Source organism: Serratia sp. CY83965 (assembly GCF_052166375.1).
Lineage (GTDB): Bacteria > Pseudomonadota > Gammaproteobacteria > Enterobacterales > Enterobacteriaceae > Serratia > Serratia marcescens.
Window position 1 is genome coordinate 113557 of sequence record NZ_JBJNOV010000011.1, and the last position, 48778, is coordinate 162334.

The following is a 48778-nucleotide window of genomic DNA, read 5'->3' on the forward strand; positions in this document are numbered from 1 at the left end:
TGGCGAGCGGCTTTGGCCGAGAACTCCGCGTTTATACAGGACATTATGCAGAAACCCCAACTTTGGATTGCGGGAGACAAGGATGACGCTGGACAATCTGGTCGGGCTGGGACTGGAGGTGATAACGCCTGACGCGGGGGCGATTAAAAAATTGCTGGCCGCCGCCGCTCGCAATCGACGCGATGCGGGTATCACTCAGCTCAGCAATGAGAGCCGTTTCGACACGGCATATAAAGCGGTCATGCAAATGGCGAATGCCGCTTTGCAAGCCAAAGGATACCGCACGCTGACCAGCAAACCCGGCCATCACCAGATCATGATCCCATCGTTGCCGCTCACCGTAGGGCTGCCGCGAGAGGCAATGATCTGCCTGGATGCATTGCGAAAACAGCGCAACGTGGCGGATTATTCCGGCGACTTGGTGACGGACGCGGCGGTACAGGCTTGCCTTGAGCAGACAGAAGCGCTGTGGGTACGGATTATCGACTGGCTGCAGCACGAACATCCGCAGATAGTGGCGTAAGCTGCCTTACTTCAGCCCGCAAAACACCGTTAGCCGCTGGGCCAGCGCCAGCGTGGCGGCAGGGGCGCCGTCGCGGTAGTAGAGCGCCAGTTCGAAGCTGTCTATCGGCGGCAATCCTTCGGCTCCGCCCAGCACCCGGTGCGTCGGCAAACGGCAGCCGGCCGGCAGCAGGGTGACGCCCAGCCCGGCGGCCGAAGCGGCGGTCAGCGCCGCCAGGCTGGCGCTGCTGTAGCCGATGCGCCAGCGTTTGCCGAGGTTGTCGAGCGCCTGGCACAGCTCGTCGCGGTACAGGCCGTTCAGTGGAAATACCGCCAGCGGCACCGGCGATTGCTCGATGGCCGGGAAGGCCAGGCTGTCCAGCCACAGCAGCGGTTCCGGCCGCGCGGCGCGCGGCGGTTGCCGGCGGCGCTGTTTCACCAGGATCAGATCCAGCTCTTCACGCGCGTAGGCGCTGTGCAGATCGGCGCTCAGGCCGCTGGCGACGTCCAGCCGCAGGTGCGGGTGCTCGCGGCTGAAGTCGGCCAGCAGTTCGGTGGTGGGCACGGCGAAATCCTCCGGCATGCCGATCCGCAGCACGCCGTCGCGCCAGATGCCGGTCAGCGCGTCATGGGCTTCTTCATTCAGCGCGATAATGCGGCGCGCGTAGCTCAACAGCTTGACGCCTTCTTCGGTCAGCAGCACCTGGTGCGAGGAACGCTCAAACAGCGGCTTGCCCAGCATCTCTTCCAGCCGGCGCACCTGCTGGCTGACGGTGGACTGCGACAAAAACACCCGTTCTGCGGCGCGGGTGAAGCTGTTGCTGTCGCACACGGCGACGAAGCTGAGCAGCAGCTGCGGATTGAACATCGGGTAGCGATTCATTTTCCCACTGTTGGCTATTTTATTATTTAATTTCCCAATACTAGCGGCGTTGCCTACAGTAACGCAACGCTGCGGCGATCGCGCTGTGACGCCGCACTCTTCATTTCGCAGTACCAGGAATATGCCGTGTTAAATCATTCTGTTAATTCACCTTCCCCGCGCCGCTGGCTCAACCCTCTGTTGCTGGCGCTGGTGTTGATCGGCCTGAACATGCGGCCGCTGTTGACCTCGATCGGCCCGTTGCTGCCGACGCTGCGTCAGGCCACCGGGCTGAGCTTTGGCGGCGCGGCGCTGCTGACCACGCTGCCGGTGCTGATGATGGGGCTGATGGCGCTGGCGGGCGGCGCCATCAATCGGCTGTTCAGCGAACGCAGCGCCGTGACGTTGAGCCTGCTGGCGATCGGGCTGGGCGCGCTTTGGCGCGAACTGGCCCCCGGCAGCGTGCAACTGCTGATGAGCGCGGTGCTGGGCGGGCTCGGCATCGGGGTGATCCAGGCGGTGATGCCCGGCATCATCAAGCATCACTTCCTTAAAAGCATGGCGCTGGTGGCCGGGCTGTGGTCGGCGGCGCTGATGGGCGGCGGCGGGCTGGGGGCGGCGATCACCCCGTGGCTGATGAGCGCGGGGCACGACTGGCACAGCGCGCTGGCCTGGTGGGCGTTGCCGGCCCTGGTGGCGCTAGTGGCCTGGTGGCCGGTCAGTCGGGGGCTGTCTCGCCTGGGCGCGGCGGGAGAACACCGCGGCCCAAGCCTGCTGCGCAACCGGCGCGCTTGGCTGCTCGGCGCCTATTTCGGCCTGATCAACGGCGGCTATACCAGCCTGATCGCCTGGCTGCCGCCGTATTACATGCAGCTTGGCTGGCAGCCGCAGGCCAGCGGTTCGCTGCTGGCGCTGATGACGTTCGGCCAGGTATTGGGCGCGTTGCTGCTGCCGGCGCTGGCGCGCAATCATGACCGGCGGCCGCTGCTGTTGCTGGCGCTGATGATGCAGCTGATCGGCTTTATCGGCCTGATTTATCTGCCGCAGACGTTGCCGTGGCTGTGGGTGTTGCTTTCCGGGCTGGGGCTGGGCGGCGCGTTCCCGCTTTGCCTGGTGCTGGCGCTCGATCACCTGCACCAGCCGGCGGCGGCAGGGCGGCTGGTGGCCTTCATGCAGGGCGTCGGCTTCCTGCTGGCGGGCGTCACGCCTTACCTTTCCGGCCTACTGCGCGATTACAGCGGCGGCTTCGTGCTGGACTGGCAGATCCACGCGCTGCTGGTGGTGGTGCTGATCGCCATCACCTGGCGCTTCCACCCGCACAGCTATCGGCGGGCGTTCGCCGAATAATATTTCTGTCATTGCCGCTCCCTATAGTGACGTTGCTTTTACTTCTGGGCGATAACAACGAAAAGGAACAATGACATGCACAACACCAAAACCCGGCTGGCGCTGCTGGTCGGCTGCATGGCGCTGAGCGCCAACCTGTGGGCCGAGGCGCAGCCGGTGCAGGCGACGCTGGCGGGGCATGCGCTGCTGCCGGTGAAATCCGCCGTTTCCACACCGAAGGATGCGCCGAGCGATTTGCAGCAGAGCGGCAAATACACCAGCGGCAAACGCGTCACCGAGCTGGGCAGCGTGGCGGGCAAATCCGCCGATCGCCTGACCGGCATCGGCCTGCCGATCAACGGCCAACCGCTGCAGGGCCACTCCGGCATCAAACATATGCCCGACGGCACCTACTGGGTGCTGACCGACAACGGTTTCGGCAGCAAGGCCAACTCCCCGGACGCCATGCTGTACCTCAACCACTACAAAATCGATTTCAAAGACGGCACGGTCGCGCCGCTGAAGACGGTGTTCCTGCACGATCCGGATAAAAAGGTGCCGTTCCACATCATCAACGAGAGCACTGAGCAGCGCTATCTGACCGGCAGCGATTTCGATCCGGAAAGCTTCCAGTTTGCCGATGATGCCTTGTGGATCGGTGAAGAGTTCGGGCCTTACCTGATCAAGGCCGACCTGAACGGCAAGGTGCTGGCGGTGTTCGACACCCAGGTGGACGGCAAGGTGGTGAAATCGCCGGACAACCCGACGCTGACCCTGCCGGGCGCGCCGGACGGCAAGCAAAACTTCCAGGTGGCGCGTTCCAAAGGCTTTGAAGGCATGGCCGCCTCGCCGGACGGCAGCAAGCTGTACCCGCTGCTGGAAGGGGCGCTGTGGGATGGCGAACAGTTCGAGAACGTCGGCGGCAAACGCTACCTGCGGGTGTTGGAGTTCGACGTCAAACAGCAGGCCTGGACCGGCCGCAGCTGGCAGTACGTGCAGGAAGACAACCAGAACGCCATCGGCGATTTCAACATGATCGACGCCACCCACGGGCTGGTGATTGAGCGCGACAACGGCGAAGGCACGCCGGATAAAGCCTGCGCCGCCGGCGCGCCAACCGACAACTGCTTCAGCCAGGTGGCCAAGTTCAAGCGGGTGTATAAAATCGCCTTCTCGGACGCCAACGTCGGCAAACCGGTCGAGAAACTGGGTTATATCGACCTGATGAACATTCAGGATCCGAACAAGCTGGCGCGCAAGCCGCTGAACGACGGCGTGCTGACCTTCCCGTTCTTCACTATCGAGAACGTGGACGTGGTGGACGCCAACCACATCATCGTCGGCAACGACAACAACTTCCCGTTTTCCTCCAGCCGCCAGCCCAATATGGCGGATGACAACGAGTTCATCCTGTTGGACGTGAAGGATTTCCTGAAGTAGCTCCCCCCGGCCGCCGAATCGCCGGCGGCCGCCATTTCCCGCTTAGCGCAGCGAACAAACTGCGCTATAATCAGCGCCTTGCTTCTTCTCTTCTCCAAGGAAGATCCTCGTCCCCGGTGGGGCGGCCGGACTTCAAATCCGGTTGGGGCCGCCAGCGGTCCTGGGCAGGTTCGACTCCTGTGATCTTCCGCCAAAGCTTGTCCGAGTAGCTCCTGAAAAGTCCATTAAAATGCATAAAATCAATTGATTATATGGTTTCTTTGTCCGCTGGAGTCCGTGTATAACCGTCTGAATCCGAGATAAATGTGTATAATGGTGCGTATAACATTTTTATACACAGAATCCACTTATACACATGCTTCTAACTGACATACAAATTCGACGTTCCAAACCGCAGGAAAAACCCTACACCCTCAACGACGGCCAAGGCCTGTCCCTTCTTATCAATACGGATGGGAGTAAAGGTTGGCGTTTTCGATATCGCTATGCCGGAAAAGCCAAGCTGATGTCCTTTGGTACCTACCCATTGATAACGCTGGCTGAGGCGCGAGAAAAGCGCGGAGAGGCTCGCAAGCAGGTTGCTAATGGCATTGACCCTGTAGCCGAGAAAAAGGCGCAAAAGCTCGCTCAGAAGCTTTCTGTCGAGAACTCTTTTGAAGCGATTAGCCGTGAATGGCACACGAACAAGGCTGACCGGTGGACTCTAGCCTACAGGGAAGAAATCATGCGCACCTTTGAGCAGGATGTGTTTCCGTATGTTGGTCAACGCCCCATTGCCGAGATTAAGCCGTTAGAGTTGCTGGAAGTGCTACGGCGCATTGAGAAGCGTGGGGCATTGGAGAAGACCCGTAAGGTACGCCAGCGCTGCGGAGAGGTCTTCCGCTACGCAATTATTACTGGCAGGGCGGAGTATAACCCAGCCCCAGATCTCGCCAGCGCGCTAGCCGTTCCCAAACAAAAGCACCATCCATTCCTTTCGGCCGAGGAACTACCTTACTTTGTTAAGGATTTGGAAGGATATACCGGCAGCATCATCACTAAGAATGCAGCGAAGATCGTTATGCTGACCGGCGTGCGCACGCAAGAAATGCGCTTTGCCACGTGGGAAGAGATCGATCTTGAGCGTGCCATCTGGGAGATCCCCGCAGCACGCATGAAAATGCGCCGCCCCCATATAGTGCCGCTCTCTACTCAGGTGATTGAGCTGTTTAAACAGCTTCAACCGATCACCGGTCACTATCCTTACATTTTCATTGGACGAAACAACCGTAGAAAGCCTATAAGTAAAGAAAGCGTGAATCAGGTGATTGAGCTGCTGGGATATAAAGGGAGAGCCACTGGACATGGTTTTAGACATACGATGTCTACTATCCTGCATGAACGGGGGTTTGAGTCTGCATGGATAGAGATGCAGCTTGCCCACGTGGACAAGAACGGTATTCGCGGTACCTACAACCATGCGCAGTACCTTGAGAAACGCCGTGAGATGCTGCAATGGTACGCCGATTTTATCTCGGGCCTTGCTCGCTAGAAAATGCTGCCAATAAATCGTTAAAACCCCTTGGCGCGCAATGCTACCCCCGCCTCGCCTGCCCGCTTTATGTGTCGATTTTCATGCAGGTGCATGAGGGGCCGCAGGCCGCGTCGCTGCTGGTGCGGCAGGGGGTAAAAAATGCATTTTCTTACATGCAAAATCATGCACCTTATCCATGCACGCGTTATTTGGCACCCGCTAGCCAGGAAAAAGGCTGTTTTCGGGGGAAGGATAGGGAGGAGGTAGCGTGATGGAAGTGGACCTGATTATCCAATCAGGACGAGGTCCGTAATGAAGCTTTTGTGCCTCCGGTGTGAGCCTATTGTATTTTTCCCGCCAGCGTTTTCGTTGTGCAGCCGCCTCAGATATTGACTGCAAAATCACTTTTGCGATTTTAGTTCTTCTCTAAACTCTTCACTACTATTCATAAAAGTAAAAAAGATAGCTAAATCAATAGAAAAAATGGTGGTTAGTGAATTTTTAACTCATCACCCGGTGTTCACTACTGCTCACTCGGCTAAAAAGGGCCTTTTCTCTGGCTAGCCTGGGGTTGTGCCTGTACGCCTGTTTCTGCCTATTAATAAACGGCTATTCATGGCTCGTTCATTTCTTTGAGTTTGCCAAGGTTTGCCAATAAAGGTCAATATTAACCTATATGCCCATTTGATTGAAAAACAAACTAAAAAGCTCTCCCACCACACAACAACGCCTTGTTGCCACCCTGGTAAATATTCACATAATAGGGTGCTACCGAAGTTCACACAGTCCCGGCCAGCGTTGGCCGGACACAAAGAGGTAGCGTTTTATGTTGACCGTTTCCACTCCCACCCCATCCACCCCGTCGCCGGTGCTTCAGAACGGCTACACCCCGCGCGAGCGCTTTATCCGCCTGCCCGAAGTGCTTTACACCACCGGTCTGTCCCGCTCCACCGTGTACGAGATGATGAGTCGCCGACAGTTCCCGGCTCAGGTCTCCCTCGGCGGTAAAAATGTTGCCTGGCTGGCCTCTGAGGTCGAACTATGGATGGACGAACGTATTGCCAACCGTCATCAGGGGAGCGCCAAGTGATGCAGTTAATCCTCGGTCGGCACAGTTTTACCCTGAGCGACAATGACGCAATGTTTATCGCGGAAGCTATCCTGTTACAGCGTAAAGAGCCTGGCATCGTCTTGCCGGAGCACCGCAGCGAAAAACACAATGTTATTCGTCTGACGAACCGGCAAGCCGAACAGCGTCAGTTCTGCGTTGGTAATGTGGTTGATCACAATGCGATCGATTGAACGTCCGGGGGCGTCTTACGGCTTGCTCCCACGTCCGGCCTTGCGCTATAGTCCTCCCGCTGCCGCAAAATCGGCAGCCGGGCGTAGGAACCCGTGTTACTTATTGGCGACACAACACGCGCCAGGCGTGTTTTTTTATGTCGTGGCCTTAGTGCGCTCATTTTTTGCGCGGTGGATGTTATGCTATCGCAGCAGTCAATCAATGGTGGCTCAGGCGGGGCAGCCTTCGGGCTGGCCGGTTTCCAATAAGGCCGGTATTCCTACCCCCGTCTGGGCTACCACCCATAAGTGTAGGAACTTCGGTGGTAGCAATAACCAATACTTATTGGAGGCTGCCACCATGGCTACGACCCTCACCCCGACTCTCCCGACATTCTGCTTCCTGTTTGCGGCCGTACGCCGCTCTGCGCTGACGGCGTCACCGCGCATCGTACGTACCGTGGCGGATTCTGAGCACAACGCTCGCCGCCTGCTGGCCCGTGATTATGTGTTGTCCTTTGCCGGTCGTCTGCCGGTTAAGGCAGCAGCATGAACACCCTGGCCGACCGCTACTACCGCGATACCCATTACCCTATCCCGCACGCCGATTTTCTGCGTCTCCAGCATGCGCACGCCACCGGCGTGCTGTTCCTCGACCTGCTGGACACCCTCGACCTCGGCGGGCAGCGCCCCGATGCCACGCAACAGGCGTCGTTTGCCTCGGTCATTGCCCTGCTGACCGACCAGCTCGGCCACGTCGTCAACACCTGTGAATCCCAAATCCTTGCCCGCATGGAGGCCACCGCCGCATGAACACTGCATCCTGTTTACCGATTGAAGTCCGCACCGCCGTTTTCCGTCGCGCCGTGGCGCAAGCCTATCTGGATACCTGCGCCTTTTACCGGGTGAGCCTGGGTTACACGCTGGACGAACTGCAGATGACGATTGCCCTGCGTCTGGAAGGGCTCTTTGTGCGTCAGTACGGCGCAGAGGATGGCATGGACATGGCATGCACGATGTTGAGCGACATGGTGCAGCCGGATGTTCTGGTGGCCGCGCCGCGCCTGACCGCGCTCGGGCAAAAGATGATGGACGAGCTGTGCTGCGAGCGCCTGTCGGCAGCGCAGAGCGCCACCGTACACTGAGGAGAAGAGCATGAGCGCCCAGTTCGTTTCCCAGACCGTACGCACCGCCACCGGCCACTGGCCGGTGATACTCCCGGCTCTCGGTATCGCCTTACAGCCGAACGGCAAACTGCAGCCGTGTCCGACCTGCGGCGGCAAAGACCGTTTCCGCTTCGATAACCAGGACGGGCGCGGCACCTGGTTCTGCAATCAGTGCGGAGCCGGTGACGGCCTCAATCTGGTGGAAAAAGCCCTGTCGCTGTCAGCAAAAGCTGCCGCCGAACAGGTGGCCGCCGTGATGGGAGAAAACACCAACGCTCTGCCACCGGCCGCTGAGGCCGGTCATTCACCACAAGACAAGGCCGAGACCCAGCGCAAGGCCGCGCGACAGGCACAGGCTCTGGTGGCTGCCGCTCAGTGCAAAAGCGGCAATGCCTACCTGAGCGCCAAGGGCTGGCCGGAGGTGGACACCCTGACCCTGCACGGCCAGTCGCTGCGCGTTGGCGGTATCACCTTCCACCCCGACGACCTGCTGCTGCCACTGCACAATACCGGGGGCGAGGTGGTCAACGTGCAGCTGATTAACGCCAACGGTGACAAGCGCATGCTGGCAGGCGGGCAGGTCAAGGCTGCCTGCCACACCCTGAGCGGCCCGGACAACGCGGTTATCTGGCTCACCGAAGGCTACGCCACCGGCCTCACCGTGCATCGCCTGACCGGCGAAACGGTGTGCGTGGCGCTCAGCGCCAATAACCTGACGGCGGTGGCGGAGCAGCTGCGCAGCCACTACCCGGATGCGCGGCTGCTGCTGGCGGCTGATAATGACCGCAGCGGCACCGGACAGACCCGCGCCGCCGAGGCGGCCACAGTCACCGGCGGTATCCCGGCACTGCCGCCCTCGGAAGGCGACTGGAACGACGTTTATGGCCGGGAAGGGGCCGAGGCCACGCGCGCACAGCTCCAGGCGTTCAGCCAGCCGTCGCAGCCGAGCCCGTTCGACACGCTGAGCGATGCAGACCTCAAAGCCATGAGCGCCAGTGAGAAGGCCGGGCTGCTGGCCGAGCATTACGGCAACACCCTGGCGGTGCCGCCGGTGGGGGAAGAGCTGTGCCGCTATACGCGCGGCGCCTGGCAGGTGCTGCCGCACCGGCAGCTGAGCCGGGAGATTGCCGCGCTGTTCCAGAAGGTGCGCGCGCCGTTCTCCGCTGCGGGTATCAACAGTATTTTGGACACCCTCAAGCTGATGGTGCCGCAGATGGGCGACCCGGCCCGCCGGTTGATAGGCTTTCGTAACGGGGTATTCGATACCGTCAGCGGGCAGTTCAGCGCCCACCGGCAAGAGCACTGGCTGCGCACCGTCAACAGCGTGGACTACACGCCGCCGCGCGCCGGGGAGAACCTGGCCGACCATGCACCGCACTTCTGGCAGTGGCTGACGCGGGCCGCCGGGGGCAATTACGACAAGCAAGAACGTATCCTCGCGGCACTCTTTATGGTGCTGGCCAACCGCTACGACTGGCAGCTGTTCCTCGAAGTGACCGGCCCCGGCGGCAGCGGCAAGAGCGTGATGGCGGCCATCGCCCGGCTGTTGGCCGGAGCCGACAACACCACCTCCGCCACCATCGACAACCTGGAGTCGGCGCGCGAGCGGGCCAGTGTGGTGGGTTACTCGCTGATACTCCTGCCTGACCAGGAAAAGTGGAGCGGAGACGGGGCGGGTATCAAGGCCATCACCGGCGGCGATGCGGTCGCCATTGACCCGAAATACCGCGACGCCTACGCCGCCTACATCCCGGCGGTGATACTGGCGGTGAACAACAACCCGATGCAGTTCAGCGACCGCAGCGGTGGGGTATCCCGTCGGCGGGTGATTATCACCTTCCCGGACGCGATACCGCTGGCCGAGCGCGACCCGCAGTTGCTGGACAAAATCACCCAGGAGCTGGCGGTGATTGTGCGTCACCTGATGCAGCGTTTTGCCAACCCGAACGAGGCCCGTACCTTGCTTCAGGCGCAGCAAAGCTCGGACGAGGCGCTGACCATCAAACGCCAGGCTGACCCGCTGGTTGATTTTTGCGGCTACCTGACGGTGCTAGGCACCCCGGAAGGGATGATGATAGGCAATGCCAACATCACCCCACCGAACCCGCGCCGCTACCTGTATCACGCCTACTTGTCGTTTATGGCGGCACGGGGCTATCAGCACGTGATGAACCTGACGGCCTTTGGTTTGGCGGTGCCACAGACGCTGAGAGAGTATGAGAAAACCCTGCTCAAGCGTAAAACCCGGCTGGGGATGCAGACCAATGTGGTATTGAGTGAAGAGTGCGAAGCGGACTGGCTGCCGAAGTGTGGGGCGGTGTGACGATGAGCTGGACGATCGGTCGGGCCGATCAATCGCCCTTTATTGATCTGCCGAACCCATTGGACGCTCAATCATCGCACCGCCTATAGTGACAGTGAAAATACGCAGCAACACCAGGGCATTACCCCGACCGTTCTACGGCCGATCTAATAATGACAAGTGCTCCCAAACCGGCTCAGGCCGGTTTTTTATATCCTCGTTTCGCCCCAGTCCGACAGTCAGTTGGATGAGGGAACGGTGGGAGGCTTAACCACCGCGCCTCGCCGTTGCCCCTGTGTCGGCATCACCACCCCCCAGGGGTAGGCCGGCTGCTGTTCTTTCTCGTATTGATAAACAATGAGCTGCGCCAGATTGCGATTGTCATAACGGCGGCCGAAATTGAGCGCAATGCTGCTGGGGGCGGCCAAAATCACGTGGATGCGTTCGGCGCCGCACGCCGTCAGCATTTTGACCTGTTCGATAAATTGCAGCGCCAGCCGGGTTTGTTTGGACTGTGACCAGTGATTACCGAGCGTTGTGGCGTTCAGCGAGAGATGCGACAGCGGGTAGGCGGGGAAGGTTTGCCGTATGGCGGCAATGTCGGCCTGGTAGGACACCGAGACCGCCAGCACCACATCTTTGGCCGCTGAGGTGATGAGGCTTTCCATCAGGGTAAAATCGGCGCCGTCGTCGGCGGCGTTGTTGTCAATCAGCCGCCAGGCCTCTTGCGCTCGGTCCCAGTCATAGACGCAGACCGGGCCATTGTCATCGAGAATGGCGCCAATGAAGAAGGTGAACGGAACCGGCAATTGCCCGCCATATACCAGCGTCAGGTCCTGATGGTCGATACCGTCAATCCGGGTGGCGATATTGCTGGCCAGCGTGCTGATATTGTCGTCAAAGGCCTCCTCCGGGTGACTGATTGCGCCATCCCGCATCCGCTGCGTCATATCGAGGGTTAATGCATCTATCTTTCCGTTGAAATGACGGGAGACCGTTTTATGCAGCGGCGTTGTCGCGACTTTCCGCAGCGCTCTCCCTTCGATAACTACCCCCTTTTTGCGCACCGCGATTTTAGCCTCCCGGTAGGCGTCGACCAGCAACCAGACAAATCCCCCCAGGATGATGGATGCAGCCACGAAATTGACGAAATAGTCCGTGATAACATTCCCCTCCGAGACGGCCAGCGAGAAGCGGGCATCGCCTTTCTCCAGCGTTAATGCCTTTCCCAGCGAGTTATTCACACTCAGGATCCCGGCGCCGAGCAGCATGATGAGGTATTGAATTTTCCGCTGGCGCGTTTTCCAGTCGACCAGCTTAATCAGAATGTATTTTACCGTTTCCATGTCAGTGCTTTTCCCTCATGTATGCGTTGATTTTCACAAACATCTCAGCCTGATACAGCGCGTCATCCAGCGCGTTGTGGCTGCCGTGGTTTTTGAGATTAAATCGGGCGTCGATACGGCTGGAGCGGGTGTCCTGCCAGTCGCAGCCGGTGGCGCCCATGTACAGAGCTTTGATATCGAGGGCGGCAAAGCCAAACGGGTTATGACCGAGATAAACGTGAAAGTAGTAATTGATGAATGACCAGTCGAACGCCGCATTGAAACCGACCAAAATCGGTTTGCTCGTGGCGTTGGTGACGGAAGTTACCCAGTGGGCAAATTGTTGCATGGCCTCTTTCGGGTCGATGCCGCGCATTATTTGGGTCTGCAGATTGAAACCGGTGACGGCCAGCGCCTCAGGATCGTAATGCAGATCCAGCGGCTGCACTTCAATGTAAAAGCGTTCCGCCGGGCGGTCGATGACGCAGGCGCCGATGGAGAGCAGGCTGCACACGCCGGGTATGGGCCCGGCGGTTTCAATATCGACCGAGATAAAGCCTTCATGTTCAACGCTCATTTTTAACCTCGCTGGGGCGTGGGTGCTTACCGCCGCCTTCCCAGTGGCCGGTGTGCAGCCACTGTTCAAAATAAAACAGCCAGAGCGACGCCCAGGGAATGAGGGTGTCGCTGATTTTTAACTGGGCGCGCCATTCGCTGAGCCCGTCGTCGGCCTGTGAACGGGGCAGAAACAGGCACAGCCTGGCGCCGGGTATATGCTTGTCGGCGGGATACAGGTGCGGGATGGCTCGCGTGCCTGCCAACGCGAAAAGGTCAGGCTCTGTCACCACGCAAATCGGTGGGGTGAGCAGGCTATATCGGATCGCGACCTTGTAGCGGCGGCTGAACAGCGAGGGTTGCAGCCATCCTTCCCATAGCAGGGTGCGATCGTGATGGATAATGCGCAGCCGTTCATACGGGCTGCCGGCTTTCAACGCGTGATATTGCTGGGCGAGGGGCAGCGGTTTGCAGTGATGCTTGATAACCACGTTATTCACCGTAGAAGGTGTTTTTAGGCACGCTGGCATGGGCTGCCGTACTGGCGAGGCCGGTGGCGATCAGCCCGCCGGTTTTCTTATCAAGATGCAGGCTGCCTTGTTCTCTGGCCGACTGCATATGCTCCATCAGTCGTTGCCTGACGACATCGACCGGCGTTTTGCCGAAGCTGTCTTCGAGGCTCAGGAACAGGTTATCTTCCCCCACGCTGGCGGCGATGGTGTTAAACGTCGCCTGGGCCGCGGCATGCCACTGGTAAAAGGTTTCACTGCGCTGAGGGCCCTCATCCTGCTCTGAGCGGTTCCACTTCTCGGCGAAGTTTTCCTCCGGCATGTGCGGGTTGCTGACCTGGAACTCTCCCTGCGTCGACACGATGAAATCCGGCATCAGTTCCAGTACGTCTAACAGAATATCCAGGTCGTTGTCGTAGGCGCGCCTGGCCGCAATGATGTGGTTGTAGGCATGGCAAGCCAGCGTGGTGATGATGACCGAAATTGGGCGGCAGCGCTGCTGGAGGTCATCCTGCTCGACGGCCCATTCGTCACGGTGGCGTTTGAGAATTTGTACGATGCGATTAAGCAATTTTTTGTCGGTGCTGTCCGGCAGCGGGAGCAGCGCCTCGGTGCCCACGCGGCTGGCGGAATCCATGACCAGAATGGTGCGGAGGGGCTGCACGCTGGCGCTGCTATCGAACCACTCGGCGTAGCCGCTGGGGTTGGACTCCTTCCAGGCGGTTTGCGCATCTACGACCCACAGCGGCTGGCCCGGATGTTGTGCGCCGGTGTGATCGCGGCCCGGCGTGATATCCAGATGATAATCTCCGGCATAGTTGATACGGAATCCACGGGGTAAATCGCTTAATAGATCTTTATAAGTGTTATGCGACTCCAGTCGCCGGCGAATGGCCGATATTACGCCGGTATAATCCGCCTGGGTGGCATGGGGCAGATAACAAATCAGGTCAATATCGTATTGCTCTTCATTTTTGGGCTTAACGGTGGTGTTGAGCCGCACGCTGCCCTGCGGGTAAATAACGGCATCTTGCAATAGCGGATCGTCGCCTTCAGACAGGAAGGTGCCGACCCCGTTATAGGCGCTTTTGATGTTGGCGTATTGGGTTTTGGTGAGATCCAGCGTTTCAATAATTTGCGATAATAAATCGGCGATACGCTGCTTTTTTCCTGCCGGCAGGCTTCTGGCGGTAGCGGAACCGTACATAGTATTTCCTTATGCTATGGGGGCCGCTGTACTGCGGGCGTGAGAACGCCACAGCGGCCAATAATAAAAAGGGGGGAAGCGATGGGCCGCAAGCAGGCCCACACACCGTATCAGTCATGACACTCGGGTGACGTCAGGGGCATTCCGGCAGGCTGAGCAGGTTATTGGGGTGTTCGCCGTCATTTTGCGTTTTGAGGTATTTATTCCCCGCCGCGCTGATTGAGACAATCACCCAGACGGAATGGCCATTCGCGGTGACCCAAAAGCGCCAGGTGCCCGCCTCGATACCGGCAATGGCGTCTGCTTGGGACAGAGACCAACGGATGCCATCAGCATTGACGCCGCCGATAGCCTGAATGCGCTCATGCGCGTTTTGGCGAGCGGATTTTCTGATACAGGTGACTTGATGGTCCGACATAACAACTCCTCGGTTAGGGGCATATTTACGCATAGGCGTAAGGGAAAATAAAAATAATGGGCCGGATAGCCCTCTACGTAACCTGGGTTGAAATCACTGCCATAAATGTATAGCCGGCTAATGGTGGTGCATTCAATAGCTAGCCTATTACGGGTGCTGAAGCTTCTAATTGTCTGTGGCGTTAATCATGTTTTTTGTCCTCATTAAAGTCAACATCAATAGGATGGTTTTTTTGATTTGTTATTATGTAATTTTTATAATTTGAGGAAATAATTTTTATAATTAATATTTATTTTAACAATGTATTGATGGCAGCTCGATTCTGAAGGCGTTTATTTTTGTAATTTAATTTAATTTAATTTAATTTAATCGCAATACTAGGTTTTATCTGTCATTGATAGGTTGCGCATCAGCCTGATAGCCCTATTAAATTCACGAGAGATATCAGGGCTAGGGCCGTGTTTTAGCTTGAGCGGGTGGGTATACCTCCGCTATGCGCAAGGTGTAGATCATGGTGGCGTTGGGGGGAACTTTCGGTGGGTAGCCTTTCTCCCCGTAAGCCTGTTCAGGAGGAACCACCAGGGTCATCGTACCGTGGTTTTGCAGCAGCGAAATGGCCTCTTTAAACAACGGTGGGAAATCCGCCACCGGCTGCGACAGCGTGGCGCCAGTTGCTTCCATATCTTGCACCACGGTGCCGTCGACCAGCGTTTCTTTTACCACCATATCCACCGAGGCGGTAGCGGGGATCTTCGCATCGCCCGCATAGTCGATACGGTACCAGAACCCGGACGATGCCCGGTGAACGCGCTTATCTTTCTTGAACTCCCCTAGATAGGCCGCGCCTTTTTGCCGTTGGGTTGCGCTGATTTTTTCTCTTGCGGATACCACCTTTTCCTCGGCGGTGGCCAGGATGTTATTGAGTTCATCATCCGGCAACATCCGCTTGCCCGCAAAGGCATCTGCAATGCCAGCCAAGAGCATTCCCTTCTCCGATCTCACTCCCCAACGCTGCCGTTCTTCCTGCATTTGCAGAATTTCCTCTCCCAGTGAAACGCCTGCGGCGTAATCCTCACGCGGTTGTGCGCCTTTGAGCGCATCGGCCGTCACCAGAAGGGGGCTTCGCGCTTGCAAAGAAGCCATGTCGGCTCGCGTATCTGCCAGTTTCTTAACGGTTTCATCCAGTTCGGTTTGCATCAGTTGACGCTGTGACCGCCATTCAGCTTGCTGTTCCCGCAGCACCACGTCGCGCTTTTCTGCTTCCAGCAGCCAATTTTTTTGCTGGTTGGCTGCCGCTGATAAGGCCTGGTTTTCTGCTTTTGCTTTGGACAACTGTTGCTGCAATACCGCCCGATCCTGATCCCACCGCTGCTGTATCTGTACCAGGTTGGCTTTTGCCTGACGCTCTGTCGGTGTCACCCCCAACGCCTGGCGCAAGCTTTGCGCCAGTTGGGATAGCGCGGCCCAATCCGGCGTTGCCGTTACGGCGTTTTGTCGCAGACGGGTTATCTGTAATTTTAGCTGGGCTATTTCCGTGCGCTGTTGCTCGATAGCCTTATCCTTCATTCGCCAGGATTCGCGCTGTACTGGCGGTTTGTTGTCGGGCTTACCTTTCTCGGGGCTTGGGGTTGGGTGTTTTTCGGTGCGAGGGCGATCCCGCGCGGCAGGGGCTTTTTCTGCCGGGTAGCCTTTGTCGCTGTATTGCTCGGCAAACTGCAGCAAGGCCGGAATATCGGCATTACCCTTGCTTGGCGCCGATGAAGCCGCGGGCAGCAGCATCCCCCCAGCCAGGCAGGCCAAAAAACGGTAGGTCAGCCGTTTCCAGACGATCATTTTATCGCACCGCCGCGTTTCGCCAGTTCGGTAAGCAATGCCTGATTAATCTCGGCGCATTGATAGCTCACCTGATAACGATAGAGGGCATCAACGGTCTCTTGCGTGCGCTCGTTGACCTGGGGGCGCACACCGGCATATTGCGAAGCGCCGGACATCAGGTTGTCGAACACCTGTTTTTTAGTCGGGTAATCCGCCGTTTTCAGCGTCCCCAGTGCGTTTAAATTCTGTTGGCACTGCTTTAAATCCTGGGTTTCACGCTTGACCTTTTCATCCTGCAACGTGCTGGCCGAGGCGGTTTTTATCTGAGGCGTTTTGGTGGACTGGCAACCGCTTACCAACAGTACGCCCATCAATACTGCCGTGATGGGTAGAGACGAATGGCTCATGTTCAATTTCCTTTTCGTTGTTGATGGCTGGTTAAACCGCCTTGTAGCATCCAATGGAACAGTTCGTTAGTTCGCTTAAAATTCAATTTTTTCATCGCTGCGCGTTTGTGCGAGCTTATGGTCTTCTCCTTAATGCCCAAGAGGCTGGCAACGCCGGCATGTGTTTTTCCCTGCTGGAGTTGATACAGAACTTCTTGCTCACGCGGTGTGAGTGATTCGTGGTGGCAAACTTTGCTGCCTTGTCGCGTTCTTTCGGGCGAAGGTTGCGGGGCAAGTAGGGTGTTCCCAATAAGCTGCAACACGCTGTTCACCGATTGATGCCGGTATAAGATATTGGACTTGGCCAGGCCACGATAGAGATGCTGCAGGTGAGCATCTTTTCTTTCCGCGATGGCAAAATAAAGTGTTGCACTGTGGCCCCCTGGTCGATTGCCAGGTGAGATTAATGTACCGCAGCGAATGGCCTGAAAGACAATATCAGCAGCTATTCCCGCACAGGTACCAGTGTAAAAACGAATGTTTCTATGTTTTAAATGGTTGGATAGTGCCTTAATGAGCCCTATGGTGTAAAAGCTATCATCGTCGATTATGCGGATGGCCAATGTTGTCTTTATGGTGCCATTTTTCGTACCGGTCATGTGCTCTGCGCTCTGGTTTTCGTTTTTTGCCCTGGTCATTAATTTATTTTTAGATTCCGATTATCATTGTTATGTATGTACTTAGTTTGGTATGTACTTATCGACTAATCAGAATCAGCCATAGACTAACCAACGAGAAGTGTTCTGTTCAAGTTAACGATGTTTAATGGTCATGATTGGTGATAGTTTTTTATAATCTAGTTTTTATTAGATTTTTTCTCTGTGAATTTGGTTGTGTGGGGGGGGGTATTAGATAGTTGGGCTGCAGGGGGCGTGAGGCTCTAAAGTGGCTTAATCAATTAATGACAGGTGATTAAGCCTGTTTATGAAGTTAATCTGGTGTTTTCACGCAAACAAAATGGGGGTTGGTTAGTCCTTTAATAAAATAGGCTTCATCATTTAATCTCTTGGTTTCCATATAGAAAGCGATGCCGGGTGCTTCTGGCAATACATACTGTTGCCAGAGGTGATCTGGTAGGCTATCTATGGGGTGGTGCTCTTCCCGGGTGATCATGGTTTTCGAGTAGCCTTTAAAATCAGATTGCTTAATGACCATGAAAAGACGCCTGGAAATAACATAACTATTATCAGGATCTTTGAGGGAGCCCACCGCGAGCAATTCACTGCTGCCTTTATGGGCGGTGACGACGCTGATATCCAGATTAAGTTCAAGCGTTTTACCCTCTTTTGAAACGATGTGCGAACTCAAATGCGTGTTACAGCGAAAAGGTTTCCAGCTCTCGTGGTGGCGATAAACAAAAGCGCCACTCAAGACAACGATGATGACGCTCGATAAAACGATCACAATCTTTTTCATGTAAACCTACTCAACCTGTTTGAAGTTGTTACAGTTTGTATAGCTCATATCGCTGTTTTTGGCGCAAGCGGCCATAAAAGACACCTTAAGCAAGTTGTTGGCAGGGCGCGCTTCCATATAGTAAATGTCCCGATCGGTCTGCGTGCAATCGACCTCTTCATCAGCCAGCATCTTTTTCACTCGACCTGCTTGATCGGGCTCAGGTTTCCCTTCACCCAGAGTAAAGATCCGACATTTATCCTGAGTCCCGATGAGTGCGGGTTGTTCATTTTTGCTCAGGGTTAACCACGTCGTCGCCGCCGCGGTGACGCCCAGGGCAAGAAGGAGAGACAATGCCGCCATTTTCATTTTGCGTGATGGTTTTTTCGAACTTACGGCCACATCGCCCGCGACGATGTTTACCTCTGTCGCCTGCTGACTTATCGGCGGCAGAAGATCCATCTGTTCAGCCGATAGCGATTCCTTTGGCGGCTTGGTCTCCGGGTGGATTTCCGCATCCATTTTAAAGCCTATCCGCGGCACGGTGATCAGTATGTCTTTGCTTAGCCCAAGTGCTTCAAAGGCTTTTCTCAGCTCACTGATATGGTTGCTCAATGTGGCGCTGGACGGAGAAAACCCATAATCCTCCCAGACGTGCTTGATCAGCGCTTCACGCGTTAATTCAATTTTATTATTCCTTATCAGCTCGCTTAATAACCGTGTAGCCGGATTAGATAACCCTACCGTTAGTAAGTTATCGTTCTTAAGCATCAACAATTGACTGTCCGGATCGAAAATCAGGGTGAGATTTATTATATATTTCATTTGGATACCTGTTTAATTCTGGTGCGTAAGCATAAAATTAGTCAATGATAAGAATAGTCTTGCTTGGGTAGTGAGGGGGAATCTAAGGGAGGTTAACACTTGTAGTCAACACCCTTTAGAAAAATTATTCACCACCTGAAATGACATTGAATTTAAAGGAGTGTTATTTTTTAATTAATTCAAATCATTGGTTTTATATTCTTAATTTTATTTTAATTTTTTGTGATTTTGGAGTTTTAATCTAATTAATTGCAATTAATTAGATTATTTAGCTATTGTGTTTTTTTGTCGATATCATGATTTCCAGTTGCCGGTAGTGATAACACGGCCTTGAGAACGGAGGCGTAAGTTTCCTATTCCATGGGCCGGTTGTGTGAATCTGAATACATGGCGACTTCACACAAATGGGAAATGACCTTAATTAAGGATAAAGTAGAAATGAAATTGAATAAAATTATGATGGCAGCAGTATTGGCATTCGGCACTATTTCTGGCGCACAGGCTGCTGATCAAGGACACGGTAAAGTGACCTTCACCGGCTCCATTATTGATGCACCTTGCTCAATTGACCCTAAGTCTATTGATCAGACTGTAGATCTGGGCTCAGTGTCTAACGTTTCCCTGCTTAATGGTGGTAACTCTGACCCGAAACCGTTTGAAATCCATCTGGAAAAATGCAGCCTGGACACCGCTAAAACCGTGACCACCACCTTTGACGGTGCGGCTGGCAAAAATGGCCTGCTGGGTATGACGGGCGATGCCAAAGGCGCCAGCATTGCGATTACCGATGGTAGCAATAATGTCATTGAACTGGGCAAACCTACCACGGGCCAACTGATCAGCGCGGGTGCCACAGAAGCAACTCTGGCCTTCAGCGCTTATCTGAAAGGCGACGGCGGCGATGATAAATCTATCGTTCCGGGTAAATTCCAGAGCGTGGCTAACTTCATCCTGAACTACAAATAATTTGATTTATTGACTGGATTAATCATGCATGCGGGCAGAGGCCCGCATGCATTCTTGTCAGGGTGGCGTGCAGGAGAATAATGAGATGAAAAGGCTAAAAATGCGTTATTCGGCGTTTTGCCTGTTAATGCTGTTACCTATGGAGAGCAGCCTGGCTGCGGCAGGTTGGGGGCGGGTTAACATGCAAGGTGCCGTAATAGAAACGGCCTGCGCCATTGATACCGACAGCCGAGATCAGACTATTGATATGTCCACGGTGCCGTTGAGCCAAATAATGCGTGATGGGAAAGGTGCTACCCGACCCTTCAGTATTCGCCTGGTTAATTGTGTTTTGGATCGCATAGATGAAAATTTACCGAAGTGGCAACGATTTCAGGTGACATTTGATGGTCGGGAGGATAATGGATTATTCGGTGTCGATGGGCAAGCGCGCGGGGTTGCGCTACAACTTGCCGACAGCGAAGGCAATATCGTTTCGCCAGGCAACCCAACGCCGTTGCTGGACATTACCGAAGGGAACAGAGAATTAAATTATTCGCTGCGACTGGTCAGTAATCAACAGTTATTACGCAGTGGGGAATACACTTCGAGTATTAAATTTAAAATGGATTATTACTGAATAGATTCTAGCGATGCGTTAAACATTAAATTTTAATTCACAGGGTGTGCCTTTTACTTATTTCCTTTTCGTGGAAATAAAGAGGGTTTGCATTGATAGCCTTGGCGTAAAAATAAGAATAAAAGGGATTGATAAGCATGATGATGCCGAGCTGGACTTTATTGCCCTTCCGCCCGCGTGCTGTGGGTATTTATATTGCCTGCGCATTGGGTTTGTTTGGGTATTACGCCAGTGCGGAAGAGGTGCAGTTCAATACTGACGTTCTGGATGTTAAAGATCGCGATAATATTGACCTGGGCCAGTTCTCGCGTGGCGGTTATATCATGCCGGGCGATTACATGATGCTAGTGCGTGTTAATAAGCAGGAGTTGCCTGAGCAAAGTGTTATTTTTTACCCGGCGGAACAGGACGCGAACGATAGCGCTGCATGTATCAGCACGGCAATGGTGGAACAATTTGGCTTAAAACCAGACATGAAAGAAAAGCTGACCTGGTGGCATCAGGGCGAGTGCTTATCGTTGGAGAGCCTGCCGGGCACCGCGGTGCGCGGCGATTTAGGTACCGCCAGCCTGACCCTGAGCGTGCCGCAGGCCTACCTGGAATATGCCGCCGATAACTGGGATCCGCCGTCGCGTTGGGATGAGGGCGTGCCGGGCTTGCTGTTGGATTATTACCTCAACGCGCAGACCCAGCGGCAACAGCAACGCGGGCAGCAGGGGTATAACCTCAGCGGCAACGGTACGCTGGGCGCAAACCTCGGGGCATGGCGGTTACGGGCGGACTGGCAGACACGGCTGGATCATCAAACCGGCAGCGGTGAGGGCACACGCCAAAATTGGGACTGGAGCCGTTATTACGCCTATCGCGCAATACCGCATTTGGGGGCAAAGCTGTCGGTTGGTGAGAACTACCTGTATTCCGACATCTTCGATAGCTTCCGCTTTACCGGTGCCAGCCTGATCAGCGACGACAGCATGTTGCCGCCGAACCTGCGCGGCTATGCGCCGGAGGTCACCGGGGTGGCGCGCACCAACGCCAAGGTGGTGATCAGCCAGCAGGGGCGGGTGCTGTATGAAACCCAGGTCGCATCCGGTCCGTTCCGTATTCAGGACATCAACGATGCGGTTTCGGGGCAGTTGGATGTGCGGGTGGAAGAACAGGACGGCAGCGTGCAGGAATTCCGTATCGATACCGCCAGCATCCCGTATCTGACCCGACCGGGGACGGTGCGCTACAAAGTGGCCAGCGGCCGCCCTTCGGACTGGAAGCACAGTACCAACGGCCCGCTGTTTGCGACCGGTGAATTTTCCTGGGGAGTCAGCAACGGCTGGTCGCTGTACGGTGGCGGTGTAGCGGGCGGTGATTACAACGCACTGGCGGTCGGTATCGGGCGGGATCTGATGATGTTCGGCGCACTGTCGTTCGACGTGACTCAGTCGCGGGCACGCTTGCCACAACTGGAGGACGGCACCCTGACCGGCGGCTCCTACCGGCTGAGCTACTCGAAAAACTTCGACGAGTACGACAGCCAGGTCACCTTCGCCGGTTACCGCTTCTCGGAACGGAACTATATGTCGATGAGCGAATATCTGGATGCGCGTACCTACGGCACGCGTAACCAGAACAGTAAAGAGATGTACACCATCAGCTTCAGCCAGCACTTCCGCGATCTTGGGTTAAGTGCCTACCTGAACTACAACCATCAGACTTACTGGAACAGTACGGCGAACGATCGTTACACCCTGACGCTGTCGCGCAATTTTGATGTTGGCCAGTTCAGGAACCTGAGTCTGTCGCTGACGGGGTACCGCAATAAGTATAACGGCGTCAACGATGACGGCATGTATCTCTCGCTGTCGATGCCGTGGGGCGGCAGTGGGTCGCTCAGTTACAGCGGCAGTTTCGACCGCAACGACAACACCCACCAGGTGGGGTATTACGATCGGCTGGACAACGGCGACAGCTATCAGTTGAGCAGCGGCATCACCCGCAACGGCGCAACGGCGAGCGGTTATTACACCCATCAGGGCGATATAGCGCAGGTTAACGCCAACGCCAGCTATCAGGAAGGGCGCTATTCATCCGCTGGCCTGTCGCTGGAAGGGGGCGCCACCGCCACCCTGAAAGGCGCGGCGCTGCACAGATCGGGGATGATTGGCGGTACCCGCATGATGCTGGACACCGGCGGCGTTGCGGATATTCCGATCGGCGGTTATGGCGTGGTGACGCGTACCAACCGCTTCGGCAAGGCGGTGGTGACGGATGTCGGTAGTTATTACCGCAATCGGGTCAGCATCGATGTAAACAAGTTGCCAGAGAATGCCGAAGCGACACGATCAGTGGTGCAGGCCACCCTGACCGAAGGGGCGATTGGTTACCGCCGATTTGAAGTGATCGCCGGTGAGAAAGCGATGGCGGTGATCCGCCTAGCGGACGGCTCCACGCCGCCGTTTGGTGCCACGGTGCAAAACCACAAAAAGCAGGATGTGGGCATCGTTAACGACGACGGCAATGTGTACCTGAGCGGCATTAACCCGAACGAGGAAATGACCGTGCGATGGGATGGGCGGGCGCAGTGCGCGCTGACATTACCGGCGCAAATACCGCCAGGCGATGTGGCCAAGCTGTTGTTGCCGTGCCGCCTGTTGCCGGAGGCGGCGGCGGAATAACGACGGAAACGAAAACCTATTTAGCCACAGAGACAGGCCGGGGCTGCTTTTCTACCACTGGCCATTTTATTGAATTTAAAGAAGTGAGTAATTAACGATGAACCTAATGAAACAATCCTTTTTTCCGCTGATGAGCGGTCTGCTAGCCGGTGTGTTGGGCCTGCAGCAGGCTCAGGCGGCGATAGCGCTGGATCGCACCCGCGTGGTGTTCAACGGCAGCGAGAAATCGACCAGCCTGAGCGTTAGCAACGAGAACAAACAACTGCCTTACCTGGCGCAAGGTTGGGTGGAAGACGCCCAGGGCAATAAAATAACCACTCCGTTGACGGTACTGCCACCATTGCAGCGCCTGGAGCCGGGGGCAAAAAGCCAGATGAAGGTACAGGCTTTACCGGCTGCCAACCTGTTGGCGCAAGATCGTGAGACGCTGTTCTACTTCAACCTGCGCGAGATCCCGCCAAAGAGCGAAAAACCCAACACACTGCAACTGGCACTGCAAACGCGGATCAAACTGTTTTATCGGCCAAAAGCGCTAATCAGTGCCGAAAGCGCGGCACCCTGGCAGGAACAGCTGACGCTAACCAAATTTGGCGACAAATTTCAGGTGAACAACCCAACGCCGTATTACGTCACCATTGTGGATGCCAGCAGCAAACCAGGGGCGGTGGGGGCTAAGGGCTTTGAACCGCTGATGGTGGCGCCAAAAAGCAAAGAGACGTTGAATCTGGGGGCGTCTGCGCTGGGCAATGCGCCGGTACTGACCTACGTCAATGATTACGGCGGCCGCCCACAGTTGCAGTTCAGCTGTAGCGGGGCCGAGTGCAAGGCTAAACCAGTCAAGCCAAGCTGATAAGCGGGCGTAAAGAGGGAACTGAACATGCAACAGAGAAAACAGAGGAGCGGCTTCCTGTCTTGCCCTGAACGGCAATACCTGTTGGCCCGAGTGGCTGCGGTGATGATGGTGCCGGTGGTGATCGGCAGCATGCTGGCGCTGATGCCCGCGGCCAGCGCGGCAGATAACGGGAACGTTGACGGTGCCAATGGGGTGTTGCATGTGCGTGGTGCCTTGACCGAAAGCGCCTGTCGCCTGGAAATGGCCTCGGCTTATCAGGATGTGTGGCTGGGGGAAACTGGTACCGCCCGGTTGGCGCAGGTAGGAGCGCAGGGTACGCCGGTGGCGGTGCAGTTGCGTTTGCGGGATTGTTTACGCAGCCCGGCAAACAGTCGCGATCAGCGCAGCGGCAACCTGCTGTGGAACCTGAATCAACCTGCGGTTTCCGTTAGCTTCGTTGCACCGGCGGATACGGATAATCCGCAATTGATCGGGGTGCGTGGGGCTTCCGGCATCGGGTTACGGATGCTTGATGCACAGGGACGGGACATTCGTCTGGGGAGCCGTGGGGCGCCGCTGGTGCTGGCGGCGGGGCAAGATAGCCTGACCTATAGCCTGATGCCGGAACGGACGCGGGCTCCGTTGCGGGCAGGTGCTTATTTGGCCCATATCGACTTCAGGCTTAACTATGATTAGGGCGAAAGAGATGGCTGCTGAACGCGTATATCGATTGCCGCTGGTTATGGCATGCTTGGCGCTTGCGAGCTGGTGGGCAACCGCACCGGTGCTGGCAAAAACCGCTACGGCGACGGTAACCGTCAAGATTACGGTAGTGGAGCCGCCGTGCGACATCAACAACAACAACTTGATTGAAGTGAATTTCGGTAATGACGTGATGACCACCCGCGTTGACGGCGAATATAAAAAAATGCCGATCGTCTATGCGGTGCAGTGCCAGGGAGGCGCGGCCGGCGCTGCACGGATGCGTATTGAAGGTAACGGCGCCACGTTTGATTCCGAGGTATTAAAGACCAATAGAACAGATTTAGGCATCGAGCTGCTCAACGTTAATAGCGGCAAGCGGCTGCCAATTAATAGATGGTTGAACTTCAATTATCCCGCATTACCCGTGCTTGAGGCTGTGCCGGTAAAACGGGTTGGCGCCAAACTCAGCGGCGGAGTTTTTTCCGCCGGTGCGACGATGATGGTGGAATATCGATGAAACTTTATTCAGGTGTTGCCTTGTTGTTCGCCTGCTGCACACTGAGCAGAGCGGGAATGGCGGCGGAGAACATGACGTTTTTCGGCACCCTGGTCGAACCCCCTGCCTGCACGATTAATAACGGCGGACTGGTGGACGTCGATTTCGGCAATCGCGTGGGGATAAAAAAGGTCGATGGGGTGAATTATTTGCAGCCAATGAACTACCAGGTCAATTGTGATCCCAACGCGCAGGCTTGGGCAATAACGCTGGAAATCGTTGGCGTCTCGGCGGATTACGATCGGGCGGCGGTGGTGACTGGTGTCAAGGATCTGGCCATTCAGATTAAACAGAACGGTGTCCCGTTTGAGCTTAATAAGCCGATACCCATCCAACTGACGAACCTGCCCCACTTGGAGGCTGTGCCGGTAAAACGCCAGGGCGCGACGCTAAAAGAAGGGCCATTTGAGGCTACGGCTACCCTAAAGGCGGTTTACCAATGAACGGGTATCCGCGGTTTCTCAATACGGCGCTGATTGCCGGGCTATTGGCGCTGAGCTGTGCCGCACTGGCCGACAATGTACGTTTGCATGGCGCATTGGTGGCAGAGCCCTGTGTGATCGCGCCAGGGGACGAAAATGTGAGGCTCGATTTTGGCACGGTGATCGACAAATACTTGTACGCCAATGAACGTACCCACGGGCAGGCGTTCGATATTCGCTTGGGGGAGTGCGATTTGAGCCTGGGGAAAACGGTCAAGGTGACCTTCAGCGGAACGGAAAACCAGAGTCTTAAGGGGTTGCTGGCGATTGAGGGGGGCAGCCAGGCGTCTGGCATCGCGATCGGTATGGAAACGCAGGGCGGCCAACCTCTCCCGCTGAACAAGGCCGGTGAGGGATACCGGCTGGTTGCTGGCAATAATACCCTGACGGTGCTGGCCTATGTGCAGGGTGAGCCGGAGGCTATCGCTCGCCGCACCATAGAGCACGGCCCGTTCAGCGCGATTGCCACCTTCCGCTTGGAATATGAATAAGGCGGATATGGACTGGCTCGAGGCCTATCGCTGGGTGAAGAGTCGACGGCGACATGCGCCGCCCAATGCGGATATTTGGCATTTGCGTTTCCACTGGGCCGAGCGTAGAGCCGCCATTTATCGGCGAGTGCGCAACGGCGATTACCGTTTGCTGCCGATGCAGCTTTACCGCTATCGCGATCGCAGTTGGGTGCAATGGAGCGCGCAAGATGCGCTGGTGCTGAAATGGGTCTGCTTGCGGGTGGAAAATGACCTGCCCACCCATGAACGCTGCGTTCACCTCAAAGGGCGTGGTGGGGGTAAACTGTCGGTCGAGAATGTATGGCGTGAACTCACCTGCGGTGATTACGCCTTTGTTTATCGAACGGATATCCGCGGTTATTACCGGCATATCCGCAAGGCGCAAGTACTGAGCCTGGTGCAGCAGCATATTGATGATCCGGTGCTTATCGATCTGATTGAGCAGTATTTGTATTACAGCGTCGAGGACGGGGGCGAGATTTTTACCCCGCGGTACGGCATTTGTCGCGGTTGTGCGCTTAGCCCGCTGATCGGCGCCAGTCTATTGCATCATGTCGACAGTTATTTTTCCGCGCAGGAAGGAACCTTTTATTCGCGCTATATGGATGATTTTTTGCTGTTTACCCGTACACGCTGGCACCTGAAGCGCTGCGTGAAACGCCTGCACGGATTTTTTAATTTGGGTGGATTTGAAACCCACCCCGACAAAACTCGACTGGGGAGAATTGAACATGGTTTTGACTGGCTGGGCGTGTGGTTTACCCCTGAGGGCACCACCATCGCGCCGCGCGCGTTAGAAAATTACCGTACTCAACGCCTGCGGCTTTACGAGCAGGCCCGGGGGCGGGGACTGTCAGTGGCAGAATCCGACGCACGGGTGCAGGCGTATGAAAAACGCTGGAACATATGGGCAGATGGAATGCTCCGACGATGAATGATTGCTCTCAAAACGATAGCTGGCAAAGGCAGGGACTACTGTGAGAAAAATACTAGACATCAGGGTCGTGGTGGTGATGTCGGCCATCGCGGCGTTCGACGCTACATGTGAGGGTGTGGTGGAAGGTGGTTACGAGGTACCACCTCTTCCATACGTGACCGTATACCCTGGGGGGCCGACAGTATCAGGGTCTGTTAACGGTTTACCGGGGAGCTGCGGGGTGATGGGCCAGGTATGGGATAAGCCAGGGGCTGGTAGACGGTCTGCATTATATCGTAAGGACTTCGGCGAATCGGATTTATCCGGGAAAAGTTATTGCATGGGGGTGCAGATAGCCGGGAAGGGTGTAGGGGACCCACGGGAAACTGCCGAGCTCGTGTTCGAACGTATGAAGGCGGGTATGAGGGTGCCGCACTCGCAAGCAGGGACTCCTGGTAGTTATGTTGACGTTAACGAATCTCTTTGTTTATATGCTGCTGTCGTCGGTATAACTACATGGCCTCAGATGCAGAGGTTTCATTTTAGAAAGCATGGATTCACCCTCCCTGGATGGCCTGATCATTGTACATTGCGTGCCGTGCCCAAACCCGTTTTATGCTCGATCGTAGGGCGTGGTGAAATCGTCCACCAGACTGCCTCTGTTGGTACGGTCTATCGTCGGAATAAGGTTTCTCTTGGGGTGGAATGTGATGGTACTGCGTCTGTGGTCCTGGATGTACCCCGCAACCCCGCGGTACTTCGAACCGAGAATAAACAAATCGAATCCGGTATTTATTTAAATCGAGATGGAGTTTATTCCGCGACGGTTACCGCGGCTCCCCATGGATCTGTGGACGTAATAAGTGTAGTGGACACAGATGTTAGATTTGCAGGGACGTATAACGGATCGGTAGTGGTGACTGCCACGTGGGATTAGCTAGACAGCTTAGTGGGTTCTGAATTGGGAATGTGGGTAACGGTAGATCTGGTGAAATGAAGTGATGACAGTCCCCCCCGAAAAACCGGTATGTGCATAGGAAGAATGTCTCGTGGACTGGACCGTCGAATGTTTATGAAAAAGTCACGTTTTACAGACAGATAGAACTCGGTCATCCAGAAGCAAGACGAATCGGAATGCCTGTGGCTGAACTGTGCCGCGAGCATGGAATGAACAATGCCAGTTCTATGGGAGGCGTTCACCGTTTGGCGGGATGGATGCCTCCATGATCGCCCGCCCTGGAGGAGCTGGAACACGAAAACCGTTGTCTCAAACTGATGTATGCCGAAGAGCGGCTTAAATCGGGTATTATTATGGGGGCCATGGCAAAAACGTGGTGCAGCCCTCCCAGTGAAAGCAGCTGGTACTTGGACCGAGGTCCGAAGCCGACGCATCAACATACATTTTGCCTGCCTGTTGGTTCTGACAGAAAAAGCTGCTATCGCTACCAACCTGAGTTGAATGAAGAACATGTCGTTATTGCCGATTTGATGATTCGTATCACTGACAGGCAGCACAACTGGGGGTTTGGTCTGTGTTTTTTGTATCCTCGTAACGTGAAAAGCTTTAAGTTCAACCACAAAACAGTGTACCGGATTTACTGCGAGTTATCGCTGAACATGCGAATAAACCCCAAAAAACTGCTGAAAAGGGATAAGCCTTAACCGCTTGCCGTACCTGAATGCAGCAATGAATACTGGTCGATGGACTTCCTACGCGAGCGGTGAGCGGCTGGACTTTCAGTCCGTCTGCTGAATGTCATTTCCGGCTATCCCGTGACGCGCTGACCATTGAGGTCGATTTTTCTAGCCCGCCATTCGGGTTGTCAGAGTACTGGAACAACTCATTGAATGGAAAGGAAAACCCAAAGCAATCCGCTGTGATACCGGTCCAGAATATACCAGTAATACCTTGATATTATGGATAATTATGTAGGAGTCAGGACTGATTTCGTTCAGCCGGGTAATCCGCGGAGAAATGCTTATTTTGATCGTTACAAACGGACTGTGTGTTATGACTGGCTGGGGCCGCATCTGTTTACATCACAGGATGAATTACAAAACTAAGCCACCGGGTGGCAAGGTTTTTTATAATCACGAACGACCCAATATGGCGTTGAATGGTTACACACCGATGAAGCATCTTCAGCGAATGGCCTGATTCTACTTATTATGTAAGCATCCCGGTAAAACGGACCATTCACTTTTAGAGATCTTCCGACATACTGATTATGTCCCCTGAGGAGATCGTCATGCGTAAAGCCCGATTCACCGAGCACCAGATCATTACCGTTCTGAAGTCTGTCGAAGCCGGAGGTACCGTTAAGGATGTTTGCCGCGAAGCGGGAATATCCGAAGCTTCCTATTACAACTGGAAAGCAAAGTATGGCGGGATGGAAGCTTCTGATATCAAAAAGATGAAGGATCTGGAGGACGAAAACCGGCAGCTCAAACAGATGTTTGCTGATCTCAGCCTTGAATGTCTGGCCCTGAAAGACGTTATCGAAAAAAAGCTTTAAAGCGAGCGATAAAGCGGGAGCTCGTCAGTTATCTGGCGGCACAGTTTGCCATGAGTATCCGCCAGGCATGCAGGACATTATCGCTGAGCAGGACGGTGTATTTTTATCAGCCCGATACCCGGCGTGATGAACCGGTGATCCGGGCTTTGACTGAACTGGCAGAACGCTATCCACGATACGGTTTTAAAAAGCTGTTCCAACTACTGCGCAGACAGGGCAACACCTGGAACCATAAACGTGTTCACCGGATTTATTGCCTGCTGAAACTGAATTTTCGTCGCAAAGGAAAGCAACGTCTGCCAGTGCGTAATCCGGCCTCGCTGGCCACAACGGGATCGCTGAACCAGAGCTGGTCCATTGATTTTATGCACGATGCGCTGGTCTGCGGCAGGCGCTTCCGGACCTTCAACGTGGTAGATGATTTTAACCGTGAAGCACTGGCGATAGAAATCGACCTGAATATCCCTGCTCAGCGAGTCGTCCGGGTGCTGGACAGGATCGTGGCAAACCGTGGTTACCCACTGAAGATGCGGATGGACAACGGGCCCGAACTGGTCTCACTGGCGCTGGCCCAATGGGCCGAAGAACATGGTGTGCAGCTCGAATTTATCAAGCCGGGTAAGCCTACACAAAATGCTTTTATCGAACGGTTCAACCGGACATACCGAACAGAAATCCTGGATTTTTATCTGTTCAGAACACTGAATGAAGCGCGGGAAATTACAGAGCGCTGGCTGAAGGAATATAACAACGAGCGGCCTCATGAATCCCTGAACAACCTGACGCCGGCAGAGTACCGGCTGATGGCTGAAACACCGGATATCTCAAAAAGTGCATGGAACTAAAGCCGGGATGCTTACAGTTCACTCCTGACTGTTGGTTCAAATGCGACACTTACGTTAAACCCATTAGGTAAAGCGCCGAACACGAATATCCTTAATTTAGAGTAACACTCTTGTAGGAGTTCGAAGTGGTAGTGTACGCACTGAAGTGACTGGTTTTAGCCGAGTTTTTGATAAGTAATCACCGGTGAATGTATTGATTTTTTTGTTAAAAATTGAAAGGTGTGATCCCTGTGACCTGTTTTGTCATTAATCTTTTTTGATCAGTACCTGTTTGTTTGATTCGATTGAAAATTGACCATTTAAAATATGGTGGTATAAGGATTTGTATAATACAGAAATTAACTTTTATAAATGCCTTTTATATCAATGTGATGGGTTTTAACTATCCCTCCTGTGATCTTCCGCCAAATTACTGTTTCCCTCACTTTCTTAAATTCAACAAAATCCTATCCAAGCGAGTCAGGTTGCAGACATTTTTTGGAAAATAACTGTTGTTCGAGTAATGAGCTTTGATGTGGTTCTCTGGCATACTGAGCGAATTACAGCGTTGTCAGTCAGATTAAAGCGGAGGAGACATGGCAAACAAGCACTTAACCCAATCACCGGTAGGTGAGTTTGTTATGTTTGCCAGCGATGATGGCGAAGTGCGCGTTGAATGTCGATTTGAGCAAGAAACGCGAGCGACCATCGCGTTTCTTTATCAAGTGACTCCCCAGGCGATTACGCAACATATCAAAGCGATCTGCGAAGAAGCTGAACTTGAACAAAACGCAACCTGTAAGTCTTACTTACAGGTTCAATAGAAGGGGAAACGCCAGATAAGTCGCAATATTTAAGCTAAGCGGTTATGTGATATAGTAATATGCTCTTTCTTGTTGTTTGATGATGTAGTTCCTTACTTTTCTCTTAAGGGAAAGAGTAAGGAAAATACTGATTATTAACCAGAAAAGAATGATTTCTATGATGGTCAATATTGGGTATATAATTATCTTGTCTTTTTTTACTTCATCTATGTATTTATTTAGTTCAACTTGGTTTTTCTCATCATTAAATATTTCGCAAATCAATGATGACAACTCTGGAGAGATGTTTTTTATTCTTTTTAGTTGATTGTTATTTCCAAGGCATTGTTTTTTGTCAATAGACCAAGGGTGACGGGAAAACAAAGATGATTCCTTGGCGGAATGGTTGGTGATAAAGAAGCTTTCATTTGTTGTTTTTAACGTTAAAAGAGTCCACCCATTTTGAATGCGTAATGTTTGTATGTGCATGTGAAACACAAATAAAAGCCCAATGGTCACTGAAAAAATAATAAAACCAGACAGTATTTTATCAATGAGTGTGTTCTGGGGTGTTTTTTTTAGAGGAATAGATATGGAGAACAATCTAATTGTCCAGTTGGGGATACCTGCTTTACTCAAGTATTCAGATTCGCCGTTTAATGGTTTGTTTAAATATTTAAGTGTTATCATTCCTGTTGCGAATATACTTGCTAATACTCCAAGGATGCTTGAAAATATTTCAATGGTTGACTTGAAACTTTCGTCAGTAAATAATTCAGTGATAGATAGTGCGTTACTCATGTTGTTTCCTCATTGTGACTGTTACGCTTTGTTGATTTTTTATTATTCTTATAATTTTTTCAAGTTGTGAACAGCTATCTAGTCTATGATAAGTACATGGTGTTATTGATATGAAACTCATTGAGTTGGGAAATGATTAGTGGTTAATATACGAAATGTCTTCCTATATTTAGCTAAGCGGCTATTTTAGTAACAGCATAATATATCTGAAATACGATTTGCTATAAGCCCCCACACCTAACCCCCTCACTCCCGCTGCAAAAAGAACTGCTTGATGGTCTGCCGCAGCCAGCGGTGCGCCGGATCGCGATCCAGGCGCGGGTGCCAGGCCTGCACGATAAACACCGACTCCAGCTCGAGCGGCAGCTCGATCTCCGCCAACGGCAGGTGGATGTTGCTCACCCCTTGCAGCACGTGGCGCGGCAGCGGCAGGATAAAGTCCGATTTCATGGTCAGCATCATCGCCGAATGGAAGCCCGGCAGGGTCAGGGCGACGTTGCGCTGCAGGCCGAGATCGCGCAGCGCGTCGTCGATCGGCCCCTGCGTGCGCCCGCGGCGGGAGACGCTGATATGCGGGTAATGGGTCAGGGTTTCGGGCGTTACCCGGCCGATGATTGGGTGCCCAGGGCGCACCAGCGCCTGAAAGGTGCTGGTGAACAGGCTCTGCGTCTTGATTTCCGGATGCCAGTCGCGTGAGGAACCGATCACCAGATCCACCTTGCCGCTGCGCAGCGCGTCATCCTCGCCGTCGCTTTCAGCGATAAACTTCAGGCCGCTTAACGGCGCCATGTCCCGCAGCGTCTCCAGCAAGCCGCCCGCCAGCGCGCCGATAAAAATGTCGTTGGCGCGAATGGTGAAGGTTCGGGTCAGCTTGCCGGGTTCGAACGCATCATTCGGTGCGATCAGCGCGGCGGCCTGCTCGATGATCTCGCCGAGCTGGCGTTTCAACTCCAGCGCGCGCGGCGTCGGCACCAGATGCTTGCCGGCCCTGACCATGATCGGATCGTCGAACTGCCGGCGGATGCGCCCCAGAATGCGGCTCATCGCCGGCGCGCTCAGATTCATCTTTTCGGCGGCGCCGCTCACGCTCCCTTCTTCCAGCAGCAGATTCAGCGCATAGATCAGGTTGAAATCAATTTTTTGCGGCATGGACTCTCCGGTGGTGGCGCGTTCAATGGATTGCGTTTTGTGCAACTAGTTAATTACATCATTTCATTTTAAACAATCGAAATAAGTCCGGATACTGCCCACGACAACAAAGATTGAGGCTGAAACAGCAGGAGTGGGGAATGGTTGAGGTGTCTGTTACGCCGCACCACAAAAATCGATGGCTCGCCAGCGCCGGTGAAATCAACGGCCGTACCTGGCTGGGGTTGTTCGGCGTGTTTTTGGCGGTGATGGCCAGCGGCGTGGGGGAAAACGCCAGCAAGTTTGCGCTGGCGGATATACAGGGTGGCATGCTGCTGAGCTTCGATGCCGGCAGCTGGCTGACCACATGCTACGTCACCGGCTTTGTGATCGGTTCCGGGTTCACGCCCTGTTTTTGGCCGACCTTTTCGCTGCGCCGGGTGGCGTTGACGATGTGCGGCATTTACCTGGCCGGTGGGCTGTTGACGCCCTGGTTGGGAGATCAGTATGGCGTGCTGCTGGCGGTGCGCAGCCTGCAGGGCTTCGCCGGCGGCGCGTTGCCGCCGATGCTGATGACGGTGGTGCTGCGTTTTATGCCGCCGCTGATCAAGGTGCTGGGGTTGGGTGCCTACGGCTGGGTCTCGGCCTGGAGCGCTACGTTGGGCGCTACCGCCGCCGCCTTCGCCTTTCACTGGGGCTGGAGCGGGTATTTCTACTGGAACCTGCCGCTGATGGCGATCGCCGCCGTGTGCATCGGTTACGGCCTGCCGCAGGATCCGCTGCGGCTGGAGCGCCTGCGGCAGTTCAATTGGCGCGGCCTGTTGCTCGGCGGCATGGCGCTCGGCATGTTGACGGTGGGCATTTCACAGGGGGAGCGCCTCGACTGGCTGAACTCGCCGCTGATCTACGTTTTATTATTGGGCGGCGGCGGATTATTGGCGTTATTTCTGATTAACGAATGGTATCACCCGCTGCCTTTTTTTAATTTGCAGCTATTAAGCAAAAGGAATTTGTCTTTCTCCTTAATTACGCTGGGTGGCGTGCTGTTAATTATGGTGTCGCTGGTTAATATCACGTCGGGATATTTAGCCGCGATTCAGGGTTATCGTCAGGAACAAACCTCCGACTTAATGCTGTGGGTCGCATTGCCGCAATTAATTACGCTGCCGATCGTCGCCATAATTTGCAATACGCCGCGGGTGGATTGCCGCTGGGTGCTGGCGATCAGCCTGCTGTTGATGGCCACCGCCTGCGTGCTGGCGGCTCAGCTGACGCCGGAATGGAACGGCGATACGTTTCGCGTTATCGCGCTGTTGCAGGCGGTCGCGCAACCGATGGCGATCATCCCTCTGCTGATGCAGGCGACCGGCGGACTGTTGCCGACCGACGGGCCGTTTGCGGCGGCCTGGTTCAACGCGGTGAAGGGTTTCGCCGCCACCGCGGCCGGCGGCGCCATCGCGCTGCTCAGCCGACAGCGCGGGGACTATCACGCCGGCACGATTGCCGACGGCTTCGGCTCGGCCTACAGCCGCGCATCGGGATCGGCGGAGCAGCTGGCGCAGCTTGCCGCCCGGCAGGGCCACGTGCTGGCCAGCGCCGATCTTTATTTGTTGGTTGCCGGCCTGGCGTTATTACTGACCGCGCTGATTTTAGTTATGCCGACCCGTATTTATCCGCCGCGTTCGGTCGCCGCCTGACATTTTATCATCAGAAATAAATATTAAGTGGAGTCACTTTTATGGCTAACAAGAAAGTCGCCGTCGCCGTATTGGCGGTTGCCGTCATTACGCTGGGGTTAATAATGAATAAGTTCTTTATTAAAGAGACACAGCAGAATACCAATGATGCCTATATTCGCGCCGATATCTCGCGTATTTCTCCGCAGATTGCCGGTGAAATTGCGCAGGTGTTGGTCAGAGACAACCAGTGGGTCAAACAGGGGGAATTGCTGGCGGTGATCGACCCGCGTGAATTCAACGTCGCGCTGGCGCAGGCGACGGCGCAGGAGCAATCCGCCCGCGCCCGGCAGGACGACGCCAGGGCCAACCTCACCCGGCAGAGCGCGCTGATCGCCGCCGCGCTGGCGGAGCGACAGGCGGCGCAGGCGGAGCTGGCGTTTGCGCGCCAGGAGCAGAACCGCTACCAGAGAATGGCCAGCAGCGGCGCGGGGTCGCAGCAGGCGGCGCAGCAGGCGACAACGCGGGTGCACACGCTTTCCGCCAATGTGGCGCAGGCGGAGGCGACGCTCAAAGCGGCGCGAAACATGGAGCAGGTGCTGCAAGCCAAGCTGGCGGACAGCGACGCCGAGCTGATGCTGGCGCAGGCGAAGAAAGCGATGGCCGAACTGAATCTGTCTTACACCCGCATCACCGCGCCGATCGGCGGCGTGATCGGCAAGAAAAGCCTGCGGGTCGGAGAGTTCGTCAAACCGGGCGATGCGCTGCTGGCCATCGTACCGCAGGACAAGCTGTACATCATCGCCAACTACCAGGAAACCCAGCTGGAAAACATTGCGCACGGGCAGTCGGTAGACATCCATATCGATACCTTTCCCGGCCAAACGCTGAAAGGGCAGGTGGACAGCATCGCGCCGGCTTCCGGCGTCAGCTTCGCGGCCGTGGCGCCGGAAAACGCCACCGGCAACTTCACCAAGATCGTGCAGCGCATCCCGGTGAAAATTGTATTTGATATCAACAAAGAGCACGCCGCTTTGTTGAGCGCCCTGCGCGTCGGCATGTCTGCGGACGTCAGCATCAATACGCTGGACGGGGGCCTGCAATGAACAGAGCCGTGATCCCGCTGCTGTTGATGGCGCTGAGCGGCTGCCGGGCGGTGGGGCCGGACTACGCTCGGCCGCAGAACGCGCTGCCCGAGAGCTGGGGTGAGCAGGCCGGCGGCGGGGCGCTGCCGGTGGCCTGGTGGTCGATATTCAACGATGCGTCGCTGTCGCAACTGGTGCAGCGCGCGGCGGCCGGCAACCTGGATCTGCAGCTCGCCACGGCGCGCATGCAGCAAAGCCGCGCCTTGCTGGGCGTGACAGAGGCGGCGCTGATGCCGGATCTGAGCATGGACGGCGCCTATCAGCGCCAGCGCGCCACCTCGGTGGGCAGCATGGATCCGTCCGGCAACGGCGGAGAGGCGGATTATAACCTCTGGCGCGGCGGATTCAGCGCCACCTGGGAGCTGGACATGTGGGGCAAGCTGCGTCGCGCATCGGAAAGCGTGCGCGCCGGCTTCGCCGCTTCGCAGGAGAATCGGCGCGCGCTGCTGACGTCGGTGACGGCGGAGCTGGCGAGCGACTATCTGCGTCTGCGCGCCACGCAGCAGCAGCTGGCGGTGGCGCAGGAAAACCGCGCCACGGCGCTGCGCACGCTACAGCTGACGCAAAGCCGTTATCAAAGCGGCGCGGGCAACGAACTGGATATCGATCAGGCGCAGGTGCAGTTGGCGCAGGTGGATGCCCTGCTGCCGACGCTGTTCGATAGGCAGGAACGCTTGATCAACGCCATCAGCCTGCTGTTGGGCGAGCGGCCTGGCGCGCTGAAAGCGATGTTGTCGCCGACGGGGCCGCTGCCGACGCTGGCGCGCGCGGTGCCGATGGGGGTGCCGTCGGATCTGGCGCTGCGCAGGCCGGATATTCGTGAAGCGGCGGCGCGTTTGCATCAGGCGACCGCCGAGATCGGCGTCGCCACCGCCGACTACTATCCGCGCATCACGCTGACCGGCAACGCGGGTTATCAGGCGCTGGCGCTGGCGGATATGGGCAGTTGGTCCACGCATACCTTCGCCATCGGCCCCGCCCTGTATCTGCCGCTGTTCGACGGGGGGAAAATCACCCAGCGGGTGCGCCTGAGCGAATACCGGCAGCAGGAAATGGCCATCGCCTACCAGCAAACGGTGCTGCGCGCCTGGCACGAGATCGACGACGCGCTTTCCGGCTATCGCGCCCAGCAGCGCCGCCAGACACACCTGGCCGAGGCGCTGGCCGCCAACCGGCACGCGTTTGCGCTGGCGCGCGACAGCTATCTGAACGGCGCCAGCGATTTTATCCACGTTCTGAGCACGCAGCGTGCGCTGCTGGATCTGCAGTCCGCGCAAATTGTTTCAGAGGAGGAGACGGCGATCGCCGTGGTGAATATCTATCGAGCGCTGGGCGGTGGCTGGGAACACACCTACCCGTCTGCGGCGCCACAGGAGAAGGCTGATGCACAACACGCTGAATAAGATTGTCGACGAGATGCTGGAAAGGGACACCCGCCGCAAACGGGAGGCCCGGGTGAGCGCCGTGCGGCAAGTCACCACTCGGATCCGCCGCATCACGTTGAGCGGCGATGATGTGGATAAGTTTATCGCCGATCCGCGCGCGCAGGAGCCGGCCAGTTGGGTCAAGGTGTTCTTCCCGTGGCGCGACACGCTGGCCGGGCGGGCCTACACCCTGAGCGGCATCGACAAACTCGCCCGCACCTTCGATATCGATATGGTACTGCACGGCGAAGGCCCGGCGTCGAACTGGGCGCGCGACGCGATGCCGGGCGACAAGCTGGGGTTCGCCGGCCCTTGCTCCGGCGGCTTTCGGCTGTTGCCGCAAACTCGCTGGCTGCTGTTGCTGGGTGATGAGACCGCGCTGCCCGCCATGCGCACCATTCTCGCCTCGCTCTCCGATCCGTTGCCGGTGCTGTGGTTCGCCGAAGTGGGCGATGCGCAGGAGATCCAGGACGTCGATTGCTCCTTTTTGCAGGTGAACAGCTGGCAAATCCGCACCCGACATTTCGACAGCGTGATGAACAGCCCGCTGGTGCAGGCCGTCAGCCATTGCGAGCTGCCGGCCGGCGAAGGGCAGGTGTGGCTGGCCTGCGAACACCAGGTCGCCGCCTATCTGAAGGCGCGTTTTATCAACGAAATGAGCATCTCCCGCGCCGCCTTGTTTGCCAAAGGTTATTGGAAAAAGGGCGAAGCCAATTTCAAGGGCGCGATTTAACTCGGGCGAATGAGGATGGTTATGATTGAGAGAGTGCTATTGGCGGTGGATTGCTTTGAACACAGCGGCAACGCCTTGGAATTTATGGCGCGCCTGCAAGGCAGCATCGGCGGCGTGATCGTGCTGACGGTGGTGGACAATGCCTTCACGCTCAGCCGCAGCGGCCTGCGTTTCGACAGCGATGAGCGCGAGGAGTATCCCGCCGCCCAACGGGAAGAGGCGCTGGCGGAAAAGCAGGTCGGGCAGGTGACGCGGGCGCTGAAACAGCAGGGCTTCAATGCCCAGGGCTTGCTGGCCGCGGGGTCGCCCATCGAAGTGATCCCGGAACAGATGGCGCTGTTCAACTGCGATCTGTTGATCATCTCGCACCGCCACCTGTCTTCATTGGGGCGCTGGCTGAACGCTTCCGTCACGCGCGGCCTGCTGGATGAGATCGGTCAACCGGTATTGGTGATCCCGCGCTAAGCTATGGATAAGGGCAGCCGCATGCGGCTGCCCGCGTTCGGCGACGAAGGCCGCACATACCGGAGGTCAACATGCGAAGTCTGGAAGATCACCTTGCCGCTTATGCCGCCTATCACCGCGATGCGCGCAATATCGTCACGCACTTTATCGGCATCCCGCTGATCGTCGTCAGCCTGCTGACGCTGCTCTCCCGGCCGGCATGGGGCGCGGGATGGCTGCCGTTTTCGCCGGCCTGCGCGGCGGTTATCGTGTCGGCCCTCTATTACCTGCGGCTGAGCCTGCGTCTTGGCGTCATGATGTTGGCGTTGCTGCTGCTGTGCCTCGCGTTCGGCGCCTGGGTGGCGTCGTTGTCGACGGCGGCGTGGCTGAGGGTCGGCATCGGCGGCTTCGTCATCGGCTGGCTGTTTCAGTTTGTCGGGCATTTCTGGGAGGGACGAAAGCCGGCGTTTATGGACGACGTGACGGGCCTGATCATCGGCCCGTTGTTCGTGCTGGCGGAAGCCTGCTTCCTGGCCGGCGGGCTGCGCGCATTGCAGCGGAGCATCGAAATGCGCGCGGGCAAAGTGCGCAATGGGAGGGAATGAAATAAGGCATCATAGGATTTTTCTGCGAGGCCCCTTTTGAAAAAAGAGGCCTGAAGATGACGGATTATGCGTATTGGATCAATTTCCAGGTGACCCCTTTGCCGCCATAAGGCGGCATGATATTGCCTTTAGCGATTGGCGCTGTGGTTGAGGGTTTGCCAACCACTTCCCAGACGCCGCTTTCCGGGCATTTTTGCCCTGTCGTGGCTGTAGTGCCAATAGGTGATTTAGACATAAGATCTTTCCTTAATCAACGCAGCGCCACAATAGCGCTGTTCGGAAAGATATTTACACGTTCGCATATATATTCAACCCTGTTCGGGAAATACGGGTTATGTGTTTAAGTTTTGATTAAATATTGTGTTTTAAGTTTTCATTTTTCTTGGTTTCATTATTTTTATTTCAACTTATATTGTTTTTATATGTTTTGTTTTTTTGTATTCTAATAAAAAATTGCAATGAAAATGTTTAATTTATTATTTTATATCTAAGGTTTTCGATTTATTTTTTATTTATCGTGCGGACCCAGAAAATTTGGGTTATGTCGCTTATTCAGAAGAGCGTTGTTTACCAAGCCAGCGAAGCCCCCCGCACTTGCAGGCTCGGGGGGCTGAACATATTTACCCGATCGTCGGGTAATCGGTGTAGCCTTCCCGGCTGCCGCCGAAGAATTTCTCTTTGATGGGCGCATTCAGCGCCAGCCCGTGTTGCAGGCGGTGAGGCAGATCCGGGTTGGCGATGAACGGGCGGCCGAAGCCGATCAGATCCGCCCAGCCTTTGGCCAGCGCTTCTTCAGCGCGTTCACGCGTGTATTTGCCCGAGTAAATCAGCGTGCCGCGGAAGATCAGACGCAGCGACTCTTTGAACGCCGCCGGCATTACCGGGGCGTCATCCCAGTCCGCTTCGGCGATGTGAATATAAGCGGCACCGATATCGTTCAGCACGCTGGCCGCCGCCAGATAGGTGGCTTCAGGGGTATCGTCCTGCGAGCCCATCAGGGTGGTCAGCGGCGCCAGGCGCACGCCCAGTTTCTCTTTGCCGATGGCGTCCGCTACCGCCTGCGCCACTTCCCGCAGGAAACGCAGGCGGTTTTGCAGTGAACCGCCGTATTCGTCGTCGCGCTGGTTTTCCCGCGAGTCGATAAACTGATTGATCAGATAGCCATTCGCGCCGTGCAGCTCTACGCCGTCGAAACCGGCGGCGATGGCGTTGCGGGCCGCCTGAGCGTAGTCATTGACGATCGCCGGAATTTCTTCCCGGGTTAAGGCGCGCGGTGCGGAGTGTTGCACCATTTCACCCACGCCATGTTCCGGCCCGCGGCCTTCGACATCCACGAACACTTTGACCCCGTCGGCCTGGATGGCGGAGGAGGAGACCGGCGCGGCGTGGTCAGGCTGTAGAATGGTATGCGACACGCGGCCGACGTGCCAAAGCTGCGCGAAGATCTTGCCGCCGGCCTGATGTACGGCGTCGGTGACTTTTTTCCAACCGGCGATGTGTTCCGGGGTGTAAATGCCGGGCGTCCAGGCATAACCCTGGCCTTGCTGGCTAATCTGCGTGCCTTCGCTGACGATCAGCCCGGCGCTGGCGCGCTGGGCATAATATTCAGCCATCATGTCGGTGGCGACGTCGCCGGCGCCGGCCCGAGAGCGGGTCATGGGCGGCATGACGATGCGATTGTTCAGCGATAAACCGTTTAAAGAATACGAGTCAAAAAGCATGGCGCTTCCCTCTGTGTGTATGGGGCCGTAGGGCCTTGATGTTTTACTGAGGCCATTATATTTCGTCGTTTAATTCTAAAAACGCGCACAATAACAAAACACTTTTGCTCTGTGTTCAATAGTTGCGGTAGCCGCCGGCGGGCCGATATGGCGGCTTGCCGCAGGTGGCGAGAATGAACCCGATGTGCGCTCGGGCGACGGCGGCTATTGCCTGTCGGTGCGTGGTTAAGATAGAGTCGGCTGCTGTTTTCCCCCACGATTTTTAACAAAATCGCAAAAGTCTTTTAGCCTCCCGCCTGCTTATCTTTGGTGTGATCAATGTCATACTTTTGGCATCTTAACTTTCCCGCGCTTCGGCAGCGGTTAACCGGAGTTGTTGAATGAAAATTAACTTTCCCTTATTAGCCCTGGCGGTGGGGGCGTTCGGCATCGGCACGACCGAGTTTTCCCCGATGGGGTTGCTGCCGACCATCGCCAAAGGGGTGGACGTCTCCATCCCGATGGCCGGCATGTTGATCAGCGCCTACGCCGTCGGCGTGATGGTCGGCGCACCGCTGATGACGTTGCTGCTTTCTCACCGGGCACGCAGAAGCGCGCTGATCTTCCTGATGGCGATCTTTACCCTGGGTAACGTGCTGTCGGCCGTTGCGCCTGACTACACCACCCTGATGCTGTCGCGCATCATCACCAGCCTGAACCACGGCGCGTTCTTTGGCCTCGGCTCGGTGGTGGCCGCCAGCGTGGTGCCGAAGGAGAAACAGGCGAGCGCCGTGGCGACCATGTTTATGGGCCTGACCATCGCCAATATCGGCGGGGTGCCCGCCGCGACCTGGCTGGGTGAAACCATCGGCTGGCGCATGTCGTTTCTGGCGACGGCCGGGCTGGGCGTGATCGCCATGCTGGGGCTGTGGTTCTCGTTGCCGAAAGGCAGCGCCGGCGCGCGTCCGGATGTGAAACGCGAGCTGTCGGTATTGGTGCGCCCGCAGGTGCTGTCTGCCTTGCTGACGACCGTGCTGGGCGCGGGCGCGATGTTCACGCTCTATACCTATATCTCGCCGGTGTTGCAGCACATCACCGATGCGACACCGCTGTTCGTGACGTCCATGCTGGTGTTGATCGGCGTCGGTTTCTCCATCGGCAACTACCTCGGCGGCAAGTTAGCCGACCGCTCCGAAAGCGCGACGCTAAAAGGCTTCCTGTTGCTGCTGGTGGTCATTATGCTGGTGATCCCGTTCCTGGCGCGCAGTGAAATCGGCGCCGCGGTCAGCATGGTGATTTGGGGCGCGGCGACCTTTGCCGTGGTGCCGCCGCTGCAGATGCGCGTGATGCGCGTCGCCAGTGAAGCGCCGGGGCTGTCGTCTTCGGTCAATATCGGCGCCTTTAACCTGGGCAATGCGCTGGGCGCCGCCGCCGGTGGCGCGGTAGTCTCCGCCGGGCTGGGATACAGCTTCGTGCCGGTGATGGGGGCGATTATTGCCGGATTGGCGCTGCTGCTGGTGCTGTTCACCCACCGTCAGGCCGAAAAAGTGGCCTACGTCAACGGTTAAAAACGACAGCGTGCGGCGGGTTCCCCGCCGCGCTCACTCAAAGCCGAGCAGGCTGAACGCATCGTCCTGCGGGGCGTAGCCGAGCAGGCGACGGGTCTCTTCCAGCGACAAACGCGTGTAGCGGTTATTGGAAACCCCGTGCACCACCGCATATTGCACCCCTTCGACACGAATGCAGCGCTCCAGCAGATCGGCGGCGTCGCGATGGCTGAGAAACGCGCTCATGTCGCGGGCGCTGAGCCGATCGCCCGGGCTGAGGGTGGTGAAGTTGGCGATGCGCACCGACAGGGCGGAAAGCCCTTCCTGATGGGCGAAGTAGGCGGCGATGCCTTCGCCGAACGCCTTGCTGGCGCCGTACAGGTTTTTCGGTTTCGGCGCGTCATCCGGGCGGATTTGGTAATCGAGCGGATAGCCTTCCACCGCCTGCGCGCTGCTGGCGAACACCACCCGGCGGCAGCCGGCGTCTTTCGCCGCGCGGAAGATATTGAAGGTGCCGAGAATGTTGTTGTCCATCAACGAACCGCAAAAGTCGGCATCGGGGGAGGGATCGGCCGCCAGGTGCAACACGGTGTCGATATTGGCGCAGGCCGCGCGGCAGGCGTCGAGATCGGCGATGTTGAAGCTGATGACTTCGTCGCCGGGCCGCAGATCGCTCAGCAGGCTGATGTCTCGTTCCGCCAGGCGCAGCGCGTAGCGATCGCCCATCGCCTGGCGAAACGCCGTGGCTACCCGGCCGCCGGCGCCGGTGATCAGAATCCGTCCCAACTCAGTCCGCAACGTCATGGCCGCTGTCATCCCTACAATCGATTACGCGTTGACCAGTAATAATCGCCCGCGTGACTTTTGTCCAGTCGTTTTAATTAGTCATTCTGATGTTTCTTTCGCCATCGTCAATTGCGTATGGTGATTTTCGCGCGGGTGAATATCGTGGAATGTTAACGATGTGCAATCAAGTTTGGCGATCTATTTGCCTTATGGATTGCCGGTTGTGACTAAAAAGTGGGGATTGACAGTGGATGGACGAGCGCTTTGCTTTCGCCTGATAGTGAATTATTAGGTTAGTTAATCTTATGTTTTTGCCTGAGGCGGGCGATATTCCGCCCCTCTCTATTCCGCCTGCGCGATATATCACTGCTGCGCTGAAGCCGATAGAGGGCGACAGCCCTTATTTGATACCTCAGATCGGTTTTGCCCGCCCGATCACAGTTCGGCAATTTGCCGACGCAAGGCCTTGCCCCGGCAAAATCCGCGGTGTTAACGTCATAACTCAACCGATTTAGGGTTGTTACTGCTACGGCAGGCAAAACCTAAACCTCGCGTTTCTGTTCCCCGATGGGGCAGAGGCCGCGAGGTTTAGGTTTTTTTTTGCGCCGAATTTCGCCTCAGCGCCAGGCCAGTGCGGGGCGGGGAGCGGCAGAACGCGAAGTCTAAGGATAACCGTATGAAATATGACACATTAGCCAGTGAGATTTTGGCCGGCGTCGGTGGCCGCGACAATGTGAAAAGCCTGGTGCATTGCGCTACCCGCCTGCGTTTCAAGCTGCGCGACGACAATCGCGCCAACGCGGCAGCGCTGAAGAAAAATCCGGGCGTCATCATGGTGGTGGAGAGCGGCGGCCAGTTCCAGGTGGTTGTGGGCAACCACGTGGCGGAGGTGTTCGACGCGGTCAATCGGGTCGGCGGATTGGCTGACGGTGCGTCGAACGGCAGCGATGCGGACGATAAAAAAGATAACCTGCTCAGCCGCTTTATCGATCTGGTGTCCGGCATTTTTACCCCGCTGCTCGGGGTGATGGCCGCTTCGGGGATCCTGAAAGGCTTCCTGGCGCTGAGCCTGGCCTGCGGCTGGCTGCTGGAGAGCGGCGGCTCCTTCAAAATGTTGTTCGCCGCCAGCGACTCGTTGTTCTACTTCTTCCCGATCATGCTCGGCTACACCGCCGGAAAAAAATTCGGCGGCAACCCCTTCGTCACCATGGCGATCGGCGGCGCGTTGACGCATCCGCTGATGATGGCGGCCTTCGAAGCGGCGCAGCAGCCGGGCGCGGTGCGCGAGTATTTCTTCGGCATTCCGCTGACCTTCATCAACTACAGCTCGTCGGTGATCCCGATCATCTTTGCGGCCTGGGTGTCCTGCCGCCTGGAGCCGTTGTTTAACCGGGTGATCCACAGCGCGCTGCGCAATTTCATCACGCCGCTGCTGTGCCTGGCGATCACCGTGCCGTTGACCTTCCTGCTGATCGGCCCGGCGGCAACCTGGCTCAGCCACCTGCTGGCCAACGGCTATCAAAGCATTTACGCCTTTAACCCGATCATCGCCGGCGCCTTTATGGGGGCGATGTGGCAGGTGTGCGTGATCTTCGGCCTGCACTGGGGATTGGTGCCGTTGATGATCAACAACCTGAGCGTGCTGGGGCGCGACACCATGGTGCCGCTGCTGTTGCCGGCGGTGATGGGGCAGGTCGGCGCCACGCTGGGCGTGATGCTGCGCACCCGCGACGCCAAACTGCGGGCGCTGTCCGCTTCGGCCATCGGCGCCGGGATTTTCGGCATCACCGAACCGGCGGTGTACGGCGTCACGCTGCCGAACAAACGCCCATTCATCTTCGGCTGCATCGGCGGCGCGCTGGGCGGTGCGGTGATCGGCTACTTTCATACCTCGGTCTACTCGTTCGGCCTGGTGAGCGTATTCACCTTCGCGCAAATCATTCCCAACGGCGGCATCGACGCCACGGTATGGGGCGCGATCGGCGGCACCCTGCTGTCGTTCGTGTTCGCCGCGCTGGCCAGCTACCTGTTCGGCGTCGCGCCTGCGGAAGAGACGGCGCAGCCTGAAGCCGCCGCGCCGCTTAACCGCAAACAGACCATCCTCAGCCCGATCGCCGGCGACATCGTGCCGCTGGATCAGGTGAACGACGCGACCTTCGCCAGCGGCCTGCTGGGGAAAGGGGTGGCGATCGCGCCGCAGCAGGGGCGCGTAGTGGCGCCGGTGAGCGGCAGCGTGGCGTCGCTGTTCAAAACCAAACACGCCATCGGCATCGAATCGGACGACGGCGCGGAGATTCTCATCCACGTCGGCATCGATACCGTGAAGCTCGACGGGGCGCATTTCACCGCCCACGTTCGGGAAGGCGAGCGGGTCGCCCCGGGCGATCTGCTGATCGAGTTCGACCAGGCGGCGATCCATGCTGCCGGCTATGACACCACCACGCCGATCATCATCAGCAACAGCGATGACTACGTGGACGTGTTGACCAGCGGCCTGTCTCCGGTGCAGGAACAGGCGCCGCTGCTGACTTTATTACGTTAATTGAGGAGCAAGCGATGAACGGCAAGTTTCCGCAACATTTTCTGTGGGGCGGCGCGGTAGCGGCGAACCAGGTAGAAGGCGCGTATCAGGCCGACGGCAAGGGGCTGTCGACCTCCGATCTGCAGCCGCAGGGCATCTTCGGCGCCATCACGCCGCGCACGGCGGGCGACAGCGGCATCAAGGACGTGGCGATCGATTTCTATCATCGTTACCCGGAGGATATCGCGCTGTTCGCCGAGATGGGTTTCACCTGCCTGCGCACCTCGATCGCCTGGACGCGCATTTTCCCGCAGGGCGACGAAGAGACGCCGAACGAAGCCGGGCTGGCGTTTTACGATCGGCTGTTCGATGAGATGGCGAAATACGGCATTCAGCCGCTGATCACGCTGTCGCACTATGAAATGCCTTACGGCCTGGTGAAGCGCTACGGCGGCTGGGGCGATCGGCGCACCATCGATTTCTTCGAGCGCTACGCGCGCACCGTGTTTGAACGCTACAAGCACAAGGTCAAACACTGGCTGACCTTCAACGAGATCAACATGTCGCTGCACGCGCCTTTCACCGGCGTCGGCCTGCCGCCGGAGAGCGACAAGAGCGCCATCTATCAGGCGATCCACCATCAGTTGGTGGCCAGCGCCAAAGCGGTGAAGGCCTGCCACGAGATCGTGCCGGAGGGCAAAATCGGCAACATGCTGCTGGGCGGCATTCTGTATCCGCTGAGCTGCAAGCCGGAAGATCTGCTGGAAACCCAGCGGCAAAACCGCGACTGGCTGTTCTTCGGCGATGTGCAGGCGCGCGGCTATTACCCGGCCTATATGCAGCGCTTCTTCCGTGAAAACGGCATTCAGGTGGCGATCACCGAGGAAGATCGGCGAACGCTGCGCGAAACCATCGATTTCATCTCGTTCAGCTACTACATGAGCGGCTGCGTCACCGCCGACCCGGAGCAGTATGAGACGGCGCGCGGCAACATTCTCGATATGGTGCCGAACCCGCATCTGGCCAGCTCGGAATGGGGATGGCAAATCGACCCGATCGGGCTGCGCTACCTGCTCAACGTGCTGTACGACCGCTATCAGAAGCCGCTGTTCATCGTCGAGAACGGGCTGGGCGCCAAAGATCGCGTCGAGGCCGACGGCAGCATCAACGACGACTACCGCATCAACTACCTCAATGACCACCTGGTGCAGGTGGCGGAAGCGATCGACGACGGCGTCGAGGTGATGGGTTACACCAGCTGGGGGCCGATCGATCTGGTCAGCGCTTCGAAGGCCGAAATGTCGAAGCGCTATGGCTTCATTCACGTCGACAGGGACGATGCCGGCAACGGCAGCCTCGAGCGCCGCCGCAAGAAGAGTTTCTACTGGTACCGCGATGTGATCCACAGCAACGGCGCCAGCCTGAAAGACCGACGCTAACCCTTCAGCCCGGCGGCAAGCGCCGGGCGTTAACTAACGTTATTCGCTGCTGTTCATGATGGGAAATTCTCTCCCAGGGAATGCTGTTGCCCGCAGTCAGCCGTTATGCGGAGAAATATAATAATGATGAAAAGCTTATTACCTCGTTCCATGACCCTGGCGGCGCTGGCGTTGCTCTGTAGCCAGGCGCAGGCGGAAACGCTGCAAACCGGCAAGGACGTCGAAGCCCCCACCGCCAAATGGGAAGGGGTGGCGCTCGGCTTTGAACCGCCGCAGCCCGGGCTGTTGGGGGATATGCTGGGGATCAGGCCGATCCTGGAGGATCATGGCTTCCACTATAACCTCGGCTACCTCAGCCAGCTGTCGTATAACGCCGGCGGCGGTTACAACCACGATAAACAGGCGTCGTATATCGACCAGTTTTCGCTGACCTTCAGCCAGGATTTGCAGGCGCTGACCGGCATTCCGGACGCGGCGATCGAAGGCAATATCGTCAACCGCAACCATGACAACAACCTGACCCGCGATCGGCTGCAGGATCCGCGCGTCGGCCTGACCGATCTGTCGCAGGAGAGCTTTGGCGGGCAGTCGATCACCCGGCTGGGTTGGTTGACCTTCAGCCGCTCCTTCCTCGATCGCCGGCTGCAGTGGCGCATCGGCATGATGAACAAGGTGCAGGATTTCGATCAGATTATCCCCTGCGATTTTCAGACGCTGACGCTGTGCGGCGGCAAGTCCGCTAATTCGTTGACCTGGTACAACTGGAACGTGCATTACTGGGGCACTACGCTGCAGTACAAACTGACCGACGGCCTGACGCTCAAGGGCGGGGTGATGGAACAGAACCCGAGCGCCCCCAGCCGCAGCCACGCCTGGAGTTGGTCCACCAAGGGCAGCAAAGGCTTCCTGTTGCCGATGGAGCTGGAGCTGAAAACCCACGCCGTCAACCAGCTGCCGGGGGTGTATAACCTGGGCGTGCTGTTCACCAACGCGCGCCAGCGCGATCTTTATGAAGGGGTGTCCGGCGGGCCGGGCGCCAGCGATCCGCAGGGCTATCGCAGCCACGATCGCACCTGGTTCCTGTATACCGGTTTCAACCAGCAGGTGACGCGCCATGCGGACGACGTCAACCGCGGTCTGAGCGTGTTTTACAGCCTGGGGCTGGGGGATCAGCGCAGCAACTACCTGCACTGGTCAACCTCGACCGGCATCCGCTATCGTGGGCTGTTCGATGCGCGGCCGGACGACTGGCTGGGGCTCGGCGTCTCGGTGGTGAAACTGAGCGACCGCTACAAAGACAATCAGCGTTATCTCAACCAGATGAGCGGCATCAGCGATTATCACGATCCGAATTACCGGCCGGTGCCGGGCCACTCGGTGACGGCGGAGCTCTATTATCGCGTTAACGTCACGCCGTGGCTGCAGCTGCAGCCGGGCCTGCAATACTGGCATCACCCGGCGGGCGTCAGCGAGACGCAGGACGCCTGGGTGACGGCGTTGAAAACGGTGGTGACCTTCTGATCAGGCCGCGTCGCTCTCGCGG

At 56.6% G+C, this 48778-nt stretch carries 47 protein-coding genes, 1 tRNA gene and 2 pseudogenes (1 of these 50 cut by a window edge); 34 read left to right on the top strand and 16 right to left on the bottom strand.

The annotated features are described in order from the left end of the window. A protein-coding gene (locus tag ACJ8PL_RS20270) for a nucleotidyltransferase domain-containing protein (RefSeq protein ID WP_016929554.1) crosses the window boundary here: on the top strand, nt 1-132 show its end. Its footprint begins 489 nt before the window's first position; 132 of the gene's 621 nt are visible here — the last part of the coding sequence; the start codon falls outside the window, past its left edge; the stop codon is at nt 130-132. Further along, nucleotides 83-523, top strand: coding sequence for a DNA-binding protein (locus ACJ8PL_RS20275; RefSeq protein ID WP_079452277.1), 441 nt, complete (start codon nt 83-85; stop codon nt 521-523). Before ACJ8PL_RS20270 ends, ACJ8PL_RS20275 begins: the two co-directional genes overlap by 50 nt. A 6-nt stretch (nt 524-529) precedes the next feature. Here the strand turns inward: ACJ8PL_RS20275 and ACJ8PL_RS20280 are convergent, their stop codons facing one another. After that, on the bottom strand, nt 530-1384 hold the full coding sequence (locus ACJ8PL_RS20280) for a LysR family transcriptional regulator (RefSeq protein ID WP_033639068.1): 855 nt from the start codon (nt 1382-1384) through the stop codon (nt 530-532). A 126-nt stretch (nt 1385-1510) separates the two neighbouring features. Here ACJ8PL_RS20280 and ACJ8PL_RS20285 point away from each other — a divergent pair, with 126 nt between their 5' ends. The 10 genes from ACJ8PL_RS20285 to ACJ8PL_RS20330 all read left to right on the top strand — a co-directional run bounded on the left by ACJ8PL_RS20285 (nt 1511) and on the right by ACJ8PL_RS20330 (nt 10412). After that, on the top strand, nt 1511-2710 hold the full coding sequence (locus tag ACJ8PL_RS20285; protein WP_028128284.1) for a cyanate transporter: 1200 nt from the start codon (nt 1511-1513) through the stop codon (nt 2708-2710). A gap of 75 nt (nt 2711-2785) precedes the next feature. Continuing rightward, nucleotides 2786-4129 (top strand): esterase-like activity of phytase family protein, encoded by a 1344-nt coding sequence (locus ACJ8PL_RS20290; protein WP_442531343.1) that lies wholly within the window; start codon nt 2786-2788, stop codon nt 4127-4129. Between the two features lie 98 nt (nt 4130-4227). After that, nucleotides 4228-4322, top strand: a tRNA-Sec gene (locus ACJ8PL_RS20295). Nucleotides 4323-4484: 162 nt separating this feature from the next. Then, nucleotides 4485-5660 (top strand): tyrosine-type recombinase/integrase, encoded by a 1176-nt coding sequence (locus tag ACJ8PL_RS20300; RefSeq protein WP_442531344.1) that lies wholly within the window; start codon nt 4485-4487, stop codon nt 5658-5660. Nucleotides 5661-6468: 808 nt separating this feature from the next. Further along, nucleotides 6469-6732, top strand: a complete 264-nt coding sequence (locus ACJ8PL_RS20305; RefSeq protein ID WP_289528275.1) for a helix-turn-helix transcriptional regulator — start codon at nt 6469-6471, stop codon at nt 6730-6732. Then, nucleotides 6732-6944, top strand: coding sequence for a hypothetical protein (locus tag ACJ8PL_RS20310; protein WP_289528333.1), 213 nt, complete (start codon nt 6732-6734; stop codon nt 6942-6944). The genes ACJ8PL_RS20305 and ACJ8PL_RS20310 overlap by 1 nt, the downstream gene beginning before the upstream one ends. Next, nucleotides 6931-7476 (top strand): host cell division inhibitor Icd-like protein, encoded by a 546-nt coding sequence (locus ACJ8PL_RS20315; RefSeq protein WP_289528277.1) that lies wholly within the window; start codon nt 6931-6933, stop codon nt 7474-7476. Before ACJ8PL_RS20310 ends, ACJ8PL_RS20315 begins: the two co-directional genes overlap by 14 nt. Then, entirely contained in the window at nt 7473-7736 is a 264-nt protein-coding gene (locus ACJ8PL_RS20320; protein WP_043146645.1) for a hypothetical protein, read from the top strand. Before ACJ8PL_RS20315 ends, ACJ8PL_RS20320 begins: the two co-directional genes overlap by 4 nt. Then, nucleotides 7733-8068 carry a DUF5375 family protein gene (locus ACJ8PL_RS20325; RefSeq protein ID WP_289528280.1) on the top strand — a complete coding sequence of 112 codons (336 nt, stop codon included), beginning with the start codon at nt 7733-7735 and terminating at the stop codon, nt 8066-8068. Before ACJ8PL_RS20320 ends, ACJ8PL_RS20325 begins: the two co-directional genes overlap by 4 nt. A gap of 10 nt (nt 8069-8078) precedes the next feature. Continuing rightward, nucleotides 8079-10412, top strand: a complete 2334-nt coding sequence (locus tag ACJ8PL_RS20330) for a primase-helicase zinc-binding domain-containing protein (RefSeq protein WP_289528282.1) — start codon at nt 8079-8081, stop codon at nt 10410-10412. Between the two features lie 218 nt (nt 10413-10630). Here ACJ8PL_RS20330 and ACJ8PL_RS20335 read toward each other — a convergent pair whose 3' ends face one another. The 10 genes from ACJ8PL_RS20335 to ACJ8PL_RS20380 form a co-directional block, all read right to left on the bottom strand. Then, entirely contained in the window at nt 10631-11737 is a 1107-nt protein-coding gene (locus ACJ8PL_RS20335; protein ID WP_442531345.1) for an SAVED domain-containing protein, read from the bottom strand. Nucleotide 11738: 1 nt separating this feature from the next. Next, entirely contained in the window at nt 11739-12293 is a 555-nt protein-coding gene (locus ACJ8PL_RS20340) for a 3'-5' exonuclease (protein ID WP_442531346.1), read from the bottom strand. Continuing rightward, nucleotides 12283-12762 carry a hypothetical protein gene (locus tag ACJ8PL_RS20345; protein ID WP_442531347.1) on the bottom strand — a complete coding sequence of 160 codons (480 nt, stop codon included), beginning with the start codon at nt 12760-12762 and terminating at the stop codon, nt 12283-12285. Before ACJ8PL_RS20345 ends, ACJ8PL_RS20340 begins: the two co-directional genes overlap by 11 nt. 1 nt (nt 12763) lies before the next feature. Then, nucleotides 12764-13987, bottom strand: a complete 1224-nt coding sequence (locus ACJ8PL_RS20350; protein WP_289528288.1) for a nucleotidyltransferase domain-containing protein — start codon at nt 13985-13987, stop codon at nt 12764-12766. Between the two features lie 133 nt (nt 13988-14120). Continuing rightward, entirely contained in the window at nt 14121-14405 is a 285-nt protein-coding gene (locus tag ACJ8PL_RS20355) for a DUF3892 domain-containing protein (protein WP_442531348.1), read from the bottom strand. 450 nt (nt 14406-14855) lie between these two features. Next, nucleotides 14856-16238 (bottom strand): FKBP-type peptidyl-prolyl cis-trans isomerase N-terminal domain-containing protein, encoded by a 1383-nt coding sequence (locus tag ACJ8PL_RS20360; protein ID WP_442530657.1) that lies wholly within the window; start codon nt 16236-16238, stop codon nt 14856-14858. Next, nucleotides 16235-16627 (bottom strand): hypothetical protein, encoded by a 393-nt coding sequence (locus ACJ8PL_RS20365; RefSeq protein ID WP_147827632.1) that lies wholly within the window; start codon nt 16625-16627, stop codon nt 16235-16237. The genes ACJ8PL_RS20360 and ACJ8PL_RS20365 overlap by 4 nt, the downstream gene beginning before the upstream one ends. A 2-nt stretch (nt 16628-16629) precedes the next feature. After that, entirely contained in the window at nt 16630-17265 is a 636-nt protein-coding gene (locus ACJ8PL_RS20370) for a helix-turn-helix transcriptional regulator (protein ID WP_176326449.1), read from the bottom strand. Nucleotides 17266-17596: 331 nt separating this feature from the next. Next, nucleotides 17597-18082, bottom strand: coding sequence for a hypothetical protein (locus ACJ8PL_RS20375; protein WP_147827630.1), 486 nt, complete (start codon nt 18080-18082; stop codon nt 17597-17599). Nucleotides 18083-18088: 6 nt separating this feature from the next. Further along, nucleotides 18089-18886, bottom strand: coding sequence for a winged helix-turn-helix domain-containing protein (locus tag ACJ8PL_RS20380; RefSeq protein WP_147827629.1), 798 nt, complete (start codon nt 18884-18886; stop codon nt 18089-18091). Nucleotides 18887-19324: 438 nt separating this feature from the next. On the opposite strand from ACJ8PL_RS20380, the gene ACJ8PL_RS20385 reads away from it, so the two are divergent. The 12 genes and pseudogenes from ACJ8PL_RS20385 to ACJ8PL_RS20440 all read left to right on the top strand — a co-directional run. After that, on the top strand, nt 19325-19852 hold the full coding sequence (locus ACJ8PL_RS20385) for a fimbrial protein (RefSeq protein ID WP_164096045.1): 528 nt from the start codon (nt 19325-19327) through the stop codon (nt 19850-19852). An 85-nt stretch (nt 19853-19937) separates the two neighbouring features. After that, nucleotides 19938-20471: a fimbrial protein gene (locus ACJ8PL_RS20390; protein WP_147827628.1), complete on the top strand. Its 534-nt coding sequence runs from the start codon at nt 19938-19940 to the stop codon at nt 20469-20471. Between the two features lie 137 nt (nt 20472-20608). Continuing rightward, entirely contained in the window at nt 20609-23140 is a 2532-nt protein-coding gene (locus ACJ8PL_RS20395) for an outer membrane usher protein (protein ID WP_217904332.1), read from the top strand. A 106-nt stretch (nt 23141-23246) separates the two neighbouring features. Then, a complete protein-coding gene (locus ACJ8PL_RS20400) occupies nt 23247-23990 on the top strand; it encodes a fimbria/pilus periplasmic chaperone (protein ID WP_276529439.1) in 744 nt (247 codons plus the stop codon). 27 nt (nt 23991-24017) lie between these two features. Continuing rightward, entirely contained in the window at nt 24018-24668 is a 651-nt protein-coding gene (locus ACJ8PL_RS20405; RefSeq protein WP_411292231.1) for a fimbrial protein, read from the top strand. A gap of 10 nt (nt 24669-24678) precedes the next feature. After that, on the top strand, nt 24679-25194 hold the full coding sequence (locus ACJ8PL_RS20410; protein ID WP_255201736.1) for a fimbrial protein: 516 nt from the start codon (nt 24679-24681) through the stop codon (nt 25192-25194). Continuing rightward, nucleotides 25191-25676 carry a fimbrial protein gene (locus tag ACJ8PL_RS20415; protein ID WP_176326447.1) on the top strand — a complete coding sequence of 162 codons (486 nt, stop codon included), beginning with the start codon at nt 25191-25193 and terminating at the stop codon, nt 25674-25676. The genes ACJ8PL_RS20410 and ACJ8PL_RS20415 overlap by 4 nt, the downstream gene beginning before the upstream one ends. Beyond that, nucleotides 25673-26206 carry a fimbrial protein gene (locus ACJ8PL_RS20420; RefSeq protein ID WP_176326446.1) on the top strand — a complete coding sequence of 178 codons (534 nt, stop codon included), beginning with the start codon at nt 25673-25675 and terminating at the stop codon, nt 26204-26206. The genes ACJ8PL_RS20415 and ACJ8PL_RS20420 overlap by 4 nt, the downstream gene beginning before the upstream one ends. Nucleotides 26207-26213: 7 nt before the next feature. Then, nucleotides 26214-27161, top strand: a complete 948-nt coding sequence (locus tag ACJ8PL_RS20425) for a reverse transcriptase domain-containing protein (protein WP_255201735.1) — start codon at nt 26214-26216, stop codon at nt 27159-27161. Nucleotides 27162-28215: 1054 nt separating this feature from the next. Continuing rightward, a pseudogene (locus tag ACJ8PL_RS20430) lies at nt 28216-29301 on the top strand (DDE-type integrase/transposase/recombinase). A gap of 91 nt (nt 29302-29392) precedes the next feature. Beyond that, nucleotides 29393-30504, top strand: a protein-coding gene (locus ACJ8PL_RS20435; protein WP_442531349.1) for an IS3 family transposase whose coding sequence is annotated in 2 segments (ribosomal slippage) — nt 29393-29654 and nt 29654-30504 — 1113 coding nt in all. Because the reading frame shifts where the segments join, the coding sequence is not laid out codon by codon here. Nucleotides 30505-31079: 575 nt separating this feature from the next. Next, nucleotides 31080-31304: pseudogene (locus ACJ8PL_RS20440) on the top strand (hydroxyacid dehydrogenase); the annotation flags it as partial. A gap of 45 nt (nt 31305-31349) precedes the next feature. On the opposite strand, the gene ACJ8PL_RS20445 reads toward ACJ8PL_RS20440, so the two are convergent. Further along, entirely contained in the window at nt 31350-32087 is a 738-nt protein-coding gene (locus tag ACJ8PL_RS20445) for a DUF6216 family protein (protein ID WP_442531350.1), read from the bottom strand. Between the two features lie 246 nt (nt 32088-32333). After that, nucleotides 32334-33236 carry a LysR family transcriptional regulator gene (locus tag ACJ8PL_RS20450; protein ID WP_031299766.1) on the bottom strand — a complete coding sequence of 301 codons (903 nt, stop codon included), beginning with the start codon at nt 33234-33236 and terminating at the stop codon, nt 32334-32336. A 140-nt stretch (nt 33237-33376) separates the two neighbouring features. Between ACJ8PL_RS20450 and ACJ8PL_RS20455 the strand changes: the two genes are divergently transcribed. From ACJ8PL_RS20455 to ACJ8PL_RS20480, 6 genes are all read left to right on the top strand, one after another. Continuing rightward, entirely contained in the window at nt 33377-34912 is a 1536-nt protein-coding gene (locus tag ACJ8PL_RS20455) for an MFS transporter (RefSeq protein WP_016929546.1), read from the top strand. 41 nt (nt 34913-34953) lie between these two features. Beyond that, nucleotides 34954-35997 carry an HlyD family secretion protein gene (locus ACJ8PL_RS20460; RefSeq protein WP_016929545.1) on the top strand — a complete coding sequence of 348 codons (1044 nt, stop codon included), beginning with the start codon at nt 34954-34956 and terminating at the stop codon, nt 35995-35997. Beyond that, complete coding sequence (locus ACJ8PL_RS20465; protein WP_079452280.1) at nt 35994-37439, top strand: efflux transporter outer membrane subunit; 1446 nt, start codon at nt 35994-35996, stop codon at nt 37437-37439. Before ACJ8PL_RS20460 ends, ACJ8PL_RS20465 begins: the two co-directional genes overlap by 4 nt. Further along, complete coding sequence (locus ACJ8PL_RS20470) at nt 37420-38193, top strand: siderophore-interacting protein (protein ID WP_079452281.1); 774 nt, start codon at nt 37420-37422, stop codon at nt 38191-38193. The genes ACJ8PL_RS20465 and ACJ8PL_RS20470 overlap by 20 nt, the downstream gene beginning before the upstream one ends. A 21-nt stretch (nt 38194-38214) precedes the next feature. After that, nucleotides 38215-38658, top strand: a complete 444-nt coding sequence (locus ACJ8PL_RS20475) for a universal stress protein (protein WP_015376224.1) — start codon at nt 38215-38217, stop codon at nt 38656-38658. A gap of 71 nt (nt 38659-38729) precedes the next feature. After that, nucleotides 38730-39242 (top strand): Mpo1 family 2-hydroxy fatty acid dioxygenase, encoded by a 513-nt coding sequence (locus tag ACJ8PL_RS20480; RefSeq protein WP_079452282.1) that lies wholly within the window; start codon nt 38730-38732, stop codon nt 39240-39242. 64 nt (nt 39243-39306) lie between these two features. Here ACJ8PL_RS20480 and ACJ8PL_RS20485 read toward each other — a convergent pair whose 3' ends face one another. Then, nucleotides 39307-39477 carry a hypothetical protein gene (locus ACJ8PL_RS20485; protein ID WP_162837995.1) on the bottom strand — a complete coding sequence of 57 codons (171 nt, stop codon included), beginning with the start codon at nt 39475-39477 and terminating at the stop codon, nt 39307-39309. A 385-nt stretch (nt 39478-39862) separates the two neighbouring features. Beyond that, on the bottom strand, nt 39863-40963 hold the full coding sequence (locus tag ACJ8PL_RS20490; RefSeq protein ID WP_016929541.1) for an alkene reductase: 1101 nt from the start codon (nt 40961-40963) through the stop codon (nt 39863-39865). Between the two features lie 380 nt (nt 40964-41343). On the opposite strand from ACJ8PL_RS20490, the gene ACJ8PL_RS20495 reads away from it, so the two are divergent. Then, nucleotides 41344-42510 carry an MFS transporter gene (locus ACJ8PL_RS20495; RefSeq protein WP_016929540.1) on the top strand — a complete coding sequence of 389 codons (1167 nt, stop codon included), beginning with the start codon at nt 41344-41346 and terminating at the stop codon, nt 42508-42510. 33 nt (nt 42511-42543) lie between these two features. Here ACJ8PL_RS20495 and ACJ8PL_RS20500 read toward each other — a convergent pair whose 3' ends face one another. Beyond that, the gene (locus ACJ8PL_RS20500) at nt 42544-43293 is read right to left on the bottom strand and encodes an NAD-dependent epimerase/dehydratase family protein (RefSeq protein WP_028127800.1); all 750 of its coding nucleotides are present in this window, start codon (nt 43291-43293) and stop codon (nt 42544-42546) included. A gap of 658 nt (nt 43294-43951) precedes the next feature. Here ACJ8PL_RS20500 and bglF point away from each other — a divergent pair. The 3 genes from bglF (at nt 43952) to ACJ8PL_RS20515 (ending at nt 48756) form a co-directional block, all read left to right on the top strand. After that, nucleotides 43952-45817: a PTS beta-glucoside transporter subunit IIABC gene (bglF, locus tag ACJ8PL_RS20505; RefSeq protein ID WP_016929538.1), complete on the top strand. Its 1866-nt coding sequence runs from the start codon at nt 43952-43954 to the stop codon at nt 45815-45817. A gap of 14 nt (nt 45818-45831) precedes the next feature. Continuing rightward, nucleotides 45832-47235 (top strand): glycoside hydrolase family 1 protein, encoded by a 1404-nt coding sequence (locus tag ACJ8PL_RS20510; protein ID WP_079452283.1) that lies wholly within the window; start codon nt 45832-45834, stop codon nt 47233-47235. Between the two features lie 150 nt (nt 47236-47385). Next, on the top strand, nt 47386-48756 hold the full coding sequence (locus tag ACJ8PL_RS20515) for a carbohydrate porin (protein ID WP_370530997.1): 1371 nt from the start codon (nt 47386-47388) through the stop codon (nt 48754-48756). Nucleotides 48757-48778 lie beyond the last annotated feature (22 nt).

Bases quoted from the DNA above. Each gene is read 5' to 3' on its own strand.
- ACJ8PL_RS20485 (WP_162837995.1), bottom strand. From the start codon at position 39,477: ATGTCTAAATCACCTATTGGCACTACAGCCACGACAGGGCAAAAATGC.
- ACJ8PL_RS20310 (WP_289528333.1), top strand. From the start codon at position 6,732: ATGCAGTTAATCCTCGGTCGGCACAGTTTTACCCTGAGCGACAATGAC.
- ACJ8PL_RS20450 (WP_031299766.1), bottom strand. From the start codon at position 33,236: ATGCCGCAAAAAATTGATTTCAACCTGATCTATGCGCTGAATCTGCTG.
- ACJ8PL_RS20390 (WP_147827628.1), top strand. From the start codon at position 19,938: ATGAAAAGGCTAAAAATGCGTTATTCGGCGTTTTGCCTGTTAATGCTG.
- ACJ8PL_RS20405 (WP_411292231.1), top strand. From the start codon at position 24,018: ATGCAACAGAGAAAACAGAGGAGCGGCTTCCTGTCTTGCCCTGAACGG.
- ACJ8PL_RS20415 (WP_176326447.1), top strand. From the start codon at position 25,191: ATGAAACTTTATTCAGGTGTTGCCTTGTTGTTCGCCTGCTGCACACTG.
- ACJ8PL_RS20370 (WP_176326449.1), bottom strand. From the start codon at position 17,265: ATGACCGGTACGAAAAATGGCACCATAAAGACAACATTGGCCATCCGC.
- ACJ8PL_RS20290 (WP_442531343.1), top strand. From the start codon at position 2,786: ATGCACAACACCAAAACCCGGCTGGCGCTGCTGGTCGGCTGCATGGCG.
- ACJ8PL_RS20455 (WP_016929546.1), top strand. From the start codon at position 33,377: ATGGTTGAGGTGTCTGTTACGCCGCACCACAAAAATCGATGGCTCGCC.
- ACJ8PL_RS20375 (WP_147827630.1), bottom strand. From the start codon at position 18,082: ATGAAAAAGATTGTGATCGTTTTATCGAGCGTCATCATCGTTGTCTTG.
- ACJ8PL_RS20275 (WP_079452277.1), top strand. From the start codon at position 83: ATGACGCTGGACAATCTGGTCGGGCTGGGACTGGAGGTGATAACGCCT.
- ACJ8PL_RS20355 (WP_442531348.1), bottom strand. From the start codon at position 14,405: ATGTCGGACCATCAAGTCACCTGTATCAGAAAATCCGCTCGCCAAAAC.
- ACJ8PL_RS20475 (WP_015376224.1), top strand. From the start codon at position 38,215: ATGATTGAGAGAGTGCTATTGGCGGTGGATTGCTTTGAACACAGCGGC.
- ACJ8PL_RS20330 (WP_289528282.1), top strand. From the start codon at position 8,079: ATGAGCGCCCAGTTCGTTTCCCAGACCGTACGCACCGCCACCGGCCAC.
- ACJ8PL_RS20350 (WP_289528288.1), bottom strand. From the start codon at position 13,987: ATGTACGGTTCCGCTACCGCCAGAAGCCTGCCGGCAGGAAAAAAGCAG.
- ACJ8PL_RS20470 (WP_079452281.1), top strand. From the start codon at position 37,420: ATGCACAACACGCTGAATAAGATTGTCGACGAGATGCTGGAAAGGGAC.
- ACJ8PL_RS20325 (WP_289528280.1), top strand. From the start codon at position 7,733: ATGAACACTGCATCCTGTTTACCGATTGAAGTCCGCACCGCCGTTTTC.
- ACJ8PL_RS20510 (WP_079452283.1), top strand. From the start codon at position 45,832: ATGAACGGCAAGTTTCCGCAACATTTTCTGTGGGGCGGCGCGGTAGCG.
- ACJ8PL_RS20340 (WP_442531346.1), bottom strand. From the start codon at position 12,293: ATGAGCGTTGAACATGAAGGCTTTATCTCGGTCGATATTGAAACCGCC.
- ACJ8PL_RS20495 (WP_016929540.1), top strand. From the start codon at position 41,344: ATGAAAATTAACTTTCCCTTATTAGCCCTGGCGGTGGGGGCGTTCGGC.
- ACJ8PL_RS20500 (WP_028127800.1), bottom strand. From the start codon at position 43,293: ATGACGTTGCGGACTGAGTTGGGACGGATTCTGATCACCGGCGCCGGC.
- ACJ8PL_RS20480 (WP_079452282.1), top strand. From the start codon at position 38,730: ATGCGAAGTCTGGAAGATCACCTTGCCGCTTATGCCGCCTATCACCGC.
- ACJ8PL_RS20315 (WP_289528277.1), top strand. From the start codon at position 6,931: ATGCGATCGATTGAACGTCCGGGGGCGTCTTACGGCTTGCTCCCACGT.
- ACJ8PL_RS20410 (WP_255201736.1), top strand. From the start codon at position 24,679: ATGGCTGCTGAACGCGTATATCGATTGCCGCTGGTTATGGCATGCTTG.
- ACJ8PL_RS20395 (WP_217904332.1), top strand. From the start codon at position 20,609: ATGATGATGCCGAGCTGGACTTTATTGCCCTTCCGCCCGCGTGCTGTG.
- ACJ8PL_RS20515 (WP_370530997.1), top strand. From the start codon at position 47,386: ATGACCCTGGCGGCGCTGGCGTTGCTCTGTAGCCAGGCGCAGGCGGAA.
- ACJ8PL_RS20385 (WP_164096045.1), top strand. From the start codon at position 19,325: ATGAAATTGAATAAAATTATGATGGCAGCAGTATTGGCATTCGGCACT.
- ACJ8PL_RS20460 (WP_016929545.1), top strand. From the start codon at position 34,954: ATGGCTAACAAGAAAGTCGCCGTCGCCGTATTGGCGGTTGCCGTCATT.
- bglF (WP_016929538.1), top strand. From the start codon at position 43,952: ATGAAATATGACACATTAGCCAGTGAGATTTTGGCCGGCGTCGGTGGC.
- ACJ8PL_RS20360 (WP_442530657.1), bottom strand. From the start codon at position 16,238: ATGATCGTCTGGAAACGGCTGACCTACCGTTTTTTGGCCTGCCTGGCT.
- ACJ8PL_RS20335 (WP_442531345.1), bottom strand. From the start codon at position 11,737: ATGGAAACGGTAAAATACATTCTGATTAAGCTGGTCGACTGGAAAACG.
- ACJ8PL_RS20400 (WP_276529439.1), top strand. From the start codon at position 23,247: ATGAAACAATCCTTTTTTCCGCTGATGAGCGGTCTGCTAGCCGGTGTG.
- ACJ8PL_RS20320 (WP_043146645.1), top strand. From the start codon at position 7,473: ATGAACACCCTGGCCGACCGCTACTACCGCGATACCCATTACCCTATC.
- ACJ8PL_RS20420 (WP_176326446.1), top strand. From the start codon at position 25,673: ATGAACGGGTATCCGCGGTTTCTCAATACGGCGCTGATTGCCGGGCTA.
- ACJ8PL_RS20465 (WP_079452280.1), top strand. From the start codon at position 35,994: ATGAACAGAGCCGTGATCCCGCTGCTGTTGATGGCGCTGAGCGGCTGC.
- ACJ8PL_RS20305 (WP_289528275.1), top strand. From the start codon at position 6,469: ATGTTGACCGTTTCCACTCCCACCCCATCCACCCCGTCGCCGGTGCTT.
- ACJ8PL_RS20445 (WP_442531350.1), bottom strand. From the start codon at position 32,087: ATGAGTAACGCACTATCTATCACTGAATTATTTACTGACGAAAGTTTC.
- ACJ8PL_RS20300 (WP_442531344.1), top strand. From the start codon at position 4,485: ATGCTTCTAACTGACATACAAATTCGACGTTCCAAACCGCAGGAAAAA.
- ACJ8PL_RS20425 (WP_255201735.1), top strand. From the start codon at position 26,214: ATGGACTGGCTCGAGGCCTATCGCTGGGTGAAGAGTCGACGGCGACAT.
- ACJ8PL_RS20365 (WP_147827632.1), bottom strand. From the start codon at position 16,627: ATGAGCCATTCGTCTCTACCCATCACGGCAGTATTGATGGGCGTACTG.
- ACJ8PL_RS20380 (WP_147827629.1), bottom strand. From the start codon at position 18,886: ATGAAATATATAATAAATCTCACCCTGATTTTCGATCCGGACAGTCAA.
- ACJ8PL_RS20490 (WP_016929541.1), bottom strand. From the start codon at position 40,963: ATGCTTTTTGACTCGTATTCTTTAAACGGTTTATCGCTGAACAATCGC.
- ACJ8PL_RS20280 (WP_033639068.1), bottom strand. From the start codon at position 1,384: ATGAATCGCTACCCGATGTTCAATCCGCAGCTGCTGCTCAGCTTCGTC.